Source organism: Streptomyces sp. PA03-1a, from assembly GCF_033792805.1.
GTDB lineage: Bacteria > Actinomycetota > Actinomycetes > Streptomycetales > Streptomycetaceae > Actinacidiphila.
In genome coordinates this window covers 1-55,518 of record NZ_JARAVO010000016.1, presented here as the reverse complement: position 1 = coordinate 55,518, position 55,518 = coordinate 1, and the positions used below count along the sequence as shown (strand labels likewise).

Annotated in this window: 55 protein-coding genes (1 of these 55 only partly in view); 16 read left to right on the top strand and 39 right to left on the bottom strand. The window is 73.1% G+C overall.

The window, feature by feature from the left end; all coding sequences use genetic code 11:
• The 3 genes in view from PV341_RS05640 to PV341_RS05630 are tightly spaced (each overlapping or abutting the next) and all read right to left on the bottom strand, a layout consistent with a single transcriptional unit that may run on beyond the window.
• Positions 1–604, bottom strand: partial view of a LutC/YkgG family protein gene (locus PV341_RS05640; protein ID WP_500323270.1) — the 5' portion only. 44 nt of this gene lie to the left of the window's left edge; only the first 604 of its 648 coding nucleotides appear in the window; its start codon is at positions 602–604; its stop codon lies beyond the left edge, outside the window.
• Positions 601–2,115 (bottom strand): LutB/LldF family L-lactate oxidation iron-sulfur protein, encoded by a 1,515-nt coding sequence (locus tag PV341_RS05635; RefSeq protein ID WP_500323272.1) that lies wholly within the window; start codon positions 2,113–2,115, stop codon positions 601–603. The genes PV341_RS05640 and PV341_RS05635 overlap by 4 nt, the downstream gene beginning before the upstream one ends.
• Positions 2,112–2,876, bottom strand: a complete 765-nt coding sequence (locus tag PV341_RS05630) for a (Fe-S)-binding protein (protein ID WP_500323273.1) — start codon at positions 2,874–2,876, stop codon at positions 2,112–2,114. The genes PV341_RS05635 and PV341_RS05630 overlap by 4 nt, the downstream gene beginning before the upstream one ends.
• Positions 2,877–3,063: 187 nt before the next feature.
• Here PV341_RS05630 and PV341_RS05625 point away from each other — a divergent pair, with 187 nt between their 5' ends.
• The gene (locus PV341_RS05625) at positions 3,064–3,384 is read left to right on the top strand and encodes an L-rhamnose mutarotase (RefSeq protein WP_500356895.1); all 321 of its coding nucleotides are present in this window, start codon (positions 3,064–3,066) and stop codon (positions 3,382–3,384) included.
• 178 nt (positions 3,385–3,562) lie between these two features.
• The gene (locus PV341_RS05620) at positions 3,563–4,588 is read left to right on the top strand and encodes a LacI family DNA-binding transcriptional regulator (protein WP_500356905.1); all 1,026 of its coding nucleotides are present in this window, start codon (positions 3,563–3,565) and stop codon (positions 4,586–4,588) included.
• 51 nt (positions 4,589–4,639) lie between these two features.
• On the opposite strand, the gene PV341_RS05615 is transcribed toward PV341_RS05620, so the two are convergent.
• From PV341_RS05615 to PV341_RS05585, 7 genes are all read right to left on the bottom strand, one after another.
• Positions 4,640–5,761, bottom strand: a complete 1,122-nt coding sequence (locus PV341_RS05615; protein ID WP_500323274.1) for an NAD(P)-binding domain-containing protein — start codon at positions 5,759–5,761, stop codon at positions 4,640–4,642.
• Between the two features lie 11 nt (positions 5,762–5,772).
• Positions 5,773–6,228, bottom strand: coding sequence for a hypothetical protein (locus PV341_RS05610; protein ID WP_499515480.1), 456 nt, complete (start codon positions 6,226–6,228; stop codon positions 5,773–5,775).
• Positions 6,229–6,355: 127 nt separating this feature from the next.
• Positions 6,356–7,564 (bottom strand): LLM class flavin-dependent oxidoreductase, encoded by a 1,209-nt coding sequence (locus tag PV341_RS05605; protein WP_500323275.1) that lies wholly within the window; start codon positions 7,562–7,564, stop codon positions 6,356–6,358.
• Between the two features lie 11 nt (positions 7,565–7,575).
• On the bottom strand, positions 7,576–8,607 hold the full coding sequence (locus PV341_RS05600; protein ID WP_500356893.1) for an ABC transporter substrate-binding protein: 1,032 nt from the start codon (positions 8,605–8,607) through the stop codon (positions 7,576–7,578).
• Positions 8,608–8,639: 32 nt separating this feature from the next.
• Entirely contained in the window at positions 8,640–9,416 is a 777-nt protein-coding gene (locus PV341_RS05595; RefSeq protein ID WP_500356891.1) for an ABC transporter ATP-binding protein, read from the bottom strand.
• Positions 9,389–10,285, bottom strand: coding sequence for an ABC transporter permease (locus tag PV341_RS05590; protein WP_500356889.1), 897 nt, complete (start codon positions 10,283–10,285; stop codon positions 9,389–9,391). Before PV341_RS05590 ends, PV341_RS05595 begins: the two co-directional genes overlap by 28 nt.
• A gap of 190 nt (positions 10,286–10,475) precedes the next feature.
• Positions 10,476–10,559: a putative leader peptide gene (locus tag PV341_RS05585; protein WP_354795648.1), complete on the bottom strand. Its 84-nt coding sequence runs from the start codon at positions 10,557–10,559 to the stop codon at positions 10,476–10,478.
• Between the two features lie 111 nt (positions 10,560–10,670).
• On the opposite strand from PV341_RS05585, the gene PV341_RS05580 reads away from it, so the two are divergent.
• On the top strand, positions 10,671–11,093 hold the full coding sequence (locus PV341_RS05580) for a secondary thiamine-phosphate synthase enzyme YjbQ (protein WP_500323282.1): 423 nt from the start codon (positions 10,671–10,673) through the stop codon (positions 11,091–11,093).
• A 24-nt stretch (positions 11,094–11,117) separates the two neighbouring features.
• On the opposite strand, the gene PV341_RS05575 is transcribed toward PV341_RS05580, so the two are convergent.
• The 6 genes from PV341_RS05575 to PV341_RS05550 form a co-directional block, all read right to left on the bottom strand.
• A complete protein-coding gene (locus PV341_RS05575) occupies positions 11,118–12,911 on the bottom strand; it encodes an NACHT domain-containing protein (RefSeq protein ID WP_500323283.1) in 1,794 nt (597 codons plus the stop codon).
• 571 nt (positions 12,912–13,482) lie between these two features.
• Positions 13,483–14,154 carry an HAD family hydrolase gene (locus PV341_RS05570; protein ID WP_500323284.1) on the bottom strand — a complete coding sequence of 224 codons (672 nt, stop codon included), beginning with the start codon at positions 14,152–14,154 and terminating at the stop codon, positions 13,483–13,485.
• 25 nt (positions 14,155–14,179) lie between these two features.
• Positions 14,180–14,668, bottom strand: a complete 489-nt coding sequence (locus PV341_RS05565; protein ID WP_499515487.1) for an Lrp/AsnC family transcriptional regulator — start codon at positions 14,666–14,668, stop codon at positions 14,180–14,182.
• A gap of 20 nt (positions 14,669–14,688) precedes the next feature.
• Entirely contained in the window at positions 14,689–16,896 is a 2,208-nt protein-coding gene (locus PV341_RS05560; protein ID WP_500323285.1) for a xanthine dehydrogenase family protein molybdopterin-binding subunit, read from the bottom strand.
• On the bottom strand, positions 16,893–17,882 hold the full coding sequence (locus tag PV341_RS05555) for an FAD binding domain-containing protein (protein WP_500323286.1): 990 nt from the start codon (positions 17,880–17,882) through the stop codon (positions 16,893–16,895). Before PV341_RS05555 ends, PV341_RS05560 begins: the two co-directional genes overlap by 4 nt.
• A complete protein-coding gene (locus PV341_RS05550; RefSeq protein ID WP_500356887.1) occupies positions 17,869–18,396 on the bottom strand; it encodes a (2Fe-2S)-binding protein in 528 nt (175 codons plus the stop codon). The genes PV341_RS05555 and PV341_RS05550 overlap by 14 nt, the downstream gene beginning before the upstream one ends.
• A gap of 368 nt (positions 18,397–18,764) precedes the next feature.
• Between PV341_RS05550 and PV341_RS05545 the strand changes: the two genes are divergently transcribed.
• The 3 genes from PV341_RS05545 to PV341_RS05535 all read left to right on the top strand — a co-directional run bounded on the left by PV341_RS05545 (position 18,765) and on the right by PV341_RS05535 (position 23,042).
• Positions 18,765–20,282: an FUSC family protein gene (locus PV341_RS05545; RefSeq protein ID WP_500356885.1), complete on the top strand. Its 1,518-nt coding sequence runs from the start codon at positions 18,765–18,767 to the stop codon at positions 20,280–20,282.
• Positions 20,283–20,663: 381 nt separating this feature from the next.
• Positions 20,664–21,926: a nitric oxide synthase oxygenase gene (locus tag PV341_RS05540; protein WP_500356904.1), complete on the top strand. Its 1,263-nt coding sequence runs from the start codon at positions 20,664–20,666 to the stop codon at positions 21,924–21,926.
• A gap of 78 nt (positions 21,927–22,004) precedes the next feature.
• A complete protein-coding gene (locus tag PV341_RS05535; protein WP_500323290.1) occupies positions 22,005–23,042 on the top strand; it encodes a lactonase family protein in 1,038 nt (345 codons plus the stop codon).
• Positions 23,043–23,133: 91 nt separating this feature from the next.
• On the opposite strand, the gene PV341_RS05530 is transcribed toward PV341_RS05535, so the two are convergent.
• The 4 genes from PV341_RS05530 to PV341_RS05515 all read right to left on the bottom strand — a co-directional run bounded on the left by PV341_RS05530 (position 23,134) and on the right by PV341_RS05515 (position 26,795).
• Complete coding sequence (locus tag PV341_RS05530) at positions 23,134–24,009, bottom strand: sirohydrochlorin chelatase (protein WP_500323291.1); 876 nt, start codon at positions 24,007–24,009, stop codon at positions 23,134–23,136.
• Positions 24,010–24,135: 126 nt separating this feature from the next.
• Positions 24,136–24,975, bottom strand: coding sequence for an LURP-one-related family protein (locus PV341_RS05525; RefSeq protein ID WP_499515494.1), 840 nt, complete (start codon positions 24,973–24,975; stop codon positions 24,136–24,138).
• A gap of 25 nt (positions 24,976–25,000) precedes the next feature.
• Entirely contained in the window at positions 25,001–25,678 is a 678-nt protein-coding gene (locus tag PV341_RS05520; protein WP_500323292.1) for a uracil-DNA glycosylase, read from the bottom strand.
• A gap of 31 nt (positions 25,679–25,709) precedes the next feature.
• Entirely contained in the window at positions 25,710–26,795 is a 1,086-nt protein-coding gene (locus tag PV341_RS05515; protein WP_500323294.1) for a sialidase family protein, read from the bottom strand.
• A gap of 239 nt (positions 26,796–27,034) precedes the next feature.
• On the opposite strand from PV341_RS05515, the gene PV341_RS05510 reads away from it, so the two are divergent.
• A complete protein-coding gene (locus PV341_RS05510) occupies positions 27,035–27,430 on the top strand; it encodes an ArsR/SmtB family transcription factor (RefSeq protein ID WP_500323295.1) in 396 nt (131 codons plus the stop codon).
• On the opposite strand, the gene PV341_RS05505 is transcribed toward PV341_RS05510, so the two are convergent.
• The 3 genes from PV341_RS05505 to PV341_RS05495 all read right to left on the bottom strand — a co-directional run bounded on the left by PV341_RS05505 (position 27,332) and on the right by PV341_RS05495 (position 31,021).
• Entirely contained in the window at positions 27,332–28,744 is a 1,413-nt protein-coding gene (locus tag PV341_RS05505) for a nucleobase:cation symporter-2 family protein (protein WP_500323296.1), read from the bottom strand. The genes PV341_RS05510 and PV341_RS05505 overlap by 99 nt on opposite strands.
• Positions 28,745–28,854: 110 nt before the next feature.
• The gene (locus tag PV341_RS05500) at positions 28,855–30,201 is read right to left on the bottom strand and encodes an FAD-dependent oxidoreductase (protein WP_500323297.1); all 1,347 of its coding nucleotides are present in this window, start codon (positions 30,199–30,201) and stop codon (positions 28,855–28,857) included.
• A 142-nt stretch (positions 30,202–30,343) separates the two neighbouring features.
• The gene (locus PV341_RS05495; RefSeq protein ID WP_500323298.1) at positions 30,344–31,021 is read right to left on the bottom strand and encodes a DUF305 domain-containing protein; all 678 of its coding nucleotides are present in this window, start codon (positions 31,019–31,021) and stop codon (positions 30,344–30,346) included.
• A 112-nt stretch (positions 31,022–31,133) separates the two neighbouring features.
• On the opposite strand from PV341_RS05495, the gene PV341_RS05490 reads away from it, so the two are divergent.
• Positions 31,134–32,498, top strand: coding sequence for an LVIVD repeat-containing protein (locus PV341_RS05490; protein ID WP_500323416.1), 1,365 nt, complete (start codon positions 31,134–31,136; stop codon positions 32,496–32,498).
• Here the strand turns inward: PV341_RS05490 and PV341_RS05485 are convergent.
• The 7 genes from PV341_RS05485 to PV341_RS05455 form a co-directional block, all read right to left on the bottom strand.
• Positions 32,489–33,127: a TetR/AcrR family transcriptional regulator gene (locus PV341_RS05485; RefSeq protein WP_500323299.1), complete on the bottom strand. Its 639-nt coding sequence runs from the start codon at positions 33,125–33,127 to the stop codon at positions 32,489–32,491. The two genes, PV341_RS05490 and PV341_RS05485, sit on opposite strands and share 10 nt — an antisense overlap.
• 167 nt (positions 33,128–33,294) lie before the next feature.
• Complete coding sequence (locus PV341_RS05480) at positions 33,295–33,990, bottom strand: HAD family hydrolase (protein ID WP_500323301.1); 696 nt, start codon at positions 33,988–33,990, stop codon at positions 33,295–33,297.
• 64 nt (positions 33,991–34,054) lie between these two features.
• Positions 34,055–34,588: an SMI1/KNR4 family protein gene (locus tag PV341_RS05475; protein WP_500323302.1), complete on the bottom strand. Its 534-nt coding sequence runs from the start codon at positions 34,586–34,588 to the stop codon at positions 34,055–34,057.
• A gap of 96 nt (positions 34,589–34,684) precedes the next feature.
• A complete protein-coding gene (locus PV341_RS05470) occupies positions 34,685–35,395 on the bottom strand; it encodes a phosphatase PAP2 family protein (RefSeq protein ID WP_500323303.1) in 711 nt (236 codons plus the stop codon).
• A gap of 10 nt (positions 35,396–35,405) precedes the next feature.
• Entirely contained in the window at positions 35,406–36,344 is a 939-nt protein-coding gene (locus PV341_RS05465) for a M56 family metallopeptidase (RefSeq protein ID WP_499515505.1), read from the bottom strand.
• 72 nt (positions 36,345–36,416) lie between these two features.
• A complete protein-coding gene (locus PV341_RS05460) occupies positions 36,417–37,016 on the bottom strand; it encodes a DUF5134 domain-containing protein (protein WP_500323305.1) in 600 nt (199 codons plus the stop codon).
• Positions 37,017–37,118: 102 nt separating this feature from the next.
• Positions 37,119–38,024, bottom strand: coding sequence for a DMT family transporter (locus PV341_RS05455; protein ID WP_500323306.1), 906 nt, complete (start codon positions 38,022–38,024; stop codon positions 37,119–37,121).
• Here PV341_RS05455 and PV341_RS05450 point away from each other — a divergent pair.
• Both PV341_RS05450 and PV341_RS05445 read left to right on the top strand, forming a co-directional pair.
• Positions 38,023–39,510, top strand: coding sequence for an aminotransferase-like domain-containing protein (locus PV341_RS05450; protein ID WP_500356883.1), 1,488 nt, complete (start codon positions 38,023–38,025; stop codon positions 39,508–39,510). The genes PV341_RS05455 and PV341_RS05450 overlap by 2 nt on opposite strands.
• The gene (locus PV341_RS05445) at positions 39,507–40,670 is read left to right on the top strand and encodes a CaiB/BaiF CoA transferase family protein (protein ID WP_500356882.1); all 1,164 of its coding nucleotides are present in this window, start codon (positions 39,507–39,509) and stop codon (positions 40,668–40,670) included. The genes PV341_RS05450 and PV341_RS05445 overlap by 4 nt, the downstream gene beginning before the upstream one ends.
• A gap of 10 nt (positions 40,671–40,680) precedes the next feature.
• Here the strand turns inward: PV341_RS05445 and PV341_RS05440 are convergent, their stop codons facing one another.
• Positions 40,681–41,067 carry a VOC family protein gene (locus PV341_RS05440; protein ID WP_500323310.1) on the bottom strand — a complete coding sequence of 129 codons (387 nt, stop codon included), beginning with the start codon at positions 41,065–41,067 and terminating at the stop codon, positions 40,681–40,683.
• A 73-nt stretch (positions 41,068–41,140) separates the two neighbouring features.
• On the opposite strand from PV341_RS05440, the gene PV341_RS05435 reads away from it, so the two are divergent.
• Both PV341_RS05435 and PV341_RS05430 read left to right on the top strand, forming a co-directional pair.
• On the top strand, positions 41,141–41,977 hold the full coding sequence (locus tag PV341_RS05435; RefSeq protein WP_500323311.1) for a hypothetical protein: 837 nt from the start codon (positions 41,141–41,143) through the stop codon (positions 41,975–41,977).
• A 40-nt stretch (positions 41,978–42,017) separates the two neighbouring features.
• The gene (locus PV341_RS05430) at positions 42,018–42,563 is read left to right on the top strand and encodes a GNAT family N-acetyltransferase (protein WP_500323313.1); all 546 of its coding nucleotides are present in this window, start codon (positions 42,018–42,020) and stop codon (positions 42,561–42,563) included.
• 8 nt (positions 42,564–42,571) lie between these two features.
• Here the strand turns inward: PV341_RS05430 and PV341_RS05425 are convergent, their stop codons facing one another.
• From PV341_RS05425 to PV341_RS05410, 4 genes are all read right to left on the bottom strand, one after another.
• Positions 42,572–43,324: an amino acid ABC transporter ATP-binding protein gene (locus PV341_RS05425; protein ID WP_500323315.1), complete on the bottom strand. Its 753-nt coding sequence runs from the start codon at positions 43,322–43,324 to the stop codon at positions 42,572–42,574.
• A complete protein-coding gene (locus tag PV341_RS05420) occupies positions 43,321–44,196 on the bottom strand; it encodes an amino acid ABC transporter permease (protein ID WP_500323316.1) in 876 nt (291 codons plus the stop codon). Before PV341_RS05420 ends, PV341_RS05425 begins: the two co-directional genes overlap by 4 nt.
• Complete coding sequence (locus PV341_RS05415) at positions 44,193–45,104, bottom strand: ABC transporter substrate-binding protein (RefSeq protein ID WP_500323317.1); 912 nt, start codon at positions 45,102–45,104, stop codon at positions 44,193–44,195. Before PV341_RS05415 ends, PV341_RS05420 begins: the two co-directional genes overlap by 4 nt.
• A 99-nt stretch (positions 45,105–45,203) precedes the next feature.
• Positions 45,204–45,899: a glycerophosphodiester phosphodiesterase gene (locus PV341_RS05410; protein ID WP_500323318.1), complete on the bottom strand. Its 696-nt coding sequence runs from the start codon at positions 45,897–45,899 to the stop codon at positions 45,204–45,206.
• A 228-nt stretch (positions 45,900–46,127) separates the two neighbouring features.
• Between PV341_RS05410 and PV341_RS05405 the strand changes: the two genes are divergently transcribed.
• Genes PV341_RS05405 through PV341_RS05395 form a run of 3 tightly spaced genes read left to right on the top strand, consistent with a single transcriptional unit; the run spans position 46,128 to position 49,413 of the window.
• Positions 46,128–47,546, top strand: coding sequence for a DUF6421 family protein (locus PV341_RS05405; RefSeq protein WP_500323320.1), 1,419 nt, complete (start codon positions 46,128–46,130; stop codon positions 47,544–47,546).
• Between the two features lie 26 nt (positions 47,547–47,572).
• Positions 47,573–48,337 (top strand): SDR family oxidoreductase, encoded by a 765-nt coding sequence (locus tag PV341_RS05400; protein WP_361806588.1) that lies wholly within the window; start codon positions 47,573–47,575, stop codon positions 48,335–48,337.
• Entirely contained in the window at positions 48,316–49,413 is a 1,098-nt protein-coding gene (locus PV341_RS05395) for a threonine aldolase family protein (RefSeq protein ID WP_500323321.1), read from the top strand. The genes PV341_RS05400 and PV341_RS05395 overlap by 22 nt, the downstream gene beginning before the upstream one ends.
• An 82-nt stretch (positions 49,414–49,495) precedes the next feature.
• Here the strand turns inward: PV341_RS05395 and PV341_RS05390 are convergent, their stop codons facing one another.
• On the bottom strand, positions 49,496–49,765 hold the full coding sequence (locus PV341_RS05390) for a chaplin (RefSeq protein WP_500323322.1): 270 nt from the start codon (positions 49,763–49,765) through the stop codon (positions 49,496–49,498).
• 37 nt (positions 49,766–49,802) lie between these two features.
• Entirely contained in the window at positions 49,803–50,975 is a 1,173-nt protein-coding gene (locus PV341_RS05385; protein ID WP_500323324.1) for a sialidase family protein, read from the bottom strand.
• A 292-nt stretch (positions 50,976–51,267) separates the two neighbouring features.
• On the opposite strand from PV341_RS05385, the gene PV341_RS05380 reads away from it, so the two are divergent.
• Entirely contained in the window at positions 51,268–52,662 is a 1,395-nt protein-coding gene (locus PV341_RS05380; RefSeq protein ID WP_500323326.1) for a C39 family peptidase, read from the top strand.
• A gap of 16 nt (positions 52,663–52,678) precedes the next feature.
• Here PV341_RS05380 and PV341_RS05375 read toward each other — a convergent pair whose 3' ends face one another.
• A complete protein-coding gene (locus tag PV341_RS05375; RefSeq protein ID WP_500356880.1) occupies positions 52,679–54,595 on the bottom strand; it encodes a M48 family metallopeptidase in 1,917 nt (638 codons plus the stop codon).
• A 79-nt stretch (positions 54,596–54,674) separates the two neighbouring features.
• Positions 54,675–55,518: IclR family transcriptional regulator domain-containing protein (locus PV341_RS05370; RefSeq protein ID WP_500356879.1), on the bottom strand; the 844-nt coding region annotated here is incomplete at its 5' end.

Genomic DNA, 55,518 nt, shown 5'->3' with positions numbered 1-55,518 from the left:
CGCCCTCCACCCGGTCCAGTTCGATGTCGCTGGTGGCAGAGGGTCCGGAGATCCACGTCAACGGCCGGACGGGATCCAGCCGTTCCAGCGCCTGCGGCACCGAGTCCACGACCTGCTCCGGGACGCGCACGACGACGACGTGGTGGTCCGGGACGAGCGTGATCCTGCGCCGCCCCTGGTCGGGCCCGGCGTCCAGCACGATGGTGCCGGTCTCCGCGATCGCCACCGCGCAACCGGTGACGACGCTGTCGACAGCGTCCAGTTCGCGCGCTGTCAGCGCCGCGGAATCGGCCACCCGTTCCACGTCCTGCACCGCCGAGAGCCACTGCTCCGGAAGGCCGGGCGGGACGACGACCCGGCGGGCGCCGTGCGCGGCCAGCAGGCCGGCGAGGCGGCCGGGCAGCTCCTCGGCGGTGGCGCGGTGGACGATGGCACGGTAGTCGGCGAGGTTCTCGGCCAGCAGATCGGCGGTCTGCGCGGCGTCCCGCCGTCCGTGGACGCGCAGATAGTCACGGTCCACCGCGCCGCGCGCCGGTGCCGTCCCGTGGGGCGCGTCGGCGAGGGCGCGGCGGATCCGCCCCAGGACCTGGTCACGGGTGCTCACTTGGTGCCCTCCCTGCTCTCGGTGCTGCCGCTGCCGCTGCCGGCGGCGCCCGGCCCCCGGGTGCGCCGCCACCAGTCGCGGAAGGACTCCGCCGGCACCGACGGGACGTCCCGGGTGTCGGTCCACGCCTTCCCGGGCCCCGGCAGCCGGCTCGGGTGGAACCTGCGGGTCCGCGACGCCAGCCGCTGACCGGCGCGCAGCGCGGCCGGGTGGTCCAGCGTCCAGCGCGCCGCGCGCATGGCCGCCCGCTCGGCCGCGTGGCCCTTGGCGGGCCTGAGCGTCACCTTGTTGCCCGCCCGGGTCACCTCGCCACCCTGCACGACGCGTTCCCGCAGGTGGACCAGGACCTCCGGGATGTCGATGGCGACCGGGCACACCTCGTAGCAGGCGCCGCAGAGGGACGAGGCGTACGGGAGCGAGGCGTCGATCGCGGTGTCCATGCCGCGGAGCTGCGGGGTGAGGATGGCGCCGATCGGCCCGGGGTAGGCGGACCCGTACGCATGCCCGCCGGCCCGCTCGTACACGGGGCAGACGTTGAGGCAGGCCGAGCAGCGGATGCAGCGCAGCGCCTGCCGGCCCACCTCGTCGGCGAGGGTGTCGGTGCGGCCGTTGTCGACCAGGACGAGGTGGAAGGTGCGCGGTCCGTCCTCGTCGGTGGTCCCGGTCCAGGTGCTCGTGTACGGGTTCATCCGCTCGGCCGTGGAGGAGCGGGGCAGGAGCTGCAGGAAGACCTCGAGGTCCCGCCAGCTCGGCAGCACCTTCTCGATGCCGACCACCGAGATCAGGGTCTCGGGGAGCGTCAGGCACATGCGGCCGTTGCCCTCGGACTCCACCACGACCAGGGTGCCGGTCTCGGCGATCATGAAGTTGGCGCCCGAGATGCCGACCTTGGCGCGCAGGAACTTCTCCCGCAGGTGGAGCCGTGCGGCCTCGGCCAGTTCGGCGGGGGAGTCGGAGAGCCCCTCGGGCGCCGGACGGCCCCAGCGGCCCATGGCCTCGTTGAAGATGTCCCGGATCTCGGAGCGGTTGCGGTGGATCGCGGGCACCAGGATGTGGCTCGGCCGGTCGTCGCCGAGCTGCACGATCAGCTCGGCCAGGTCCGTCTCGTAGGCGGAGATCCCGGCCTCGGCGAGCGCCTCGTTGAGACCGATCTCCTGGGTCGCCATGGACTTGACCTTGACGACCTCGGTCTCACCGGTGGCTCGTACCAGGTCCGTCACGATGCGGTTGGCCTCGTCCGCGTCGACGGCCCAGTGGACGGTGCCCCCCGCGGCGGTGACCGCCTCCTCCAACCGCACCAGGTAGTGGTCGAGATGGCGCAGCACGTCGTCCTTGATCTGCTTGCCCGCCGCCCGCAGTTGCTGCCAGTCGTCGAGTTCGGCGACGGCGCGGGCCCGCTTGTCCCGGATGGTGTGGGTGGCGTGCCGCAGGTTGCCGCGCAGGGTCGTATTGCGCACGGCCTCGCCGGCGGCGACGGGGAAGGCGGGCATGCCCAGGTAGGTGCCGCTCATCGGATGCCTCCGTAGGGCTGCTCCTCGGTCGACGCGAGGATCTCGGCGAGGTGGACCGGCCGGACCTCGGAGCCGAGCCGGGCGAGGGTACCGCCGATGTGCATCAGGCAGGAGTTGTCCACCGTGCACACGGCGCGCGCGCCGGTGGAGGTGATGTTGCGGGCCTTGTCCGCGCCCATCGCCGCGGAGACGGCCGCGTTCTTGACGGCGAAGGTGCCGCCGAATCCGCAGCATTCCTCGGCGCCCGGCAGCTCGACCAGCTCCAGCCCCTTCACATGGCTGAGCAGCTCCACCGGGCGGCGGCCCAGCCCCAGCATCCTCAGGCCATGACAGGTCGGATGATAGGTGACGGGATAGGGGAAGTAGGCTCCGACGTCCGTCACCTTGAGCACGTCGGTGAGGAACTCGGTCAGTTCGTAGGTGCGGGGCACGACGGACGCGGCGACGGCGGCGAGACCCTCCCCGCGCCCCTCCGCGCGGGCCCGGTCGCCGATGCGGGGGTAGTTGTCCCGCACCATCGCGGCGCAGGAACCGGACGGGGTGACGATGTAGTCGTACCCCTCGAAAGCCTTGGCGTACCGCGTGACCAGGGGCTCCGTCTCGTGCCGGTAGCCGGTGTTGAACTGCGGCTGGCCGCAGCAGGTCTGCGCGGCGGGGAAGTCCACGGTCACCCCCAGCCGCTCCAGCAGGGTCACGACGGCCTTCCCCGTCTCGGGGTACAGCGTGTCGTTCACGCAAGTGACGAACAGTGCTACGCGCATGCGGCCTCCTCACGGTCGGCACGGCCACCCGTGGGCTCATACTGCCGTATACGCCCCACACTATGGGGCAGAGATCGGATGTCTGCGCGCCGCAGAAGGTGCCATTGACGAGCCATGTCGGGGTGTCCTAACGTCCCTGCCATCGATTGAAACCTTTCATATCAGACCCGAGAGGCCAGGGCCGACCGTGCAGCGCGTCTGTTTCCTGTTGAAGGTCCGCAAGGACCGTCTCGCCGAGTACCGCGAGCGTCACGCCGCCGTCTGGCCCCAGATGCTGGACGCCCTCTCCGCCACCGGCTGGCACAACTACTCGCTCTTCCTGCGTGAGGACGGCCTGCTCGTCGGCTACCTCGAGACCGAGGACTTCGCCGCCGCACAGGAGGCGATGGCGGCGACCGACGTCAACGCCCGCTGGCAGGCGGAGATGGCGGACTTCTTCGAGGCGCTGGACGGGGCCCGGCCCGACGAGGCCATGCGGCCGCTCACGGAGGTCTTCCACCTGGCATGACGCCGCAGCAGTAGCCCGCGCGACGATCCGCCCCGCCCCGGAGGCCACCACTGCCGTTCCGCCGCTGCCGTTCGGTCGGCCGGACAGAGTGGGCGCCGACGCCGTCACGAATGCGTAGCATGAACCCGCGGCCTGCGGCGGGCCGGCGGCAGGAGGTAGGGCGGAGCTCGTGACACGCATGGTGGGGATCAAGGACGTCGCCCGGCAGGCGGGCGTTTCGGTCGGCACGGTGTCGAACGTGATCAACCGGCCCGACATGGTCTCCGAGGACACGCGTGCCCGCGTGCTGTCGGTCATCGAGCAACTGGGCTACGTGCGCAGTGAGTCCGCCCGGCAGCTGAGGGCGGGCCGCAGCAGGATCATCGCGCTGCTCGTGCTCGACATGGCCAACCCCTTCTTCGTGGACGTCGCCTCCGGCGCCGAGCGGGCCGCCCGTGAGACCGGGCTCGGAGTGATGCTCTGCAACAGCGGCGAGAGCCCTTCGGAGGAGGCCGACTACCTCGGGCTCTTCGCCGAGCAGCGGGTGCGCGGTGTCCTGGTGACGCCCGCGGACACCAGCGGCCGGAACATCGCCTCCTTCCGGCGCCACGGCATCCCCTTCGTCTTCGTGGACCGCGTCGTGCCGAGCGCCGAGGCCTGCTCGGTGTCCGTGGACGACATCGAGGGCGGCCGCCTCGCGGTCGACCACCTCATCGAACGCGGCCACGAACGCATCGTGTACGTCAGCGGTCCGATGCACCTCGCCCAGTGCCAGGACCGGCGCACCGGCGCCCTGGACGCGCTCGCCGCCGCCGGGCTCCCCGCCGGGTCCCTGGCGCACATCGAGGCGGAGCGTCTGGACGTCCCCTCCGGACGCGACGCCGGCGCCCGGCTCCTGGGGATGGCCAACCGCCCGACCGCCGTCTTCTGTGCCAACGACCTGCTCGCGCTGGGCGTGCTGCAGGCGCTGTACGCGGCGGGCATCGCGGTGCCCGAGGAGATCGCGCTGGTCGGTTACGACGACATCGAGTTCGCGGCGGCGGCCGCGGTGCCGCTGACGTCCGTGCGGCAGCCCGCCTACCGGATGGGCCGCGCGGCCGCCGATCTGCTCATCGAGGAGACCGGGGACGCGGCCGAGGAGCACGAGCACCGGCGCATCGTCTTCCAGCCCGAACTCGTCGTCCGGGGCTCCACCCTCGGCAAGAGCGGCCGCGCCGCCCGCTGAGCCCTCCGGGGGTGCCGGGCCCCGACGGCTTCGGTGGTCTTCGGCCGGCCGTCAGCCGGCCGCGGCCACCGGTTCCGGCGTCCGGGCCGCGTCCGGGGCGCGGTCCCGTCCCCGCAGGTAGGCGCGGATCTCGCGGGCCGCGCTGCGGCCGGCCCGGTTGGCGCCGATCGTGCTCGCGGAGGGGCCGTAGCCGATGAGGTGGACGCGTGGGTCGGCCGCGACCTGGGTGAGCCCCTCCAGGCGGATGCCGCCGCCGGGCTCGCGCAGGCGCAGCGGGGCCAGGTGGTCGAGGGCGGCACGGAAGCCGGTGGCCCACAGGATGACGTCGGCGGTGACGTGGCGGCCGTCCGCCCAGGTCACGCCGTCCGGGGTGATCCGCTCGAACATGGGGAGGCGTTCGAGGATGCCGCGCTCGCGGGCGCGCTCCATCGCCTCGGTCATGGGCAGCCCCGTCACGCTGACGACGCTCTGGGGCGGAAGGCCGTGCTTGACGCGTTCCTCGACCAGCGCGACCGCGGCCCGCCCCTGATCCTCCCCGAAGGGGCCGGTGCGGTAGGCGGGCGGCCGCCGGGTCACCCAGGTCGTCGCGGCCGCGCCACCCGGCTCGTGGAGCTCCATGAGCAGCTGTACGGCCGAGGTGCCGCCGCCGACCACGATCACGTGCTTCCCGGCGAACTCCTCGCGCCCGCGGTACCCCGCCGTGTGCAGCTGGCGGCCGCGGAAGGCCTCCTGGCCCGGGTAGCGGGGGACGAAGGGCCGGTCCCAGGTCCCGGTGGCGTTGACCAGCGCGCGGGCAGCCCACGTGCCGGCGTCGGACTCGACCAGCAGGCGCCCGTCCGGGCCCTCGCGGACCGTGGAGACGTCGACCGGGCGGTGCACCCGCAGGTCGAAGGTGCGCTCGTAGCGGTCGAAGTACTCGGCGACGACCTCGGCGGACGGCCGGTCGGGGTCGGCGCCCTCCAGCTCCATGCCGGGCAGCGAGTGCACCCCGTGCGCCCTGCCGTACGTCAGCGTCGGCCAGCGGAACTGCCAGGCGCCGCCGGGGCCGGGGGAGTGGTCGAGGACGACGAAGTCCTCGTTCGGCCGCATCCCGTTCCGTCGCAGGAAGTACGCGCCCGAGAGCCCGGCCTGCCCGGCCCCGATGACGGCGACGTCCACATCCACATGGTTCACGTTTCCACCAACTACGGGCGTTCGTGGAAGCTTCCCGCGGACACCTCGCGCCGCAGCCGGGCCACCCGCGCGGCGGCCTCCTCCAGGCGGGACAGCGGCAGGTCGCCGTCGGCGACCGCGCGGGTGGCCGCGGTCCGGATGGCCTCCAGGACGCCCGCCCCGCAACGGGGCCCGAGCTGCAGCAGGTCCACGCCCGAGAGCCAGGCCAGGACGGCCGCGCCCGGTACGCCCCAGCCCTCCACGACCTCGTCGGTGTCCAGCGGTTCGCTGATCACGACCGCGCCGTCGCCGAACTCGTCCCGCAGCAGTTCGGTGACCGCGGGCCCGCTGAGCGCGGCCGGGACGTCGACGGTGACCGCCCCGGCCCGCTCCAGGCCGCGCCGGAGCCATTCCGGCGGTCTGCGGGTCCGGCCGACGGGCAGCAGGCAGACGTCGACCAGCGCGGCGACGCGGTGCGGTGCGTACACGTGGGGGTCCCCCTCTGGCGCTCGGGCGGGCGCTGCCGACCCTATCCCGAGGGACGGCAAGTGGTCCAGACCAATCGGAGGGCGGCCGCCCGGATCAGGACAGCCGCCCCCCGTCGCACGGGGACCGTCAGCGCCCTCCGGAGAGCAGCAGCGGCGCCCCACCCGGCGCGGACGCGGGCCGGCCGTTCGCCGCCCGCACTCCCGGGAGGGGTGCGGTGGGTGCCCTCTCGAGCAGCCCCCGTGCGGCCAGTTCGGGCATGACGCCCTCGCCGAACCAGTACGCCTCCTCCAGGTGCGGGTAGCCCGACAGCACGAAGTGGTCGATCCCCAGGGCGTGGTACTCCTCGATCCGGTCGGCGACCTCCGCGTGGCTGCCGACCAGCGCCGTCCCGGCCCCGCCGCGCACCAGGCCCACCCCGGCCCACAGGTTCGGCGAGATCTCGAGCCCGTCGCGCGAGCCGCCGTGCAGCGCCAGCATCCGCTGCTGGCCCACCGACTCGCTGCGCCCCAGCGCCTCCTGCGCGGCGGCGACCGTGTCCTCGTCGAGGTCGTCCAGCAGCCGCTCCGCCGTGGCCCACGCCTCCCTGGCTGAGTCGCGGGAGATTACGTGCAGGCGGATGCCGAAGCGCACCGTGCGCCCCTCCGCCTCGGCCAGAGCGCGGATCCAGTCGGTCTTCGCCTTCACCTGCTCCGGCGGCTCGCCCCAGGTCAGGTAGACGTCCGCGTGCCGGGCGGCGACGGGCCCGGCCGCCGGTGAGGAGCCGCCGAAGAAGACCTGCGGCACCGGGTCCGGCGGCAGCGCGGTCAGTCCGCCCTCCACCCGGTAGTGCTCTCCGTCGAAGTCGAAGGGCCGGCCGCCCCACACCCCGCGCACCACCGACAGGAACTCGTCGGTGCGCGCGTAGCGGGCGTCGTGGTCCAGGTGGTCGCCGAAGCGCCGCTGTTCGGTGGAGTCCCCGCCGGTGACGACGTTGAGCAGCAGCCGGCCCCGGGTGATCCGCTGGTAGGTCGCCGCCATCTGCGCCGCCAGAACCGGTGAGACGACCCCCGGCCGGAAGGCGACCAGGAACTTCAGCCGTTCGGTGTGCTGCGACAGCGCGACGGTGGTCAGCCAGGCGTCCTCGCACCAGGTGCCGGTGGGCGTCAGCACGGCCTCGAAGCCGAGCTGGTCGGCCGCCCGCGCGATCTGCGCCAGGTAGTCGATGTCGGGCGCCCGCACCCCGGAGACCGGGGTGACGCGGGAGCGCTTGACGCCGCCGTCGGTGTAGGCGTGCCGGTCCACCAGGGTGCGGCCGTCGCCTCCGGTGGGCAGGAACCAGTGCAGGTGCACGGACATGTGCGGCCCTCTCAGTAGGTGCGTGCGGCGGTGGTCGAGGCGGGCAGGTCGCCGTTGAAGCGGCGGTCGACGAAGTCGGAGAAGTCGACGTGCCGCGGGATGAGCCCGAGCTTCGCGAAGGTGTCGGCGATCTCCTGCTCTGAGGCGACGGCCGCGTCGTCGACCGCCACCGAGACCCGGGTGCCGTTGCTGCGCTTCACCGAGTCCAGGGCCACCTCGTACGGCAGCCCGGTCTCCTTGGCCCACACCTTGGCCCACTCCTCGGGGTGCTCGTAGACCCAGTCCTGGGCGCGCCGCAGACGCTCCAGGTAGTCGCCGATGGCGGCGGACTTCGCCTTGTCCGCGAGCGCGCCGGGTGCGGCGACCTGGAAGGCGAGGCCGTTGACGCGCCCCGTACCGGTGGTCAGCACCCGCGCGCCGTTGGCGCGCAGCACCTGGGAGGTGTACGGGTCCCAGATCGCCCAGGCGTCGACCTTGCCGCCGCTGAAGGCGGCCAGGGCGTCGGCGGGCTGCAGATAGCTGACGTCGACGTCGTCGAGCGCCAGCCCGGCGGACTGCAGCGAGGCGATCAGCTGGTAGTGCGCGGAACTGCCCTGGGCGACGGCGATGCGCTTGCCCTTGAGGTCGGCGGGCCGCTTCAGCGCCGAGCCCTTCGGGACGACGATGGCCTCGCCCTCGGAGGAGCCGTGCGAGGCCGCCACCACCGTGATCCTCGACCCGGAGCCCGCGGCGAAGACCGGCGGGGTGTTGCCCACCCCGCCGATGTCCACCGCCCTGGCGTTGACGGCCTCCAGCAGTGGTGGCCCGGAGGCGAAGGTCGACCACTTGATGCGGTACGTGAGGTGGTCGAGCTCGCCCGCCGCGCGCAGGACGGCTTCGGAACCGCCCTTCTGGTCGCCGACGTTCAAGGTGACCGAGCCCTTGCCGTCGGTGCCGTCACCGGCGCCGCCCACGGTGCTGTCGGCGGAAGAGACGCCGCAGGCGGAGAGCAGGAGGGTGAGCGGGAGCAGCAGGGCGGGGGCGATGCGCCGGGTTGTCTTCATGGTGGGTCCGTCGTCCTTCTCGTGAGGGTGGGTCAGGCGGCTTCGGCGGCCGTCGGAGCGTCGACGCCGAGTTCGGCCAGCAGAAGGGAGCGCAGGGCGGTGAAACCGGGGTCGCCGACGTCGCGCGGACGGGGCAGCGCGACCGGGGTGTCGTGGGCGATGACCCCGTCCCGCATGACCAGGGCCCGGTCGGCGAGGAGGAGGGCCTCGTCCACGTCGTGCGTGACGAGCAGCACCGCGCAGCCTCGGCGCTGCCACAGCTGGGCGACGAGGCGCTGCGCCTTGATGCGGGTCAGCGCGTCCAGCGCGCCGAACGGCTCGTCGAGCAGCAGCAGATCGGGTTCGCGCACCAGCGCCCGGGCGAGCGAGGCACGCTGGGCCTCACCGCCCGACAGCGTCTTGGGCCAGGCGCCGGACCGCTGCCGCAGCCCGACTTCCTCCAGCGCGGCCTCTGCCAGCGCCCGTTCGGGCCGTCCCGGCAGGCCGAGCAGGACGTTGCGCCACACCCGCTTCCACGGCATCAGGCGCGGCGCCTGGAAGGCGACGGCACGCCTGTCCGGCACCAGCACGGTGCCCTCGATCTCCCGGTCGAGCCCGGCCAGGACGCGCAGCAGTGTGCTCTTGCCGCAGCCGCTGCGGCCGAGCAGGGCGGTGAACTCGCCGGGCCGCAGGGTGAGGTCGAGGCCGTCGATGACGGGCCGGCCGCCGAAGGAGCGGGTCAGCCCCGCCACGCGCACGGCCGCGGCGGCGTCGGCTCCGCCGGCTCCGGCGGCGTCGTTGCTCACTGGCCGGTGAAGGTCGGTCGCCATTGCAGCAGCAGCCTTTCGAGGGAGCGGACGACGATGTCGGCGGTGAGGCCGAGGAAGGCGTAGACGACGAGGCAGACCACGATCACGTCGGTCCGCAGGAAGTCCCGCGCCTGCGTCATCAGGAAACCGATGCCGTCGGAGGCGTTGATCTGCTCCCCGAAGACCAGCGCGAGCCACGCGGTCGCGAGCGAGTAGCGCAGCCCCGTCATCGCGCCGGGCAGCGCGCCCGGCAGCACGACGTGCCGGACCAGCCCCCAGCGCGACAGGCCGAGCGAGGTGCCCGCCTCGATCAGTTGCTCGTCGACGCCGCGGATCCCCGCGTAGACGTTGAGGTAGAGGTGGAAGGCGACGCCGAGCGCGATGAGGGTGACCTTCGGTGCCTCGCCGATGCCGAGCCAGATGATGAACAGCGGGATCAGGCCGACGAACGGCACCGCGCGCAGCATCTGCACGCTGGCGTCGACCAGGTCCTCGCCCAAGCGGGACAGCCCTGACAGCAGGGCCAGGGCGATGCCGGCCGCACCGCCGAGGAGCAGCCCGATCACCACGCGCTGCAGCGACACCGCCATGGCGGAGGTCAGCTGACCGCTCGTCACGAGGTCGGCCGCCGTGCCGGCGATGGTGCCCGGCGAGGCCAGGACGTCCGGCCGCAGCACACCGGTCGTGCTGAGCGACTGCCACACCGCGAGCAGGAGCAGCGGCCCCGTGGTCCGCCGCAGCCAGCGGGGCAGTGAGCGGCGGCGGGCGGAGACGGGTACCACGGGGCGCAGTTCGGGAGCGGTCGTGGAAGGGACGACGGAAGGGGCGGCGTCAGGAGGGACGTCGGCTGACATGGCGGAAATGTCCGGTGGCGCTTTGCTGATGCTCATGGGAAGGCTCCACGTCGGGGAGGCGGTGAGCGGGCGCGCACGCCCCCGCGTCCGCGAAACCGGTCAGGCGCAGGCGCAGGCGCTGGCGCTACGACTCGTCACGGGAACGCGGACGGGGCGGTGCGGGGAGGGCCCGAAAAGGCGCACGGAAACGGCGTGCGGGAAAGGCACACCAAGAGGTGGGGAAGCGTCAGCAGCCGCGGCGACAGGCGGCGGAGGCCACCCGCAACAGGTCGATGTGACCGCGCGTGGTGAGCAGAACGGGACGCGACATGTCCACGACGGTAGCCATGCCGTCCACATGGCGTCAACGGCGTCTCGACCCTCGGAACGCCCGCGCCACCCCCGCCACGCGGCGGGCTCCCGGGTGGGCCACCATGGTCACATGGCCGACGCTTTCTCCACCCGCACCCTCGACGTCACCACCGGCAGCCGGGAGACGGTCCACGACCTGACCGGCGCCTGCGCCGACTTCCTCGACGACGTCGCCCACGGACGCGACGGGCTGCTCAACGTGTTCGTCCCGCACGCCACCGCCGGGATCGCCGTCATCGAGACCGGCGCGGGCAGCGACGACGACCTGCTGGCCGCGCTCCACGACCTGCTCCCCGCCGACGACCGCTGGCGCCACCGCCACGGCAGCCCCGGCCACGGCCGCGACCACGTGCTGCCCGCCATCGTCCCGCCGCACGCCACGCTCCCGGTGATCGGCGGCCGGTTGGAGCTCGGCACCTGGCAGTCCGTCGTCCTGGTCGACACCAACCGCGACAACCCACGGCGCCAGGTCCGGCTGAGCTTCCTGGCGTGAGCCGCTCCAGCGCTCCGCTCCGGGTTACGGGGTGAGTTGTCGCTGCAGCTCCGCATGGCGGAACTCGTAGGCCTGGCCTGACCGGCGGAGTACCCCGTGGTGCATGTGCGCGTCCTTCAGGAACCGCGAAAGCCTCCAGGGAAGGCGCCCCCGTACAGCGAGGCAGGAGCGCACCACCATCGCGGGCGCCCAGATGGTGAACACATAGGCGATGCCTTCACCCGTCCTGCCCAGGACCGTCAGGCGCGCTCCGAGCTCCACTGCGTCCTCGGAGCCGGAGACCGTACCGGCTGCCACGCCTGACATGATGCCGACACCCGCCGCGGTCCAGAGCCAGGCGGTGCGGTCGCTTCCGGGGGCGGTGACGGCGGCGGCCGCGAGAGCGGCCATGGTCCCGGTGAACAGCGCCGTCGTACTGCCGATGACGGCGCCTACGAGCCGCGTCGACACGGCGTCCTCCAGGTACCACCAGGCCCGGTCTGGTGCGTGGCCCCCGTGCGGGGTGAGCCGCTGGGCGAGAAAGGCGAGCCACTTTCTGACCTTCGTCAGTTGTCTTGGGTGGCGCGTCCACAGGCAGCGTTGCGAACGGTCGCGGTGCGGGCGGTACAACGTGGGGATCAGCTCGGCCAGCAGGTGCCGTTCGACCTGCTGACGGGACCGGCGGCACAGTTCGTCAGGACCTCGACCGGCGCCGTCGAGGTCGTCGTGCTCCAGCCGGTATACGGCGACGGCGAGGCTCACCATGAGCGGGGACCTGAACGCCCCGTTCACGCCGGAACCGTCGTGGTCCATCTCCACCAGCACGCTGCGCCAGCGGTCCTCTGCGGCAGCTTCCCCGCCCGCTGCGTCGGTCAGGTACTTCTTCACGTCACCCAAGGCCACAGGGCCCAGCTCGATGCCCGCTGCCCCCCTGAGCCGCACCGGGTTGCGGGTCGTGGGCCCGACGGTCTCCCGGTACTCCGTGGTGCGGCTGGTCAGTACGACACCGGCGAAGAAGTCCAGGTCGTCGTTGATCCGCGTGATCGCCGTGCGTCGCCGGGACTCCGGGATCTCGTCGAGGCCGTCGAGCAGGAGCATGACCCTGCGTTCGTCGACCAGTTGCCGTGCGCAGCTCTGTGAGCCCGCCGCTCCGCCGTACGGGCGCTTGAGATCGGAGAACTGCTCGCCGATCTGGTCGACCACCCAGTCCAGGAATCGCCCGTCCCTGCCGGACCAGTCGGCAAGCGGCAGCAGCACGGGCACTTGCTCCCCGGATCCGCCCCGATCTGCTGTCAGCCGCAGTGCCAACCTGATGAGCAGCGTGGTCTTGCCCGCTCCCTTGTCGCCCAGGACGACCAGACGCCTCGTCGGAATCCCGGCGAGGATGTCGGCGACCTGGTTGCCGGTGCCGCACAGCCTGGTCGCGTGGGGACTCTCCGAACTCGCCGGCCGGCGCCATTCCGCGGCCTCCCGCGCGATCCGGTCCCAGTCCGTCACCAAGTGCTCGTCAGCGGCATCCCATGGCACCGGTAGCGGAACGGGGTCGATGAGGCCCCGCCGGTGGGCCTCATCGGACCAGAATCTCCGTGTGTCTTGCGCGAGGCGTTCCGTGACCTCGTCGATCGACAGCGTGAACGCGGTGTCGGAACGGTCCCCCTGCATCGCCTTGCCCGCCATGTACAGCGCTGGGACGCCGACGATGACGGGGACTCCCACTGCTCCCACGACGGCGCTCTGGCCGGCTGCCACGTAGAGGGCCCATGCCGCCGCGATGGAGCCCAGGAACACCGCGCCGCACACAAGTCCCGTTCTGCGGTCCGGACGTCCGTATCTCCCCACGCCACCATCTTCCCCACTGGCGGCGCCCACCACCCAGGGAACCGGTCAGACGGGCCGCCCCCCGTCGCAGGCGACACGCAGATGGTGCGGTCCCAGAAGGAGACGTCCACCATCAGGATCGCCTGAACGAGGTACGAAGCGGCGGCGCACGCCGCCCGGTCGCGCTGCTCCTCGGGGGGCCCGGTGTCGTAGAAGAGCGTCTCCTCGCGATGGAGTTCGAACATGTCGGGGTGAGGAACGCGCACTGCGCGTATCCCTGGCACCGGTTGAGGTCGACGACCCGGTGCCCGGCAGGTACGCCCAGGCGACAGCGGGCCGAGACATCGTGCCGGGCGGGCAGAGCGACGTGCTCCGGGGACATGCCGTCGAGCAGCACGGCTTTCGACACGGGCGGCCGGTCGTGGGGGGCGTTCCGACTCCTCGCCGATGATCGTCAGGGGCCGCTTCACGGGGTCCGCCGCCTCCTGCTGCCGCCACGGCGGTCGGGGCGCCGGGCGAAGCCGTGCACGACCATTAACCGCAGGGTTGCCGGCGCACCATGCGGGTGCCGGGCGTCACCCGGGGAGCGCGGTCAGCCCGTCAGCCAGTCCATGACCGCCCGGGCGTCGAAGGCGTCCTGCCCTCCGCGCACCAGCAGGCCGGCGGTCGCGAAGGCGGGATCGTCGGCCTGCGCGGCCAGGTAGGGGACGGCGACGCAGCGCATGCCCGCCCGGTGCGCCGCCTCCGCGCCGGGTGGCGCGTCCTCGACGACCACGCAGTCCGCCGGGTCCACGTCGAGCCGGGCCGCCGCCTCCAGGAACACGTCCGGGGCGGGCTTGCCGCGGCCGACCTCCTCCGCCGAGACCACGGTCGTCAGGCTGGCGTCCAGCCCGGTGCCCGCCAGCACCGCCTGGATCGCCTCGCGCGACGAGCCCGAGGCCACCGCCATGGGATGCCCGGCCTTCGCCAGCAGTTCGACGAACGCGCGCATCCGCGGGAACACGTCCGTGGCCCCGCGGGCCAGCTCCAGGTAGAGCCGGTTCTTGCCGTCCAGCAGCTCCTGGACGGAGGCCGACAGGCCGTACTCCTCGCGGAGGGTCTCCAGCGTCTCCTTGGTGCCGATGCCGATGAAACGCCGGTGCTGCTCCCAGGTGAAGTCGTCCACGCCGTGCGCGGCCAGCAGCCGGCGGCCCGCCTCGAAGTAGTTGGGCTCGCTGTCCACGAGGGTGCCGTCGAGGTCGAATATCACCGCGGGGAGCGTCATGGCTCCCAGCATGCCAAGCCGGCGATCACGGCGTGCGCCCGGCCGCGGCGTCCCGGCCGACCTCCCGTACCAGCGGCAGCATCCGCTGCGGCACCCGCTCGCGCAGCGCGACCTCCGTGCGGGTGCGCACCACACCCGGCACCTGGACCAGACGCTGGATCACGTCCTCCAGGTGCGCGGCGTCCCGGGCGACCACCCGGGTGAGCAGGTCGCCGCCGCCGGTGATCGAGAACGCCTCGATGATCTCGGGTACGGCGGCCAGGGCCGCGCCCGTGGCGTCCAGATGGCCCTGGGTCACCTCCAGGTGGACGAAGGCCAGCACCCGGTACCCCAGGGCCTCGGGCGACAGCCGCGGGCCGTACCCGGTGATCACCCCGTCCCGTTCCAGCCGGTCGAGCCGCGCCTGCAGGGTCCCGCGCGCCACACCCAGGATGCGGGCGTACTCGCGGACGCTGGTGCGCGGCTGTTCCAGCAGCAGCGCCAGGATACGGGCGTCCAGCTCGTCGGCGGGCACGGGACGCTGCCTCGCACCGCTCAGAGGAGGGCGTCGATGGTGATCGGCAGTTCGCGGATGCGCTTTCCGGTGGCGTGGTACACGGCGTTGGCGATGGCGGGTGCGATGCCGACCAGGCCGACCTCGCCGACGCCCTTGGTGCCGGTCGGTGTGCCGCGGTCGGGCTCGCCGACGAAGAGCACGTCCAGCTCGGGGATGTCGGCGTTCACGGCGACGAGGTAGTCGGCGAAGGTCCCGTTGGCGATGCGGCCGGTGCGCGGGTCGGTGACCGTGTCCTCGAACAGGGCCATGCCGATCCCGCCGACCGTCCCGCCGATGATCTGGCTCCTGGCGGTCTTCTCGTTGAGGATGCGGCCGCCGTCGATCGCGGACACCACCCGGGCGACCCGGACGAGGCCGAGGTCGGCGTCGACGCGTACCTCGACGAACTTCGCGCCGTATGCCCCGGCCGGGGACATGCCGATGGCGGCCGGGTCCGGGGGCGTGCTGCTCCCGGTCGCCGTCAGCTGGGGCAGCTCGTGCCGGGAGAGGATGTCCGCGTACGACTCCCCGCGGTCCGGGCGGCCCACCAGGTGCACCCTGCCGCCGGAAGCCTCGACGTCCTCGGGGGAGGCGCCCAGCAGTGGGGAGTCGGCGTCCCCGCGCGCGAGGTCCGCGAACAGGCCCACGAGTTTGCGGCAGGCGTCGTGAACGGCGTTGCCGAGCGCGCCGGTCAGGCCGGAGCCACCCGCCATCATCGAGTCGGGCATGTCGGAGTCGCCGAGGTCGAAGCGGACCCTGTCCAGGGGCAGGCCCAGTTCCTCGGCGGACAGCTGGGCCATCACGGTGTACGTGCCGGTGCCGATGTCGGTCGCCGCGCTGCGCACGAACGCGCTGCCGTCGCGGTTGACGGTCGCCTCGGCCATGCACGGCGTCGCGAAGTACGGGAACATCGCGCTCGCCATTCCGTAGCCGACGAGCCAGTTGCCGTCGCGCATGGACCGCGGCTCCGGGTTCCGGTCGGCCCAGCCGAAGCGCCGCGCGCCGGCCTCGTAGCACTCCAGGATCGCCTTCCCGGACCAGGGAAGCCCGTTGCGCGGGTCGACCTCGGTGTGGTTGCGGATCCGCAGCTCCAGCGGGTCCATGCGCAGGGTGTACGCCAATTCGTCGAGGGCCGATTCCAGCGCGAAGCTGCCCTGCGCCTCGGCCGGGGCGCGCATCGACGTCGGTACGGCGATGTTGAGCTTGGCCTGCTGGTCCCGGGTGATCACGTTCGGGCACCGGTAGGCGAACGAGGTCCCGTGGGAGAACGGCTCGAAGTCGTTGTCCTCCATGCTCAGCGAGCTGAGGCTGCGGTGGTCGAGGGCGACCAGGTCGCCGTCGCGCGTGGCGCCCATGCTGAGCCACTGCACACCGCTGGGACGGTGCCCCACGGAGGTGAACATCTGCGGCCGGGTCAGCACGAGCTTGACCGGGCGCTTGGTCGACCGGGCGGCCATGGCGGTGAGGATCACGTGCGGCCACGCCCGCAGCCCGGCGCCGAAGCCGCCGCCGACGTAGGGCACCAGCACCCGAACCGAACTCTCGGGGATGCCGAAGACCATGGACAAGGTGGTGCGCACCATCGACGGCCACTGGCTGGTGTCGTGGACGGTGAGGGTGTCCTCCTCCCACACGGCCAGCGTGGCGAACAGCCCGAGCGGGTTGTTGGTGTTGTCCGCCGTGAGGTAGGTGCCGCGCACGATGACGTCGGCGGCCTCCAGGGCGGCGGCCACGTCGCCGCGCGAGTGGTCCATCTTCCACGGGTCGACCACATGCTGCGCCCTCGGGTCCTGCAGGTCCAGCAGCGGCTCACCGGCCTCGTACTCGGCGTGCACCAGCCGCGCCGCGGCGGCGGCCTGCTCCGGCGTCTCGGCCACCACGAAGGCGATGTGCTGCCCGTGGTGCATGATCCGGTCGTTGCGCAGGGGGGCGGGCGGCGACTGACCGAGCACCGTCGTGGGGCCGGTGCCGACCTGCGGGGCGTTCTCGTGGGTGAGCACCGCGATCACGCCGGGCGAGCGTTCGGCCTCCTCGGTGTCCATGCGGACGATCCGGCCCGCGGCGATGGTGCTCTGCACCAGGGCGCCGTAGGCCTGGCCGTGGACGTTGAAGTCCATCGGGTAGGGGGCGGCGCCGGTGACCTTGCGCGGTCCGTCGACCCGGTTGACGCCCGCACCGACCAACGGCCTGCTCTCGACCGTGCTCATGCCGTCACTCCTGACACTGTCTGCAGCTCGCGGACGAGGGTCCGGCGGGCCAACGGCACCTTGAACGCCGTGCCGGGCACGGTCCAGGCGTCGCGCATCGTCGCCTCGGACGCGTCCAGGAAGGTCGCCGACGTGGCCGGAGCGCCCGTCAGCACGTGCTCGGCCTCGTAGGCCCGCCAGGGTTTCGAGCCCACCCCGCCCAGCCCGACCCGGGCCTGACGGATCGTGCCGTCCTCCACGACGAGCACCACCGCGGCCGAGGTCAGGGCGAACTCGTACGACATCCGGTCGCGGACCTTGAGGTAACCCGAGCGGGCGGACGGCGGCGGGAGCGGGATCTCGACCTCGGTGATCAGCTCGGCGTGCTCCAGGACGTTCTCCCGTTCCGGACCCTCGTCGGCCGTGACGTAGAACTCCGTGAGGGGGACGCTGCGCCGGCCCGACAGCCCCTGGACGTGCACGACCGCGTCGAGCGCCACCAGGGCGACGGCGAGGTCGGAGGCGTGCAGCGCGATGCAGTTCTCGTTCACGCCGAGCACCGCGTGCATCCTGGCCGCGCCCTGCACGGCCGCGCAGCCCGTGCCCGGTGCGCGCTTGTTGCACTCGAGCACCATGGGGTCGCGGAAGTAGCGGCAGCGGGTGCGCTGCAGCAGGTTGCCGCCGATGGTGGCCATGTTCCGCAGCTGCACCGAGGCGCCCATCAGGAGGGCTTCGCGCACCACGGGCAGCCGCTCGGCGACCGTGGCGTCGGCGGCCAGCTCCTCCATCGTGGCCAGCGCCCCGACGTGGAGCGACTCGCCGCGCCGCTCGATGCCGTGCAGCGGGAGCCGGGTGATGTCGATCAGCGTCGGCGGCTCCAGGACCCCGTCCTTCATCAGGTCCAGCTGGGTCGTGCCGCCCGCGAGGCAGGAGGCCGCCGGGTCCTCCGCCAGCAGCCGTACGACCTCCTGGGCGTCGGTCGCCCGCACGTACTCAAAGGTGCGCATCGTAACCTCCCCCGGACGCCGCTTCGCGGATCGCGGCCACGATGTTGGGATAGGCACCGCAGCGGCACAGGTTGCCGCTCATGAACTCCCGGATCTCCTCGTCGGAGCCGGTCCTGCCCTCGGTCATCAGCGCCACCGCGGACATGATCTGGCCGGGGGTGCAGAAGCCGCACTGGAAGCCGTCGTGGTCCATGAAGGCCCGCTGTACCGGGTGCGGTCCGTCCGCGCCGCCGACGCCCTCGATGGTGGTGATCGCCCGGCCCTCGGCCTGGGCGGCCAGTGTCAGGCAGGACAGCACTCTCCTGCCGTCGAGATGGACCGTGCACGCGCCGCAGGCTCCCTGGTCACAGCCCTTCTTCGTGCCCGTCAGGCCCAGCCGGTCGCGCAGCGCGTCCAGCAGTGTGACCCGGGTGTCCAGGCGAAGGGTGTACGACCGGCCGTTGACGTCGAGTGTCACGACCCGCTCGATGGTTCCGGGACGGTCCACGTCCCGCTCGCTCGCCACGTCCCTCATCGCGTCCTCCTCCGGACGGGTCGGGTACGACTCGAGCCCCTCCTGGGGCGGATCCGGTGAGTTGGTTCGTCAGGCGCCGTTAAAAGGCGGGATCGACTTTTCGCGTCAATACGTCCGCCTTTCACATCAATATACGCCGAATGGGCGTTTCGGCATGAGCCAGTGGTCCGGCCCCGCCCTGGCCGCGCGATCGACGGCCGGGCCAATGGCCCAGTGGAACGGGGCTCGCTTGAGCCAAGGGCCCTGAGGATGTTTTCCTGGAGGCGACGCTGGCGTTGCGGGAGGTACGAGGCCCCGCAGCGCCTTTTCCATGCGCGGACACGCACCGCGGCACGAACGAGGGGCAGGGCGGGCACGTGGTGGGGCGCATGTTCATCGCACCGGACCCGGGACGCGCACGGCTGCGCAGCGCCTCGCGCGCGGTCCTGGGCATCGCGGGGGCGGTCGCCGCCGTGGCGGCGGCCGGGCTGCCGCTGCCCGCCGCCGTGGTCGGCGGTCTGGCCGCGCTGCTGGCGCTGTTCGTCGTCACCGACCCCGGGCCGGCCCGGCAGGCCGCGACGACCGCGCTGATGCCCGCGGTGGGCTTCCCCGTCCTCGCGCTGGCCGCCTGGCTGCATCCGTACCCGGGCGCACGGGACGCGGCCTTCCTCGCGGTGGTCTTCGCCGGGGTCTACGCCCGGCGCTGGGGGGCGCGCGGGCACGCCCTGGGCGTCTTCGCGTTCATGATGTTCTTCATCGCCCAGTTCCTGCGGGCCGGTCCTGGACTGCTGCCGGAGCTGTACGGGGCCGTGGGCCTCGGGCTGGGCTGCGCGGCCCTCGTCCGCTTCGGCCTGTGGTGCTACGAGCGGGGGGCCGTCCCGGCGCCCGCCGTCGTCCTGCCCCAGTCCCGGGGATTGCGCCGTCCGACGACCCGGCAGGCGTTCCAGGCGGTGCTCGCGGGCGGGATCGCGGTGGCGGTGGGCCAGGCGCTGTCCGAGGACCGCTGGTACTGGGCGGTCGGCACCGCCTGGTGGATCTTCGTGAACACCGCCTCGCGGGGCGAGACCCTCGTGCGGGGCTTCCGCCGCGTCCTGGGCACCGTCACCGGCATCGTCGCCGGGCTCGCGGTGGCGCTCCCGCTGCACGGGGCGCCCGCGCCGACCGCCGCACTGGTCGCCGTCTGCGTCTTCGGGATCTTCTACACCGCCCCGGTCTCGTACAGCTGGATGATGTTCTTCGTGACGGTGATGGCGGGGCTGCTCTACGGCCTGCTCGGCATCCTCCACCCCGGGCTGCTGGCGCTGCGGCTGGGGGAGACCGCCGTCGGCGCCCTGGGCGCGGCCGTCGCGGTCCTGGTGGTGCTGCCGGTGACCACGCACGCGGCGACCGACGCCTGGATCCGCCGCGCGCTGCACGCGGTCCACGACTTCACCGGCGAGGCCGCCCGTCACCTCGCCGGCGGCCCGGGCGACGACCTGGCCCGCCACGTGGCGGACCTCGACGTCCTCCTGGAACGGGTGCGGGCCGCCGTCGCCCCGCTGGTGCACCCGCTCAGCCCGATGCGGCACCGCAAGGCCCGGGCCCGTACCGTCCTCGCCCTGCTCGACGAGTGCGCCCGTCAGGTCCGCGGCCTCGCGGAGGTCGTGGCCGACCCGTCGGCCTGCCATGACGAGCGCCTCACTGCGGCCTGCCACCGGGTCGAGATCGCCGTCCGGCGCCTGGTGCCCCCGGGTACGGCCGGGAGCGGTGCTCCGGCGCCCGGAACGGCCACCGGGGACGCCGCGGGCCCGCACCCGCACGCCGATCGGGCCCTGGAGCACCTGCGCAGCCTCGAGACGGCCCTCAGCGGGCTGACCGCCCCCCTCGGCGCCCCCGCGCGTCCCGCGCGGACCGGGGAGCCCGACTGACGCGCGCGGCAGGGGCGCGCCCCTGCCGCGCGCAGGCCCATCGGCGGCGCCGGGCGTGCGTGCCGGGTTCGTGTGCGCCCCCGGGCGGATCGGGACCGGTCACGGTCGCCAGGTGACCGGATTGCGTCCAACCTGCGTCGTGATGTGTCAATTCACCTGATTCTGAGCCCTGTTCGGCGCGGCGTGCCAGGATGACTGACTCCGGACAAGCGGTGAGACCGAATCCAGTCTCGTGCCGTATCCGCGGACCGTGGGGCAAACGGTTCGCGCAGGGCGGTCTTGGGGGTGCCAGGCGTGCTGAGATTTCTGCGCCGTACCGGGGGGAAGAACGAACGGCGTACCGGGCCGGGCCGCGTGCCGCCCCCGGCGGAGCACGCGCGGATGGACGGCCCGGAGCCGCTGGCCGGCTGTCCGGCCGGACACCCGCAGGCGGCGGAAGAGGACGCCGAGGCGCGTCCCGAGGACGCGGCGGCCTCCTGCCCCGTCGACGGCGCGGCCGGTCAGGGCGCCGCTCCGGCCGTCCTGCACAAGGACGTGGACGTCCGCGCGCTGGCCACGGACTTCCTGCGGCAGTACCACCACGAACTGCCCGGTGCCGCCGGCGACCCGCAGCAGCGGCTCGCCGCGGTGCTCGCCGAGATCGACGCGACGGGCACCTACCGGCACACCCACGAGGAGCTCGTCTTCGGTGCGCGCGTCGCCTGGCGCAACAGCAACCGCTGCATAGGGCGCCTGTACTGGAACTCCCTGCAGGTCCGTGACCGCCGCCACGTCGCCACCGCGCGCGGGGTGGCCCTGGAGGCCGCCGCCCACCTGAGGGTCGCGGCCAACGGCGGGCGGATCCGCCCGGTCATCACCGTCTTCGCCCCGGACGCGCCGGACCGCCCCGGCCCGCGGATCTGGAACGACCAGCTCATCCGCTACGCCGGCTACCCCCGGCCCGACGGCGGAGTGCTCGGCGACCCCGGCAACACCGGCATCACCGAGGTGGCCCGGCGGCTCGGCTGGTCCGGCGGTCCCGGTACGCCCTTCGACGTCCTGCCGCTGGTCGTGCAGGGCGGAGCCGAACCGCCGCGCCACTTCCCGCTGCCGGCGGACGCGGTCCTGGAGGTGCCGATCGTGCACCCGGAGTTCGACTGGCTCGCGGAGTGGGGCCTGCGCTGGCACGCCGTCCCGGCGATCTCCTCCATGTGCCTGGAGATCGGCGGCGTCTGTTACCCGGCCGCGCCCTTCAACGGCTGGTACATGGGTACCGAGATAGGCGCCCGCAACTTCGCCGACACCGACCGCTACGACCTCCTGCCGCGCTTCGCCGACCGCCTCGGCCTGGACACCGGCAGCGACCGCTCGCTGTGGCGCGACCGGGCCCTGGTCGAGCTCAACCGGGCCGTGCTGCACTCCTTCGACCGCGTCGGCGTCACCATCACCGACCACCACACCGAATCCCGGCGCTTCCTCGCGCACATCGAACGGGAGGAGCGCAAGGGCCGTCCCGTGCCCGCCGACTGGTCGTGGATCGTGCCGCCCATCTCCGGCTCGGCCACCGGCGTCTTCCACCGCTACTACGACACAGGCGAGCTGACCCCCGCCTACGTCCACCACCCCGAGTCGCTCGCCCTCGCCCGCGGCGAGACGCTGGTGTGACGGGGGCAACGGGATCGGTTTCCGGCCACTGCGTTACTCTCAGCCGCCGAACAGACAATCAGCGGAAGAGGTACGGCAGTGGCCGGGCACGTTTACATCGGGTCGTTCACCTCGGCGGGCGGCAAAGGGCTGACCACCGCCGCCCTCGACCCCGATTCGGGAGCGCTGACGGTGCTGCGCGCCGACTCCGCGGTGGAGGACCCCTCCTTCCTGGTGCTCTCCGAGGACAACGGCCTGCTCTACGCCGTCAGTGAGCACGCCGAGACCGGCGGCGCGGCCGTGTTCTCGCTGCGCGACCCCGCCCGCCCCGAACCGCTGGGCGCCACGGTGCCGGTGAGCGGCGGCGCGCCCACCCATCTGTGCCTGCACCGGGGACACCTGCTCACCGCCAACTACGCCTCCGGCACCGTCAGCGTGCTGCCGGTCGACGACCGCGGCGCGCTCGGCGGGCCGCGCCACGTCCTGGAGCACGAGGGCGACGGCCCCGACCCGGAGCGGCAGGAGGGCCCGCACGCCCACATGGTGCTGCCCGACCCCTCCGGGCGCTGGGTGCTCAGCGTGGACCTCGGCACGGACTCCGTGCGCGTCTGCGAACTCGACCCGGACAGCGGGGAGCTGGAGGTGGAACGCGAGATGGGCCTGCGCTCCGGCACCGGACCGCGGCACCTCACCTTCCACCCGCGCGGCGACCGCGCCTACGTCATGAACGAGCTGGAGTCCGTGGTGACGGTCTGTCACTGGGACCCGGAGGTGGGCCGTCTGAAGCCCGTCGCCGAGGTCTCCGTGCTGCCCGCGGACGCCGCAGGCCCGAACTACCCCTCCGAGCTGGTCGTCTCGCCCGACGGCAGGTTCGCCTGGGCCGCCAACCGAGGGCACAACAGCATCGCGGTCCTGTCCGTCGACGACAGCGGTGACCGGCTGGAGCTGCTGGAGACGGTGGACTGCGGCGGCGACTGGCCGCGCCACCTGACCCTCGACCCCTCAGGGAAGCGGCTCTACGCGGCCAACGAGCGCTCCGGCGACGTCAGCTGGTTCGACGTGGACCCGGTCACCGGTACGCCCAAGCTCGCCGGCTCGGTGGCCGTCCCGGCCGCGTCCTGCGTGGTCTTCGGCTGACGGAGGCTTCCCTGTACGCGCAACGGCGTGGTGGTCCGCCCCGGGATCCCGGGGCGGACCACCACGCCGTTGTCGTCGACGGTCCGCGGGTTCAGCTCAGCGGAGCACCCTGCGACTCCTGGGCGATGCCCAGGGCCGTGGTGTACGTGGAGACGACCAGCTTGCCGATGGTCGGGTAGGGACCCAACGCGTCGGCCGCGGAGCAGTCGGCCTCCTTGGCGGCGTCGTGCAGCACCTCGGGGGCGACCTCGGGACCGACCACGTACGGCGCGAGCGCCAGGGTCGTCGAGCCGGACGAGCGCAGCTGCTCGGCGGTCTGGGCGACCGAGCCCTCGATGTCCAGCGCGGCGGCCAGCACCGGCACCGCGAGGCGTGCGGCCAGCAGCAGACCCGTCACACCCGCCGCCTGGACGGCCTCCTCGCCACCGACAGTGGCCAGGATGATGCCGTCGGCGGCCGTGGCCACCGTGAACAGGCGGGCGCGGTCGGCGCGGGCCAGTCCGGCCTCGGAGAGGCGCACGTGCAGCGCCTCGGCCAGCAGCGGGTGAGGGCCGAGCACGTCGGTCACCTCGGCCGCGGAGCGGCTGTCCGCCACTGCCTGGCGGATCCGGCGCATCACCGACGGCTCGGGACCGGCCAGCAGCGGGACCACGACGGCCGCGGGGGCCTGGTCGCCGCGCTCGCCGGCGGCCTGGGCCACCACGGACTCGAGCGTCGGGTACTCCTCGCCGTCGCCGTCGACGTAGCCGATGCGCGGGTCGAGACCGGAGAGCTCGATGCGGGCGATGCTGACGATCTCCTCCGCGAGACTGCGTATCGCGGAGGACGGGGTGCCGGGCACGGCGAGGACCAGCGCGGGGGCGCCCTCGGGCGTGGTCAGCGGCTCCGGGCGCCGGTGCCGCCCGGGCTGGCGGGGGCGGGGCATTCGAACGGGCAGGCCGGGTGCGGGCCCTTCGGCAGTGCTCATGGCGAGGCATGCTAGTGCCTTTGCGCGCTCTGTTGTTCGGGCGGGTCCATCGCAGGGGTTACCTGTCCGGTTCTGTCCCGATACGGTGCCGGGTCCGCGCACCCCGGCACCGTACGCGTGCCACGGTCAGCCGAGACCGCGCGAGTCCTGCTTGAGGGCGGTGTCCACGGTGAGCGCGGAGGCGACGACCATGCTCAGCAGGGGGTCCGGCAGTTGCCGGTGGATCTGCAGCACGTAGTTGTCGGCCGTGGTGAACATCGTCTTCGCCAGGCCCTCCCACGTCTTGGTGATCCGGGCGACCTCGGTGTCGGTGTGGTCGACGATGGAGAAGTTCCAGGCACGCCAGTTCTCGGCCTTGATCGCGCCGATCTTCTGGCCGTTGACCTCGAAGGAGAAGTTGATCTTCCCGATGGCGTTCTGCTGTACGATCTCGCCGAGCGTCATGCCGTCGGCGCGCTGCACGATCACCTTGGACTTGATGAACTTCGCGGGCCGGGTCAGCAGCAACTGGGGCTGCCCGTGGGCGTCACGCACCTCCAGGCGCACCGACATGAACTGGTCGACGCTTGCGACGAAGCGCAGCACCTTCCGCGCGGTGCTCTGGCCGACCTGGAGCACCGAGCCGAGCTGGCGCCCCTGCTGGTCGAAGACGCTGTACTCGTTGCTCAGCTCGATGAGCTTGGCCTTCTGGTTGACCACCAGGACGGGCTCGCTGAAGAGCGTGCCCCCACCCGGGCCGGTGGGGGCCACGCCGGCCTGCTGCTGCACCTGGCGCTGGATGCGCGACGGGTCGGGACCGCCGTCGACGCCCAGTTCCCAGGGGTTGTCCTTGGGCTGCGGCGGGACCTGCGCGCCGCCCGCATGGGTGTGCTCCGTCCACTGGGACCCGTCCCAGTAGCGCAGCAGGTTCTGGGTGCCATGCGGGTCCGGGTACCAGCCCGCCGGGGTGTTCGAATGCGTCGTCACCCGGGCAGAGTAACGGCTGCCTCCGTCAGGGCAGCCGCCAGTCCACCGGGTTCGTGCCCTGCCGTACCAAGAGGTCGTTGGCCCGGCTGAACGGACGTGAGCCGAAGAAGCCGCGGTCGGCCGACATGGGGGAGGGGTGGGCGGACTCCACGGCCGGCAGGCTCCCCAGCAGTGGCCGCAGGCTGCGCGCGTCGGAGCCCCACAGGATGGACACCAGGGGCTTGCCGCGCGCGGCGAGCGCGCGGATGGCCTGCTCGGTGACCGCCTCCCAGCCCTTGCCGCGGTGCGCCCTGGGCGTGCGCGGCGCGGTGGTCAGCGCCCTGTTGAGCAGCAGGACGCCCTGCCGGGTCCAGGGGGTCAGGTCCCCGTTGGAGGGCTGGGGCAGGCCGAGGTCGGTGTTCAGCTCTTGGTAGATGTTCAGCAGGCTGGGAGGCAGCGGCCGTACCTCCGGGGCCACCGAGAACGACAGCCCGACGGCGTGCCCCGGGGTGGGGTACGGGTCCTGGCCCACGATCAGCACCCGGACGTCGTCGAAGGGCTGCTGGAACGCGCGCAGCACGTTCGCCCCCGACGGCAGGTAGGTGCGGCCCGCGGCGATCTCGGCGCGCAGGAAGTCGCCCATTTCGGCGATCTTCCCTGCGACCGGCTCCAGCGCCTTGGCCCAGCCTTCTTCGACGATTTCGTTCAACGGTCGTGCTGCCACGGTGAGTCACTCTAGTGGCTCACACCGACACTCAGACCACGGCCGCCCTCACGCACAGCACATCGGGCAGGTGTGAGGCCACCGGCTGCCAGGTGTCGCCCTCGTCGGCGCTGGCGTACACCTCGCCGTTGCGGTTGCCGAAGTACACGCCGACCGGGTCCGCGTCGTCGGTGCGCAGCCCGTCGCGCAGGACCACGCCGTAGTGCTCCTCCGTGGGCAGCCCGGCGGACAGGGCCGTCCACGAGGCGCCGGCGTCCTCGGTGCGGTAGACCCGGCAGCGGTAGTCCGGCTGGTAGCGGTCGCTGCCGTCGTTGACCGGAGAGACGTACGCGACTCCGCCGCGGCGGGGGTGGGCGGCGACGGCGAAGCCGAAGTCCGCGGGCAGGCCCTTGCCGATCTCCGTCCAGCTCGCGCCGGCGTCGTCGCTGCGGTAGACCCCGCCGTGGTTCTGCAGGTACAGCCGGTCCGGGTCCTCGGCGTCCCGGTCGATCTTGTGCACGCACTGGCCGAACTCCGGGTACGGGTCGGGCAGGAACTCCGCCTTGATCCCGGTGTTGGACGCCTCCCAGCTCGCGCCTCCGTCGGCCGAGCGGTAGACCCCGCCGGAGGAGACGGCCGCGATCACCACGTCGGCGTCGCGCGGATCGGTGAGCACCGTGTGCACCGCCTGACCGCCGTATCCGGCACCCCACAGCTCCCGCTGCGGGTGCTCCCACAGGCTCCGCACGAACTCGAAGGTCACCCCGCCGTCGTCCGAGCGGAAGAGCGCGCCCGGCTCCGTGCCGGCCCACACCAGGTCCGGGGCGGCGGCGCCGGCGGGCTGGATCTGCCAGACGCGCTCCAGCGAGGCGTCCGTGTCCTTGGGGAACCGCACCGCGGGCCTGGCCGGCTCCTCCCAGCTGCGCCCGAGGTCGTCGGAGCGGAAGACCGACGGCCCCCAGTGCGAGCTGTCTGCGCCGACCAGCAGCCGGGGCACGGCCCGGCGCGTGTCGATGCCCACCGAGTACACCGCCTGCATGGGGAAGTGCGGGCCGGTCAGCTCCCACGTCCCGGCGCCGCCCCGCCGTCCCAGGAACAGCCCCTTGCGTGTGCCGATCGCGAGTACGACGTCGTCCATGACGCACCATCTCCGAACTACGGGAATGTGTTCTGCATCACAGATTCTGCACCGTCCTACCGACAACGGGGGCCGCGGCGCGCCTCCCCGCGGCCGAAGCGTGCCGCGCCGGACCCCGGCGTGCGGTGTCCCCGTCGGCCAACAGCGGTGCGGTGAAGGGGATTTGCGCCACCGGCGGCCCGGCGCCGAGAGCTGGTACGGCAGCGGTCGAACTACGAGAATTCTCGTAATATGGGTGCATGCCCCCGCAGCAGCCCCTCACCGCGGCCGCCCCCGTCCCCGGCGGGAGGGTGTGCGAGCACCCGGACCGAGCGGACATCCGCCTGGAGGCCGTCCTGCACGCGTTCTCCGACCCCATGCGACTGCGCGTGGTGCGGACGCTGGCGGCGCGGGGAACGGAGGCGGCGTGCTCCGAGGTCGGGTTGCCGGTCGGCAAGTCCACCTGCACCCACCACTTCCGGGTGCTGCGCGAGGCCGGGGTGATCAGCCAGACCTACCGGGGCACCTCCAAGATGAACGCGCTGCGCCGGGCGGACCTAGAGGTGCTCTTCCCCGGGCTTCTGGACGCCGTCCTCGCCGCCGCCGACCGGCAGGACGGACGGCCCGACGGGACCGCCGGCGTCGTCCGCGCCTGAACCGGAGCCGCCGGGCAGGTGGTTGAAGAGCAGGTTCAGCGCGATAGCGGTGATGCACCCCGCGCTGATCCCGCTGTCCATCACCGTCTGGAACCAGTCGGGGAAGGCGTCGTAGACCGTCGGGACGCCGACCGGCAGCAGCCCGACCGCGACCGACACCGCCACCACGGTCAGATTGCCGTTGCCGTGGAAGTCGACGGTGGACAGGGTCCGCACCCCGCTCGCCGCCACCGTCCCGAACATCACCAGGCCCGCCCCGCCCAGCACGGGCGCCGGGATCGCCGCGACCACTGCCCCCAGCTTGGGCAGCAGCCCCAGCAGGACGAGGATGCCGCCCGCGGTCGCCACCACCCAGCGGCTGCGCACCCGGGTCATCCCCACGAGGCCGACGTTCTGCGCGTAGGCGGTGTACGGGAAGGTGTTGAAGACCCCGCCGAGCACGGTCGACACCCCGTCGGCGCGCAGCCCGTCCGCGAGCCGCCGTGGTTCCACGTGGCGGCCGGTCAGCTCGCCCACGGCGATGATGTCGCCGGTCGTCTCGGTCATCGTCACGAGGGCCACGACGAGCATGGAGGCGATCGCCGCGCCCTGGAAGTCGGGCGTGCCGAAGTGGAACGGCGTGCTGATCCCCACCCAGTCGGCGCCGCCGACCGCGCCGAAGTCGGTGAAGCCCAACGGCACGGACGCCAGGGTGCCCAGCACGATGCCCGCCAGGACCGCGACGCGCGCGAGGGCAGGGGGCGCGAAGCGCTGGACCAGCAGGACGGCCAGGAGCACGGCGGCCGCCAGGCCGATGTTCCGCGGCGCCCCGAAGTCGGGCGAACCGACCCCACCTGCCGCCCAGTTGCCGGCCACCGGCAGCAGGCTGAGCCCGATGACCAGGATCACGGTGCCGGTGACCAGGGGCGGGAAGAACCGCAGCAGCCGCCCGAAGACGGGCGCCAGCAGGACCATCGCCACTCCCGAGGCGATGACGGCGCCGTAGATCGCGGGCAGTCCGCCGTCCTGGCCGATCAGCACCATGGGCGAGACCGCCGCGAAGGTGCAGCCCTGCATGATGGGCAGTCGGACGCCGAACCGCCACCAGCCCACGCACTGCAGCAGCGTGGCGATGCCGCACACCAGCAGGTCCGCCGTGATCAGGTAGGCGAGGTCGGCGGGCGCCAGCTTCAGCGCGCCCCCGACGATGAGCGGCACGGCGACCGCGCCCGCGTACATCGCCAGCACGTGCTGGAGCCCGAACGCCCCGAGCTGGACGGCAGGCAGGACCTCGTCGACGGGATGGACGGCGGGACGGTGCGGCGGCGTCGCCATGGGCAGCTCCTCGAACGCGGCGCGGGTGAGCGGTGGAACGACGAAGTGGTTGCCCGGGACCCTAGTGAGCGTAAACAGTTTGTTGATTGCGGAGGTGTTTCCCGCGGATCTCAGCCCCTGGGGCGCGCGGCCGCCAACAGCCCCTCCCAGTCGGGGATCTTCACGGTCGCGCGGTCCAGCGACCGCCCCAGCGCCGACTCGGCGGCCTCGATGGCCTCCCATCCGGTCCACTCCACGGGGTCCTGCCCCAGTGCCCGCAGGCCATCGAGCGGATCGGCGTCCGCGGTGGGCCGGGCCAGCAGCTCCCGTGCGTCGGCGACCAGGGCCGCCGCCGTCTGCTTGGCGCAGGGCCGGTTGGTGCCGATCACGCCGGTCGGCCCGCGCTTGATCCAGCCGGCGACGTACTCGCCGGGCGAGGGGGCGCCGCCGCGCAGCACCCGGCCCTCCGTGTTGGGCACGATGCCGAGCCGGTCGTCGAACGGCAGCCCGACCAGGGGCACGCCGCGGTAACCGACCGACCGCAGCACCAGTCCGGCGTCGATGTCCTCGAGGACGCCCGTGCCGCGCACCCCGCCCTGCCCGTCCGGCGCGGTCCGCTCGAACCGCACCCCGGTCACCCCGTCCTCGCCGAGCACCGCCACCGGCCGCAGGAAGAACCGCAGATGGATGCGGCGGCGCCGGCCCGCCGCGGGCCGGGAGGCCCAGCCGCGCAGCACCTCCACATTGCGCCGGGCGACCGGCACGAGCCCCTGCGGATCGGCGTACGCGGGGTCGAGAGCCAGCTCCCCGGGACGGACAATGACGTCCGCGCCCGGCAGGTCGCCGAGCTCGCGCAGCTCCTTGGTGGTGAACTTCGCCTGCGAGGGCCCGCGCCGCCCCACCATGTGTACGTCCGTGACGTGGCTGTCCGCCAGGGCCCGCAGCACCCCCTCGGGCACATCGGTGTGCCGCAGTTCCTCGGCACCGCGGGCCAGGATGCGGGCCACGTCGACGGCCACGTTGCCGACCCCGATCACGACCGCGGAGCGGGCGTGCAGCGGGAAGCCGTCGGGAGCCTCGTCGGGATGGGCGCTGTACCAGGAGACGAAGTGGGTGGCCGCGCAACTGCCCGGCAGGTCCTCCCCGGGCACCCCGAGGCGGCGGTCGGTCGCGGCGCCGACGCAGTACACCACCGCGTGGTACAGCTCCAGCAGCGCCTGCGGGGACAGCCCCGGACCGCCGACGGTCACATTGCCCAGGAAGCGGATCCGGGGGTCCTCCAGGACGCGCCGCAGCGTGCCCTGCAGGGACTTGATCTTCTCGTGGTCGGGGGCCACCCCGTACCGGACCAGGCCGTACGGGCAGGGGAGCCGGTCGAGCACGTCGACGGCGACGTCCGGCACCGACTCCTGGCGGGTCAGCGCCTCGGCCGTGTACACCCCGCTGGGACCTGATCCGACGACTGCCACACGCAGCACGGGCGCCTCCCCTTCGGCGAGGGTTGGGTTCACCTCGGCGGCCCGTGTGCCGCCCGGAACGGGCGGGACGGGCGGCCACGTCCAGCATCGCACCGAGTGACCACCGGGGGGAGGGCGCCGGAGCGTGTCGCGGTCCGGGATGTCAGTCCATGGCGCGCATCCGGGCGATCTCGGCGCTCTGCTGGGCGATCACCTCGTTCGCCCACTCGGCGACCAGGACGTTGCGGCCGTGCGTGAGCACGTCGGTGGCCATCGTCACCGCGCCGCGGTGGTGGGCGGTCATCAGGCGAAGGAACTGCCGGTCGAACTCCGCGCCGCGCGCCGCGCGCAGCGCCGCCAGCTGCGCCGCGGTGGCCATCCCGGGCATCGCGGCGTGGTCATGGTCGTGAGCGGTGGCATGGGAGCCGCCGTTGGTCTTGAGCCAGGCCTGCATGGTGTCGATCTCCGGGCCCTGCGCGGCTTCGATGCGCGCGGCGAGTCCGCGGACCTTCTCGTCCGAGGCGCGGGTGCCCGCGAGGGCGGTCATGACAAGCGCCTGCTGGTGGTGGGCGATCATGTTCGTCACATAGGTGAGGTCCGCCGGGTTCGGGGAGTCGTCGGGCAGGGCCTTCGCCGCCTCCTCCGGGGAGAGGGTGGTGGCCTTCTCGCCCGGCGCTCCCGGCGCGATGACCGAGGGCGCGGCGGACGCGGAACCGCTTCCGGAACCCCCGTCGCAGCTGGTCAGGGCGAGTACCAAGGAGGCGGTGAGGGCCAGCGCGGACAGCGTCGCAACACGATACGAGGAAAACACCAGTGCATTGTCATCTTTTGACGCGCACATGAGAAGGGCCATACTGCCGGGGTCCGCATGAAGTTCAACCGCGAACGGAAACTAGGAGGACGCGGTGAAGCGCTTACGTACAGCCCTCGCTCGCCCCGGACGACTGGCGGCCCTGGCGGCCGCGGCCGTCACGCTGCTCGGACTGGCGGTTCCGGCCCCCGCCACGGCCGACGGGAGCATCCCGGGTGTCGACGAGGTCGTCACGAGCGCCAACGTTCAGCACCTGGTCAACATACCCAAGCAATCCCTCGGGGGATTCAACACCGACCTGGCGTTCCAGGGCAGATACGCCTTCGCGGGCAACTACGACGGCTTCGTCATCTGGGACATCAGCCGTCCCACCAGCCCCAAAATGGTCAGCCAGGTCCTGTGCCCCGGATCCCAGAACGACATATCGGTCTCCGGGAACCTGCTGGTCCTGTCCACCGACTCCTCGCGCTCGGACAGCTCCTGCGCGAGCACGAGCCAGTCCGCGGCCGAGAAGTCCTCGTGGGAGGGCGTCAAGGTCTTCGACATCAGCGACAAGGCCAACCCGCGCTACGTCGCGGCCGTGGAGACCGCCTGCGGTTCCCACACCCACACCCTGGTACCGGCCAAGCGCGACCTGTTCGTCTACGTGTCCTCCTACTCGCCCAGCGCCACCTTCCCGGACTGCCAGCCGCCGCACGACGGCATCTCCGTGGTGAAGATCCCGCGCAGCCACCCGGAGAAGGCGGCCGTGACGGCCTTCCCGGTCCTCTTCCCGGACGGCGGCAACCCGGGCGTCCCGCCCACCGACACCCAGGCCCGGGTCAGTGAGACCACCGGCTGCCACGACATCACCGCGTTCCCGAAGCTGGGGCTCGCGGCCGGTGCCTGCATGGGCGACGGCATCCTGATGGACATCTCCAACCCCGAGCGCCCGAAGGTCCTCGACCGCGTCCAGGACAACGTGAACTTCTCGTTCTGGCACTCGGCGACCTTCAACGAGCGCGGCACCAAGGTCGTCTTCACCGACGAGCTGGGCGGTGGCGGCGGTGCCGAGTGCAACACCGCGATCGGTCCGCAGCGCGGTGCCGACGGCATCTACGACATCGTCCGCAAGCACGGCAAGCCCGAGCTGGTCTTCCGGAACTACTACAAGATCCCGCGCCACCAGGCCGACACCGAGAACTGCGTCGCCCACAACGGCTCGCTCATCCCCGCCAAGGGCCGCGACATCATGGTCCAGGCCTGGTACCAGGGCGGCGTCTCCGTGTGGGACTTCACCGACTCCGCGCGCCCCAAGGAGATCGGCTACTTCGAGCGCGGTCCCATCTCGACCGACACCCTGACCCTCGGCGGCTCCTGGAGCGCCTACTACTACAACGGCTACATCTACTCGAACGACATCGCCAAGGGCTTCGACGTCCTCAAGATCTCCGACAAGCGCACCGACAGCGCCCGGGGCATCCGGCTCGCCGAGCTCAACGTCCAGACCCAGCCCGACTACCGCTGAGCGGTCCCGGGCAACGGCGTTCCGCCGGGCGGCAGGTCGCCCGGCGGAACGCCGAGTTCCCAGGGCAGGCCGTACCGCTGGAACATGTCGGCCCGCAACCGCGGCAGCGGCATCGCCGCGCCCGGGATCAACTGCGCGAACACCCCGCCCATGAGCAGGGCCCGCAGCATCCGGTAGTCCTGCTCGGGGTCCGCCGAGCCCCACGCCCGGACGGCGCCCAGCAGCAATTCGGCCAGGCGCTGCCGCTCCTCGCACTCGCTGAACCCGGACGCCTGGAGGATGCCGGCCATGTGCGCCCGCATGACGACGGGATGCTGCACGGGCAGCGCCAGGACGGCGTCGATCGCCCGGGCCAGCACCTCGCGGCCGTCGGCGGGCCCGGGTTCCCGCTCCAGCGCCGCGGCCAGCTCGGTGTGCATCAGCCGGTGGGCCGCCGCCTGCAGCAGCAGCCGCTTGCCGGGGAAGTAGTACGACACCAGACCGCGCGCCGAACCCGCGCGGTCGGCGATGTCCCCGAGCGTCGTGGCCTCGAACCCGCGTTCCTCCACCAGTTCGACCGTGGCCTGCAGCAGACGTTCCCGTGAACGCCGGCGCATCGCTTCATTGACCGAAGGTCGCCGAGGGGACATGCTTTACTCCTGCGTTGACTGGCTCGGAGCCAATATACTCAGGGCTGACCGTGCGTGAGTGGCATGCTCATGCGGGTCACGGGGGTGAGGTGCACGTACCCGGCGGCGCGGGGGACCGCCGGGTACCGCACTTCCGCGCCGCCCGGCCCGGCTCCCTCAGATCCCCGTCACGCGGTCAGGTCCAGCACCGGCAGCAGCCCCGACGGCCGCTGCTCCACCGGCAGGTGGTCCACCAGGTGCACCGCGCAGCCCAGCGCCGCCGCCCCGCCGTCCGCCCGCCGGTCGTCCCCGACCATCGCGACGCGCTCCGGCGGCAGCCCCAGCCCCTCGCACGCGATGCCGAACAGCCGTGGGTCCGGTTTCTGGACGCCGTGCTCGAAGCTGAGGACGAAGACGTCCACCAGCCCTTCCAGACCGTGCGCGCGGAACACCGGCCGCAGGTCCCACCCGATGTTGCTCACCACCGCCACCGGCACGCCCCGGCGCCGCAACTCCTCGAGCACCTCCCTCGCATCCGGGTACGGTGACCAGGCGGCGGGCTCCATGTGGCGGTCGTACAGCGCCCCGTAGGCCTCCTCCCAGGGCAGCTCCGCCTCCCGCGCCAGCGCGGTGAACGCCGCGCGGTGGTGCTCCGCCGACAGGTCCCGTTCCTGCCACAGCCGCTCCAGCCGTGCCGGCACCCGCTCCGGCGCCGCTCCGCCCGGGAGCCCGCCGGCCCGCTCCAAGCCCTCCGCGTACGCCGCCAGCTCGGTCTCGCCGAGCGTGATCCCCAGCTGATCCAGAACCGTGCCCAGCCAGCGCCGGGCGGGTTCGACCCGCAGCAGGGTGCCGGAGAAGTCGAACATGCATCCCTTGATGGTCATGACCGCCATCATCCCCGCCCCGGCTTCGCGGGCACACCGGAGCCCGGTGCGGGCCGCGTCACGGTCAGGAGGCGCCGAACCAGGGCTTCCCGGCCGCCCAGTGCCCGACCCACCCGGCGAACCCCGCATCGAACGGGCAGGCGCCCTCGCCGGTGATGTGCCACACCCGGCCGCGCTGCGGACCGGTGACGACGAGGTGCCAGTACATGCCGCAGCCGTCCGTGCCGAGCACGATCGAGCCGTGGTCGAACACCTGGGCGCGCAGCGGCGCGAGCTCCTCCTCGGGCCGGTCGTCGTCCTCCCAGATCCACGCCGACGTCAGGGGGAAGGGGCGTCCGAGGTCGCGTCCGGCCGGGTCGTCGCCCCAGTCGTCCGGCAACTCCTCCAAGCCCACGAGCCCGAAGTCGGGAGGCCCCTGGAAGGAGCCGTCGGTGATGTCGGCGACGAACGTCCGGTAGGGCTCGGGCAGTACCACCCCGTGCCGCGCCTCGAAGGCGTGGACGGCCTCCCAGCCGAGCGCCGACGCGCCGCCGTCGTCGACGTCGAAGGCCGCGCGGAGCGCGGCGAGGTCCTCGGGGGTGGCGTGTTCGGTGTCCATGCCGCACATGGATACCAGCCGGTGGCGACAGCGCGGCAGGGCAGCCGCCCGGGATCTCCCCTGAACCCGCACAACTCCCGGCCCTGACCTGCGGGGTCACGAGGACGTGCGCTGCTGCTCCGCGGCGCCCGTGCGCCACGGTTCGCACAGCGCCGCCGTACCGGTGAGGACGGCCGCCGCGAGCAGCCAGCCGGCCAGGACGTCGGAGGGCCAGTGGACGCCGAGATAGACGCGGGTGAAGCCGACACCGGCGACGGACACGAAGGCGACGGCGCAGGCGGCCACGCCCCAGGGGGAGCGGGCCGGCAGGCGGAGCAGCAGCAGCCACAGCAGGGCGCCGCAGACGAGCGCGGCGGTCATCGCGTGGCCGGAGGGGAACGCCGCGTAGGCAGCCGAGTCGACGGGGTCCGGCCAGTGCGGGCGCTCCCGGCCGACGAGGGCCTTGGCGGTCTGCTGGAGGACCCAGCCCAGGGTGCCGGCCAGCACCAGCCACAGGGCCTGGCGGTTCTCGCGCCGTACGAGCAGCCACATCACGGCCGCGAGCAGCAGCAGACGCATCGTCAGCGGATCCCAGACCCAGTCGGTGAGGACGCGGTTGAGCCGGGTCCAGCCGGAGTGCCGTACCGCGACGGCGTGCAGCTGCACGGCGATGCCGCGGTCGGCGGCCAGCAGCGGCCCCCAGCGCGCCACGACGAGCCCGAGCAGCAGCAGGAAGGCGGCGCAGGCCGCCGCGCACTGGCTCAGGCACGCGGTGCGCAGGGCACGGTCGGGGTCCCGGACGTCGGACGGTGCGGGAGGGGCGTGCATACAGCCGAGGCTACGTGAGCGCCCCGATCCCGGGGCCGAAGGCCACGAGCAACGGCACGACCGGGATGAGCAGCGCGCACGCGGACGCGCGGGCGCGGCCGAGGCGGGTGAGCCGCGGCGCGGGGTCCAGCAGCCGGTTGACGCGGACCGGGACCTGCGCGTCCGGTGCCGGGCAGGGGCCGAAAACGCCGCGGTCCTCGTTGAGTTCGACCAGGGCCAGGGCGGTGGTGAGCCGCCCGAAGCGGCGTGAGGCGATGTCGTCGGCGGCGAGTTCGACGAGCCGGTGCACCTGGTCACGGAACGCGGCGAAGACCGGCACCTGCGGGAAGCCCGAGGCCAGCGCGCCGGCGCTGTGCAGGAGGACGTCGTGCCGGGCCCGCGCGTGGCCCTGCTCGTGGGCGAGGACGGAGTCCAGCTGACGCCCCTTCAGGCGACGCAGGGCAGCCGTGGTGATGACCAGTTGCGGCCGCGGGCCGGTCAGCCACCAGGCGTCCGGACGGTCGCTCTCCAGGACGACCAGCCGCTCGTCGGAGGCGGCGGCTTCACCGGGCAGCCGCGGCGAGCGGGCCCGCAGTTCGGCGCGGCGCGCCCGCTGCCGGGCGCCGGCCCTGCGGATCTCCCGGGCGAGCATGGCCGCCGTCCAGATGCCGCCGCAGGCCAGCAGGACCGCCAGATAACCCGCCCACGGCCCGTAACCGGGCAGCTCGTAGGCGTCGACGACGTCATGGGGGGCGAAGGCGAACAGTCCCTCGCGCAGCCAGGTCCACGTGGCGGAGGCGCTGAGGGCCATGGCCAGGAACAGGCACAGCAGGACCGCGCCGATCACGCACTGCCACACCCACAGGGCCAGCACCGGCTCCCGCTCGGGCCAGGTGGCGCGGGTGAGCAGGCGTGGGGCCATGGCGGCCGCCACCGCACCGAGCAGGAGCAGCGCGAGCGGGACGGTCATGCCGCCACACTATGAGGGCGTCACCGCACACGGGTACGTTCTTCGAGGGGAAAGTGACGCGCCTCACTGCCGTCAGAGCGTCAGGAGCATGGCGAACATCCCTATCGCCATGGACACGCGGCACGCCGAGGCCAGTTCGGGCGCGTGCGCCACCGGCACGACTCCTCCCGCCGGAGCCGCACCGGCCGCCGTGACGGTGACGGGGACCGAGAGCAGTCGGACGCCCGCCGCCAGGACGTATATCGCGAAGTACGCCAGCAGCAGCCCGGTCGTCGCGGGCGTGCCCGCGGGCGCGTGACCCGCGTGGGCCGCGCCGCCGGCGGCACCCGCGGTGCCCGCCTCGGCCATGGCCACCGCCATGTAGACCATCGCCCCCGCGCCGACGGCATGGTGCAGATGGTGCGCGTCGTGCCGGGCCAGCAGCAGCGCGCGCACCGCCGCCGCACCGAAGACCAGACCGAAGGCCGCGGCGACCCACTGCGGCGGATCCAGGACGGACACCGGCACCGCCATCACGGCCATGCCCATCCCCATCAGCGCCTCCGCACGCGCCACCCGACGCTGGTCGGGTCCGGTGCCGGGGCAGCCGCGCCGGGTGCGGAACAGGCAGTACGCCCCCGTGGCGGCGCCCAGCACCACGAGCAGCCAGGCCACCAGCGGCGGTCCGTGCATGAGCGGCCCTCCTTCGGTTCCTCCCCGGAGGATGCCCGGACCCGGCGGCGCACACTCCAGCGCACGGGCGTACCGGGGGAGCGCGGCCGTGCCGCCCCCGCTTCAGCTGCGGGCCCGCTGGGTGACCGCCACACAGACGAGGACCGCCAGCGCCGCGGGTGCGGTCAGCGCGCCCAGGTCCTCGCCGAGCAGCGCGGCCGCCCAGACCAGCGTCAGCAACGGCTGGGCCAGCTGCAACTGGCTGGCCCGCGCGACGCCGATGGCGGCCATGCCCCGGTACCAGACCATCAGCCCGAGGAACTGGGACACCATCGAGACCCAGAGCAGCCCGGCCACCGCCCGGCCGCCGAGATGCACCGGCTCGAGCGCGAGCGCCACCCCCGCCGCCGGCACGGTCAGGGGCAGCGCTCCGACCAGCGCCCACCCGATGACCTGCCAGCCCGGCATGACCGAGGCCAGCCGTCCGCCTTCGACGTAACCGGCCGCGCAGACCAGCAGCGACGCGAAGAGGAAGAGGTCACCCGTGGTCAGGGAGCCGCCGCCCTGCCACAGGGCGAAGCACACCACGACCGCCCCGCCCGCGACCGCGGCCGACCAGAAGGGCACCGACGGGCGCGTCCCGACGCGTACGGCGGCCAGCACGGCGGTGACCAGCGGCAGCGCGCCCACGACGACGGCGGCGTGCGAGGTGTCGGTGGTGCGCAGCGCCAGGGTGGTCAGCAGGGGGAACCCGAGGACGACACCGAGCGCCACGACCGCGAGCCCCGCCCAGTGCCGGCGGTCGGGCAGCGGCACCCGCGCGGCGGCCAGACAGGCCCCCGCCACGGCCGCGGCCAGCACACCCCGGACGGTGGTGGCGGACCAGGGGCCGAGCCCGGTGAGCGCCCAGTGCGTCGCGGGAAAGGTCAGCGAGAAGGCGGCGACGCCCAGCCCGGCGAGCGCGGTGCCACCTGTACGGCTCCCGACCGCTATCGACGGGGCGGCGGTAGCGCTATTGTGTGCTGTCATGACCAACGGTAGCAGTTCGGGAAATGTTGCGGACACTCTGAGGGATGAGCTCCACCGCTACTCGCCCGGCGAGAAGCTGCCGTCGAGCCGTGTCCTCGTCGAGCGCTTCGGCGTCAGCCCGGTCACGGTCTCCCGGGCCCTGGCCGCGCTCGCCGCCGAGGGCCTGGTCGTCACCCGCCCTGGCGCGGGCGCCTACCGTGCCCAGCGCGTCGCCGACGGCCCGCGTCCGGTCGACACCTCCTGGCAGCAGGTCGCCCTCACCGTCGAGGAGCACGGCGATTCCACGCCCAGGGTCGTGGACGCCTCCGGCGTGACCGCCAGCCTCGCCGTCCCGCCGCCCGGTGTGATCGCCTTCAACAGCGGCTACCTGCACCCCTCGCTCCAGCCCGAGCAGGCGCTCGGGGCCGCGCTCGCCCGCGCCGCCCACCGCCCCGGCGCCTGGGAGATGCCGCCGCTGGAGGGACTGACCGCGCTACGGGCCTGGTTCGCGCGCGAGGTCGGCGGCCCCGGCGGCACCCTCGGCCCCGCCAACGTCCTGGTCACCGCGGGCGGCCAGGCCGCGCTGACCACCGCGCTGCGCGCGCTCGCCCCGCCCGGCTCGCCGGTGCTCGTCGAGTCGCCGACGTACCCGGGCGCCATGGCCGTCGCCCGCGCGGCCGGGCTGCGTCCCGTCCCCGTCCCCATGGACGACGACGGCGTGCGCCCGGACCTGCTCGCCGACGCCTTCGCCGCCACCGGTGCCCGGGTCTTCTTCTGCCAGCCGCTCTTCCAGAACCCCACCGGCGCCGTCCTCGCCGCCGACCGCCGCCGGCGGATCACCGAGATCGCCCACGCCGCAGGGGCCTTCCTCGTCGAGGACGACTTCGCCCGGCGCCTCGGCCACGGCGCCGAACCGCCACCGCCCCTGGTCGTGGACGACCCCTACGGCGCCGTCGTCCACGTCACCTCGCTGACCAAGCCCACCTCGCCCAGCCTGCGCGTCGGCGCCCTCGTCGCCCGCGGCCCGGTCATGGAGCGGCTGCGCGCCATCCAGATCGTCGACAGCTTCTTCGTGCCGCGCCCCCTGCAGGAGGCCACCCTCGAACTCGTCGGCGCCCCCGCCTGGCCCCGCCATCTGCGCGCCGTCTCCGCGGGCCTGCGCGACCGCCGTGACGCGATGCTCGCCGCCCTCCACCGCGAACTGCCGGGCCTGATGTCCCGTGTCCGCGTCCCGGTCGGCGGCTACCAGCTCTGGCTGCGGCTCCCGGACGGCACGGACGAGTCCGCCCTCGCGGCCGCCTCGCTGCGCGCCGGCACCGCCGTCGCTCCCGGCCGCCCCTACTTCGCCGCCGAGGCGCCGGCCCCGTACGTCCGCCTCAGCTTCGCCGACACCAGCGGCACCGAGGAGATCGCCGAGGGCGTCCGCCGGTTCGCCGCGGCCTGCTCCGAGACCGGCGTCGACGGGGTGGGCACGGACGGGATGGGCAGGGACGGGGTGGCCCGATGACCGGCACGGACGTCCCCGCACCGGCGGCACCCCTGTCCGGCGTGCTGATCGCCGACTTCGGGCGCGTCCTGGCGGCGCCCTACGCCACGATACTGCCGGCCGACCTCGGCGCCGACGTCATCAAGGTCGAGCACCCGGACACCGGGGACGACACCCGGGCCTGGGGGCCGCCCCACGCGCACGGGGAGTCCACCTACTTCCCGTCCGTCAACCGCAACAAGCGCTCGGTCGCGCTCGACCTGCGCGACGCCACAGACCGCCGCCGGGCCGCGGAACTGGTGCGCCGCGCCGACGTCCTGGTCGAGAACTTCCGCCCCGGCACCATGGACAAGTACGGCCTCGGCTACGACGCGGCCCGGTCCCTCAACCCCGGTGTCGTCTACTGCTCCGTCACCGGCTTCGGCACCGGCGAAGGCGCCGCCCTGCCCGGTTACGACCTGCTGATCCAGGCGGTCGGCGGCCTCATGAGCGTCACCGGGCCCGGCCCCGGGGAGCCGGTCAAGGCCGGGGTGGCCCTCGTCGACGTGCTCAGCGGCCTGCACGCGGCGATCGGCGTGCTGGCCGCACTGCGCCACCGGGACGCCACCGGCGAGGGACAGCACGTCGAGGTCAACCTGCTCTCCTGCCTGCTGTCCAGCCTGGTCAACCAGGCGGGCGGCTACACCCTCGCGGGGGTCGTGCCGGGCATCCTGGGCAACCGCCACCCCTCCATCGCGCCGTACGAGGTCTTCCACGCCGCGGACCGCCCCCTGGTCGTCGCCGTCGGCAACGACCGGCAGTTCGCGGCGCTGTGCGAGGGCCTGGACGCACCGGAGCTCGCCCGCGACCCCCGCTACGTCTCCAACGCCGACCGCGTCGCCCACGCCAGCGAACTCGCCGAGCGGCTCGGCCGGTCGCTGCGCGGGCGCACCGCGGCCGAGTGGTTCGACCGCCTGACGCCGCTGGGGGTGCCCTGCGGCCCGGTCAACGACCTGGCCCAGGCCTTCGGCCTCGCCGAACGGCTCGGGCTCGCCCCGCGCGCCACGCTGCACGGCGACGGACCCGCCCTGGACGTCACGGCGAACCCGATCGGCCTCTCCCGCACCCCGCCGCGCTACGACCGCCGCCCGCCCCGCCTGGGCGAGCACACCGACGCCATCACGGCCTGGCTCGACTCGTGACCGCGGAGCCCTACCCCCGGTAGCGCAGAGGGTGGTCCGCGGGGACCTCCACCACGCAGATCCGTACGGAGTCCGGGTCCTCGATCCACATCTCGATCAGCCCCCAGGGCTCCTTCACGGGCTCCCGCACGATCCGGACCCCGCGCCCGGCGAACCGGCGGTGGCACTCCGCCACGTCCTCGACCTGGAGCCACAGCTGGAGCCCGGGGGCGGGCGGCCCGTCGGCGTGCCCCGAGACCTCCAGGAAGCCCCCGCCCAGGAAGAACACGGTGCCGCGCTCCTCCCACGGCCCGAACTCGCGGTAGACCGCCAGCCCCAGGTCGTCGCGGTAGAAGACGCGGGACCTCTCGAGATCGGTCGGCCGGAGCAGGATCCTGCTGCTCAGTACGTTCGTCACGGCCCGAAGCTACCCACGCGCCGCCGGGAAAACCGGCTGACACGGCGCCCCCGCGTCCGCGAGGCTGCCCCGCATGGACCACGGCCCCGGCGCGATCGCCCCGCTGTTCAGGACCTGCACCCGCTGCGGCGCCGAGGCCGGCTACCACGCCGGCGTCTGCGTCATCGACGGCGTGGCGCACTGGAGCGTGGAGGGCGCCTGCGAGGCGTGCGGGTCCGCCGAGGTGGAGTGCGGCCGCGACGAGGTCCCCGAGTACGTCAGCGCCGCCCTGGCCGCCGCGCACGGCGAGGTGGTGCTCCGCGCCGAGCCGCTCCCCGGCGCCGCGGGCGCGCGTGCGCTCAAGACGGTGCGCGAGGTGTTCGGCGTGCCGCTCGCCGAGGTCCGCGGCCGGTTGCGCGCGCTCGCCGGGGAGGGCGAGCGCGGAACGGAGCCGGAGACGGCGCTGCTGGCCGCCCGTCTGAGGGAGGGCGGGTTCGCCGTCACGTTGGAGGCCGGGGAACCGCCTACGGGCGAGGGGCGCCTCGTGCCCACCGCGCCCGGACGCCGGTGGCCCGCCAACCCGGCCGCCCAAGGCCACCCCGTCCGTACCGCCGCTCCCGCCCGCGTCGGCCGCGGCAGGGGCCGTCAGGTACTCCTCGTTCCGGGGAGCCTGCCCGGGGAACTGCGCGAGCCGCTCGCCGACTACCTCGCGGGGGGCCGGGTCCTCGTCATGGCCGTGAGCCCCGCTCCGGATCCGCTCTCCGAGGGGCCGTACGAGTACGTCCGCCTCGGGCGGGCCACCGACGGCACCTGGACGTGGGACCTGGCCTGGGAGCAGTGGGTGCGCCGGCGCGGGTGCGCGCCGCCCGAGGAGTTCGTGCGGCACGTACGGGCCAGGGGTTTCGTGCCGCCTCCGGACACGACCGGCTAGCCTCGGGACGAGCCGCCGCCGCAGAGAGGACACCCCCGCCATGGAGACCGCGCAGCCCGTCGCCCGCCCCGTCTTCCGCACCGCCACCCGTGAGGACGTCCCCGCCCTGGTCGCGCTGATCGAGTCGGCGTACCGCGGCGAGGCCAGCCGCACCGGGTGGACGACGGAGGCGGACCTGCTCGAGGGCCAGCGCACCGATCCCGAGGGCGTGGCGGCCGTCATCGACGGCGAGCGCAGCCTGATCCTCGCGGTCGAGACGGACGGCGTCGTCGTGGCCTGCTGCCAGCTGGAGAACCGCGACGGGCACGCCTACTTCGGGATGTTCGCCGTGCGCCCGGCCCTGCAGGGCGGCGGTCTGGGCAAGCTGGTGCTCGCCGAGGCGGAGCGGCGGGCCCGCGAGGAGTGGGCGGCGGACGAGATGCACATGACGGTGATCACGCAGCGCGAGGACCTGATCGCCTGGTACGTGCGCCGGGGCTACGCGCGGACCGGCCGCACCAGCCCCTTCCCGTACGGCGACGCGCGGTTCGGGCTGCCCACGCGCGACGACCTCGCCTTCGAGTTGCTGGTCAAGCAGCTCGGCTGACGGCCGCCTCAGAACCGCCCGGCCTCGACGATCCGCGACAGGAAGCGCCGGGTGCGCTCGTGCGCGGGCGCGCCGAAGACGTCGGCGGGCGTGCCGCGTTCGAGCACCACGCCGCCGTCGAGGAAGCAGACCTGGTCGGCGACCTCGCGGGCGAAGCCCATCTCGTGGGTGGCGATGAGCATGGTCATGCCGTCCTCTTTGAGGTCCCGGACGACGCCCAGCACCTCGCCGACCAGTTCGGGGTCGAGCGCCGCGGTGATCTCGTCGAGCAGCAGCAGCCGTGGCCTGACCGCCAGCGCCCGGACGATCGCCACCCGCTGCTGCTGCCCGCCGCTGAGCCGGTCCGGGTACTCACGCGCCTTGCCGTCGAGCCCGAGGCGGCCGAGCAGCTCGTGGGCGCGCGCCTCGGCGTCGCGGCGGGGGGCGCCGTGCACGCGGCGCGGCGCCAGGGTGATGTTGTCCAGCACCGTCATGTGCGGGAAGAGGTTGTACGCCTGGAAGACCACGCCGATGCGCCGCCGGACCGCGTCCGGGTCGGCCCGGGGGTGGGTGATCTCCTCGCCGTCCAGGAAGATCGCGCCGTCGTCGACCTCCTCCAGGAGGTTGGCGCAGCGCAGCAGCGTGGACTTCCCCGAGCCGGACGCGCCGATCAGGACGGTGACGGTGTGCTGCGGGACCTCCAGGTCCACGTCCCGCAGCACGAGGGAGCCGCCGAAGCCCTTGCGGACCGACTCCAGCCGCAGGACGGGTGCCTCGGTCATACGGTGCCTCCCTGTGACTGGCGCCGGTTCATGCGCGCGGTGACCCAGTCGGTGAACCGGGTCATGGGGATGGTGAGCGCCACGAAGACCAGTCCGGCCACGACGTAGGGCGTGTAGTTGAAGGTCTGGCTGGTGATGATCTGCGCCGCGTAGACGGCGTCGATCACCCCGGCGATGGAGACCAGGCCGGTGTCCTTCTGCAAGGACACCAGGTCGTTCAGGAGCGGTGGCACGACACGCCGGACGGCCTGCGGCAGGACCACGTGCCGGAGGGTCTGCGCACCGCTCAGCCCCAGCGAGCGGGCGGCGGCGCGCTGGCTCGGGTGGACGCTCTCGATGCCCGCCCGGAAGACCTCGGCCACGTAGGCGGAGTAGGTGAGCACCAGGCCCGCGCCGCCCAGCACGACCGGGTTCGTGGGTACCCCTTGCAGGCGCAGCGCCGGGACCCCGTAGATCACCGCCAGCAGGCAGATGATCAGCGGCAGGCCGCGGAAGAAGTCGACGTACGCGACCGCCAGTGCCCGGAGCGGGAAGAACACCGGACCGCGCAGCGTCCGGACCACGGCCAGCAGCAGGCCGAGGACCAGCACGATCGCGCCGCAGACGACCAGCAGCCGCAGGTTGAGGAGCAGGCCGTCGAGGACCTTCGGCAGGGCGAGGCGCGCGTAGTGGCCGCTGAGGAAGGTCTCCCGGACCCGTGGCCAGCCGGGGGAGCCCGTGATGCCCAGGTAGAGCACCGCCGCCGTGACCAGGGTGCTCGTCGCGGCGATCGCCGTCGCGCGGCGCGTGCGGGCCCGCCGGTGGCGCTCCCGCTCCAGGCGCCGCTGCGACGGCGTGTACGCGTCCTTGTGCAGTTCCTCGCCGAGCGTCACTTGAGCACCGGTGCGCCGACCGCGTCGGACAGCCACTGCTGCTCCAGCCTCGCGAGCGTGCCGTCCGCCCGCAGGGCGTCGACGGCCTCGGTGACGCAGGCGGTGAGAGGGCTGCCCTTGTCCAGGACGAGGCCGAACTGCTCCTGTGCGCCGGCGGTGGTCGCGAACTGCCCGACGACCTTGGCGTCGTCCAGTTCCGCGGAGGTGATGTAGAAGGCGGTGGGCAGGTCGACGACGATGGCGTCCACCTGGCCGTTCTTGAGGGCGGCGACGGCGAGGTCGTTCTTCTGGTAGACGGCCGCGGTGCGCTCCGGCTTGATCTCGTCGTTGATGAGGTCGAGGCTCGTCGTGCCGACCTGGGCGCCCAGCTTGACCTTCTTCAGCGCGGCGACGTCCGTGGCGTTCGCGGCCGGGGAGTCCTTCAGGGCGACGACGGCCTGGCGCACGTCGTAGTAGCCGGAGGAGAAGTCCACGGCCTTGCGGCGGTCCGCGGTGACGGAAACCTGGTTGATGTCGAAGTCGAAGGACTTGGCGCCGGGGGCGAAGGCGTTGTTGAAGGCGACCGTCCGCCAGGTGACGGCGCCCTTGTCGTAGCCCAGCCGCTTCGCCACCGCGTAGGCGACCGCGGACTCGTACCCCTTGCCGTTGGCCGGCTTGTTGTCCTGGAACCAGGGGGCGTAGGCGGGGTTGTCGGTGCCGATCGTCAGGACGTCCGCGGTACGGGTGTCCAGTTTGCCCGCCGCGCAGGACGCCCCGGCCGAGGCCGGGGCGGAACCTGCGGGCGACGAGGGGCCGTCGGAGGCGGAGTCCTCCTGCGGGGCGCACGCCGCCGCGGTGAGGCCGAGGAGGAGGACCGCCGCGGCGGAGGTGAGGCGCGCGGGTACCCGGAGGGCGAATGCGGTACGCATGGCGGGACATTGGCACCGCCGGGCGCCGGATGTCCACGACATCGGGGCCGGATCCCGCATGCCGGACGGTTGTGTCGGGCGTGTTGCGGGGCGGGCGGGTCACCAGTCGGTGAGGCCGCCCTCGACCGCGCGCTTGACGGCCGGCATGTCGGTGACGACGCCGTCGAGGCCGAGGGCCCGTGCCAGCGCGAGGTCCGCCGGGGTGTTCACGGTCCAGGCGATCACCGAGATCCCCGCGCGGTGGCACTCCTGCACCAGTGCCAGGCTGATCCGCCGCAGGCTCAGGCTGACGAGCTTCGCGCCGACCGCCTGCGCCCGGGTGACGATCTCCGCACCCATGGGGCCTTGGGCGACCAGCACGGTGCGCACGTCGGGCAGGCACTCGCGGATCTCGGCGAGCGCTTCGTCGTGGAAGGACAGCACGTCGACACGCTCGACCAGGTCGCGCTCGCGCATCACCTCGGCCAGTACGCGGGCCGCCGCGACGTCCTTGATCTCGGCCTGGATCGGCTTGGTGACCGCGTCCAGGACCTCCTCGAACACCGGGATCCGCTCACCGGCGCCCGCGTCCAGCTCGCGCAGCTCGTCCAGGGTGAGGTCGCCGATCGGCCCGGAGCCGTCCGTGGTGCGGTCGACCTTCACGTCGTGCATGACGATCAGGGCGCCGTCCTTGCTGAGGTGCAGGTCGAGCTCGATCTGGTCCATGTCCTCGCGCTCGGCGCGGACGAAGGAGCGGAGGGTGTTCTCGGGCTCGACGCCCATGACACCGCGATGGCCGACGGTGAGAAAACTCAAGGGGGATCGCTTCCGTGCTGGGTGCTGCGGGTGATCGACGGGACGCTGGCAGCCTAGCGGCCCCTTGCGGCACAGGGCCGAACACGGGATGAACGGCGCGGCAGCCCGCAGGAAGATCCACGGTCCGGGGCCCTTCCGGCGGAAGAATCTCCTCCGCCTCCACTTGAACGGGAGAAGCTGCCGTATATACGGTGGGCCGACAAGAGGTTCTTCAGTGAAGGAGGGGTCATGACGGAAATTCTGTCGCCGGCAGCGGCATCGATGGACAGCGCAGCCACCAGCGAGACCGGTGTGTCCGGCGGCGGTATTGTCCGGCATCCGGCGTGGGCGGTCCTGAAGCAGGCGGTGGAGGAGATCCGTCCCTGGCAGAGCAAGGACGGCTCGGTCGACTTCTCCGCGGAGGGCGCGCCCGGGCGCGCCGCCGTCGAGAGCGCCCTGGACCGGGTGGTCCGCGCCGTCGAGGACCTCTCCCCGCTCGTGCCGCACGACAAGGCCTACCACGAGGCCCTGGTCGTGGACCTGCGCCGCTGGGCCGAGGGCGGCTTCGCGGTGCCGGACTTCCTCGACTCGCTGCTGGCCTTCCACCCCGCGGCCGACCGCCAGGACGGCCTGGAGCACCTCGTGGTGTTCCCGATGTACACGCAGAACGGCAACCCGGATCGCAACCTGGAGGCCGTCGCGCTCCGCGTCGTCTGGCCGCAGTGGCTGTCCGAGCTGGAGCGCACCCGCTACGACAACCCCCTCTTCGTGCCGATCACCTTCGAGGACTTCACCCCCGGGTACGACACGAACTCCGCGGTGCTCTTCCCCGAGACCGTCGCCGTCCGCGAGGCGCCCGAGCGCTTCACCTGGGGCGGCATCTTCTGCGACCGGGAGGCCGCCCGCTTCCGCGCCGTGAGCCGCGCCGCCGTGGACACCCTCGGTCTCGCGCTCCCCGAGGACGCCGAGGAACTGCTGGCGGACCAGGACCTCAGCCAGCAGACCTTCACGCTGTGGGACATGATCCACGACCGCACGCACAGCCACGGCGACCTGCCCTTCGACCCCTTCATGATCAAGCAGCGGCAGCCGTTCTGGATGTACGGCCTGGAGGAGCTGCGCTGCGACCTCACGACCTTCAAGGAGGCCGTGAAGCTGGAGGCCGAGGGCCACGGCATGGGCCGCTACGTCCAGTACGCGATCCTCTTCGACCGCCTCTTCCGCTTCCCGGTCACCGGCGACCGCGTCCGCAACTACGACGGCCTCGGCGGCCAGCTGCTCTTCGCGTACCTGCACAAGCACGACGCCGTACGCTGGACGGACAACAAGCTCCACATCGACTGGCAGCGCGCCCCGCAGGTGACCAACCAGCTGTGCGCCGAGATCGAGAAGCTCTACCGGGACGGCATCGACCGCCCCAAGCTCGTGCACTGGTTCGCCGCCTACGACCTCGTCGCCGGCTACCTCTCGCCGCACCCCGGTTCGGTCTGGGCCAAGGGCCCGGAGGCCCTGGACCTCGACCAGCCGCCGCGGAAGCTCGTGGACGACGTGCTGCCGGACGAATTTCCGCTCAGCATGTTCTACGAGGCCCTGGCCAAGAAGCTGCGTGATGTGATCGCCTCGACCAAGGGCATCACGGCCCGCGGCACGGGTCAGGTGGCCGCGTGACCGATCCAGGCGAGGAGGCGGCGGAGATGACGGAAGCCAACGAGGCGGCCAGGGGACCCCTGGCCGGAGCCGTGATCGCGGTGGCAGGGGCCGGCGGCCCCGCCGGACGCGCGACCCTGCAGCGGCTCGCCCGTGCCGGTGCCTGGGTCATCGCCGCGGACGCCAACCCGGAGCGGCTCGCCGAGGCCGTGGACCTGGCCCGCTTCGACGCGGGCGGCGCCGGGATCACCGGGGACATCGTCGACCTGCTCGACCTGGACGCCACCCGCGAGTGGGCGGGCCGGATCGAGAAGGAGCACGGCCGGATCGACGGCATGGTCCACTTGGTCGGCGGCTGGCGCGGCTCGGCCTCCTTCCAGGAGACCGACCTCGCGGACTGGGACTTCCTGGAGAAGCTCCTCATCCGCACCGTCCAGAACACCTCGCTCGCCTTCCACGACGGGCTGCTCTCCAGCCCCTTCGGGCGCTACGTCCTGATCAGCGCCGCCGGGGCCTCCCAGCCGACCGCCGGCAACGCCGCGTACGCCGCGGCCAAGGCCGCCGCCGAGGCGTGGACGCTGGCGATGGGCGACTCCTTCCGCAAGCTCGCGGGGGAACAGGGCCCGACCGCCGCGGCCACCGTGCTGGTGATCAAGGCGCTGGTGCACGAGCAGATGCGCAAGGAGCGCCCGAACGCCAAGTTCGCGGGCTTCACCGATGTGACCGACCTGGCCGACGCCATCGCCGATGTGTGGACCCGGCCCGCCGAGGAAGTGAACGGAACCCGCCAGTGGCTGACACCCCGCCCGTGACCGCACCGTCGACCGACGCGGTCCGGCACCACGACCCCGAGGTCCGGGGCTTCGCCAGCGACAACTACGCGGGCGTCCACCCCGAGGTGCTGGCGGCGATCGCCCTCGCCAACGGCGGCCACCAGGTCGCCTACGGCGAGGACGACTACACCGCCCACCTGCAGGAGGTCTTCCGCGGCCACTTCGGCCCGCGGGCCGAGGCCTTCCCGGTCTTCAACGGCACCGGCGCCAACGTCGTGGCCCTGCAGGCGCTGACCGAGCGCTGGGGCGCGGTCGTCTGCGCCGCCTCCGCCCACATCAACGTGGACGAGGGCGGCGCCCCGGAACGGATGGGCGGCCTGAAGCTGCTCACCGTGCCCACCCCGGACGGCAAGCTCACCCCCGAGCTGATCGACCGGGAGGCCTGGGGCTTCGACGACGAGCACCGCGCGCAGCCGCAGGTCGTCTCGATCACGCAGTCCACCGAACTGGGCACCTGCTACACGCCCGAGGAGATCCGCGCGATCTGCGACCACGCCCACGAACGGGGCCTCGCCGTCCACCTCGACGGCTCGCGGATCGCCAACGCCGCGGCCACCCTCGGGGTGCCGCTGCGGGAGTTCACCACCGACGCGGGCGTGGACGTCCTCTCCTTCGGCGGCACCAAGAACGGGCTGCTGCTGGGCGAGTGCGTCGTGGTGCTGAACCCGGAGCGGGTGCGGGCGATGAAGCACCTGCGGAAGCTGTCCATGCAGCTCGCCTCCAAGATGCGTTTCGTCTCGGTGCAGTTCGAGGCGCTGCTCGCCGGTGACCTGTGGCTGCGCAGCGCCGGTCACGCCAACGCGATGGCCCGGCGCCTGGAGTCGGCCGTCCGCGCCGTCGAGGGCGTCACCGTCGTCCGCCCCGTCCAGGCCAACGCGGTCTTCGCGCGGCTGCCGCGTGAGGTCAGCGAACGGCTGCAGAAGCGCTACCGCTTCTACTTCTGGGACGAGTCGACCGGAGAGGTCCGCTGGATGTGCTCGTTCGACACCACCGAGGACGACGTGGATTCCTTCGCGGCGGCGCTGGCCGAGGAAATGGCCGCCCATTCCGCCTGAATCAGAAAAGCCGGAGGGGCGTACGGGATTTCCCGTACGCCCCTCCGTGCGTTCTTTCCGCGCCCCTCGTGGGGGCGGCGGATCACGAATTGACGCAGACGTTGCCGAGCGCGGGGTTGAGCAGCCCGATGGCGTTGATGGTGTTGCCGCACAGGTTGATCGGCACGCTGACCGGGATCTGGATGACGTTGCCGCTGGCGACACCGGGCGAGCCGACGGCGGCGGCCTGGGCCGAGGCACCGCCGTGGTCGTGGCCGCGACCGTGGTCGGTCGCGCCGGCGGCGCCTGCGGCACCCATCACGGTGGCGCCGGCGACAGCGGTCAGGGCCGCGGCCTTCGCGATGCGCATCATTCGTTCTCCTTGTGGACGATCGCTCTGTGGACCCTGATCAACGACCCGTGATGGCACCGGATGTGGGAATCCACCCGTTCGGGCCTTGCGTCAACCGGGCGAACGTCAACGACTCGTACGGGGAGGTGGTCCCGGTCTCGTAGAGCAGACCGACCGTGCCGTCGGCGAGTTCGACGAGGTCGGAGTAGGCCGCGGGACGCTCGCTGACGGGGGGTTCGGACGTCCACGAGGCGCCCTGGTCCCCGCTGACCCGGAGGGTCATCCTGCGGCGTTTCGCGGGGTCGGCCGGGCCCGAGTACAGCAGCGCCCCGTCCCGGGTGTGCAGGACGCTGCCCTGCACCTCGGGACCTTCCAGGGCGCCCTGCGGCCGGAAGATGCCGTCGATGCTGAGCCCGCCGTCGGAGCTGTAGGCGTCGGCGCGGGTGGGAGCGGAGAACCCGCGGTCGTCACGGCTGTTGACGTAGACCCGGCCCCCGGGGAGTTCGGCCATCGTGCTCTCGTTGAGGTTCAGCCAGTCGCCGGGGAGCGCCTGGACGAAGCCGATGTGCCAGTTCTGGCCGCCGTTGTCGCTGTAGAGCGCGTGGGCGCCGTGCACCGTCACGCCGGCCAGGACGGACGTGTGGTTGGCGGGCACCAGCAGACGTCCGGCGTGCGGGCCGCTCCTCAGGGCGATGGCGTGCCCCGGACCCGTCGCGTACCAGCGCCAGTTGGCGGGTTTGACCTCGGAGGTGATGTCGCGGGGCGGGGACCAGGTCAGGCCGCCCGAGTCGCTGTGCAGTTCGTAGACGAGCCGTTCCGGGCCGGTGTCGCGGCAGATCAGCAGCACGACGCGCCCGGTGCGGGGATCCACCACCGGGGCGGGGTTGCCGAAGGTCTCGGTACCGGCGTCGGCGATCGTCCGGAGCGGCTCCCAGGTGCAGCCGCCGTCGTAGGAGCGCCGGAGCACGACGTCGATGTCGCCGTCGTCCGCCCCCGAGTTGCGGCGCCCCTCGGCGAAGGCGAGGACGGTGGTCCCGCCGATGCGTACGACCGCCGGGATGCGGAAGGTGTGGTACCCCTGCGTCCCGGACCGGAAGGGCACCGACGTCGCGCAGGCGGCCGGGAGCGGTGTGGCCGCCCCGCCCGCGGACGCCTGCCACCCGGCGGCCCCGGTGAGCAGCAGGGCGAGGCCGGCCAGCGTGCGTCTGCCCCTGGCGGCGGCGAGTGTCATCGGGCGATTCCTCCGGACGGCGTGCGGTCGGCCAGCGGCGCCACATTCTCACCGGTCGTCCCGGGTCGCCGTATGACACTCCGTTCGACGCCTTTCCGGTAGTTCAATATGAGGAATTAGGCCGAAACGGCGGCGGATATGCTTGACGGTTTACCGGGTCCCGCCCTTGTCTGTGTCAGAGGTATCGACCAATGAACTTGCCCGGATCCTTTCGGGGGCGCTGGTCGAAAAGCCCGCGTGGAGCGATAGTTGTGCACCTGTCGTCCATGCCCATGACAGGGGGACACCCGCCATGACCCGACCGACCCCACGTCGTACGGTGCTGGCCGCCGCCATCGCGGCGGCAGCCGCGGCGACGACCGCCCCGCGGGCCTTCGCCGCGTCCGGCGCGGACGACTGCGACCTGGCCGACGACGTGGTGGGCAGGCCGGGCGCCCACGACGGCGACGCGGCCGCCGTGGAGTACCGGGCCTGGACGCGATGGGCCGACTGGTACCGCGGACGGGGCTCCGGCACCGGTGTCGTACCCGGTCCCCGCCCCGGCGTGGCGATCCTGCGGCCCACCGGCACGATGGAGTACACCGACCCGCACACCCGGATCACCGCCACCTGGGAGACCGCCACCTGGACCTCCCCCGAGCACACCCCGCGGCACCCGGCGACCGAGATCGTCGCCTCCTGGAACGCCCGTACGCCACCCGGCACCTGGATCCAGGTCGAGCTGGGCGCCACGTACACCGACGGCAGCCGGTCCCCCTGGTACGTGATGGGCCGATGGGCCTCCGGTGACGCCGACATCAAGCGCACCTCCGTCGACGACCAGAGCGACGGCAGGAGCAGCGTCTGGACCGACACCCTCTCCGTCGACGACCCCGCCTCGGGCCTGCGGCTCGCCTCGTACCGCCTGCGGCTCACCCTGCTGCGCACCCCCGGCTCCCGGGTCACCCCCACCGTCTGGCGGCTCGGCGCCATGGCCTCCGACGTCCCGGACCGCTTCACGGTGCCGGCCTCCGTGCCGGGCGTGGGAAGGGGGGTCGAACTGCCCGTGCCGCGCTACTCGCAGGAGATCCACAAGGGTCAGTACCCGCAGTACGACAACGGTGGCGAGGCCTGGTGCAGCCCGACGGGCTCCCAGATGGTCATCGAGTACTGGGGCCGCGAGCCGGCCGCCGCCGACCTGGCCTGGGTCGACCCCTCCTACGCGGACCCCCAGGTCGACCACGCCGCCCGCTACACCTACGACAGCCAGTACGAGGGCTGCGGCAACTGGCCGTTCAACGCGGCCTACGCGGCCACGTACCACGACATGGTCGCCGTCATCACCCGGCTGCGCGGCCTGAACGACATCGAACTGCTGATCAGGGCCGGCATCCCGGTGATAACGTCCCAGTCCTTCCTCGCCTCCGAACTCGACGGCGCGGGGTACGGGACCTCCGGGCACCTGATGTGCGTCATCGGCTTCACCGCCGACGGCGACGTCATCGCCAACGACCCCGCGAGCCCCGACGACGCCTCGGTGCGCCGCGTCTACAAGCGGTCGCAGTTCGAGACCATCTGGCTCAGGACCAAGCGCTACACCGCCGACGGGCAGCTGCGCAGCGGCACGGGCGGCGTCTGCTACCTCTACTGGCCCCTGCGGCCCTCGGGCCGCCAGGCCCGGGCCCTGCAGCGGATCGGGGTGCTCTAGGCCCCGGCGGGCGGGGTCAGCCGCCGGAGGGTACGGGTGCGAGCGGGCGCAGCGAGAAGCTGATGCTCGGCACGGGCAGCAGGCTCGGCAGGTGGGTCGGGTAGATCGGGTAGGTCGGGCGGTACGAAGGGAAGGCCGTCCGCCAGTCCTGGGCCGGCTGGTAGCCGGTCGCGCCGGGTAGGCCCGGGCCGCATTCCAGGCTGCCGTTGACGACGTGACAGGGCGTCCCGCCGGGCGGCGGCGTCGTGCCGTCGCCGCCGCCGGCGATCGCCACGACGATCCCGACGAGGGCGGCGGCGCCGACCGTCACGAGCCCGACGCGGGTCTGGTGCTTCCTCTGCTGCTCCGCGTCGGGGTCCACCACGGTCGTGAACCGCCATCCCTGGAACGACGGCTCCTTCGCGTCGCCCGGTCCCTCCGCCAGCCACGGATGCGCCGGATCGGGCGGTCCCGAGCGGTCGGGGTCCACGTCCAGGAGCGTGAGGTGGAGGCGCAGCCGGTCGAGCTGGGGCGGCTCGGAGAGCGCCTCCGTGACGAGCACGCGCAGCCCGTCGTCGGCCAGGCCGTCGCACACCAGGCGGGTGCTCCCGCCCCACAGGGGGACCCAGGCGGCCCGCCCCTCCCGGAGCAAGGTGTGGCCCACCAGTGCGTGCAGCGACTGCGCCAGCTCCTCGCCGGTGCCGTCGAACTCCCGGGCCAGCGCGCCCGGTCCGTCGTCGGCGAGCAGGCGCAGCACGGTGTCCAGCCCCGGAAGCCGCTCGCCGGTCGCGCGCGACGCGGCACGCAGGAGGTCCCAGGCACGCGTGCCCGCCACGCGGTTGGCGGAGAGCTCGATCCAGCGCTCCCACGGGACGGTCGTCCGGCTGTGGGCCAGCGGACCGCGCAGTTCCCCGAGCACACGTCCCACGTCCCCGGGGAGCAGCCGGAGCGCGCCGCTCCCGTCGTCCTCCCCGGGCGGGACGTCGAGTTCCCGCAGACGGCGCAGCCTGAGACCGAGCGGCGGGTGCGAGTCGCGCCGGTGCGGGCGGACGCGGTCGTCGTCCACCGGTACGCGCCGGACGCCCAGCTCGCCGAGGAGCGAACGGAACGCCAGGTAGGGGTTGTCGGGGTGCATCCCCACCAGTGCGGCCGGATCGAGCCATTCCTGCTGGAACCTCCGCCACGCCACCGCGGTGCCGTGCGTCGCGCGCAGCGCCGACGCCGTCACCTCGTGCCCGGCCAGGCGTGCGGCCGTGCGGTCCGCCTCCAGCTCCTGGCGGCGTCGTACCGCGAAGGTGAGCCACCGGAAGACCAGCGCGTACAGCCGTACGGAGCCGCGCACCACGAGGTGCGGGAGGGAGAACCACCTCGTCCCGGTGTTCCACTGGCCGAGGGTCGTGGCCAGGGCGGCGTCGCACCGGTACGCGACGGCCCCGAAGCGCGTGTGACGGTGGGAGAAGTGGCCGAACTCGTGGGCCAGCACGGCCCTCAGCTCCGCGTGGGTGAGGCTCGCCAGCAGGGGCAGGCCCAGGTGGAGCCGGCGCTGCCCGGACAGCAGGCCCAGCGCGGCCCCGTCCTCGGACACGGACGCGTTGACGTCCCCGGTCAGCAGCAGCACGTCAGGCGGGCGCGCCCCGACCTGCCAGGCGATGCCGGTGGCCAACTCCCACAGCGCGGGGGCCTCTTCGCGGGACACCGGTACCGCGTCCGCCCGCAGCGGCGGCGCCCTGGTGATCGCGCCCAGCCCCTGGACGATGCTCAGGAGCAGCGGGACGGCGGCCGCCGCGACGATGACACCGCGCATGGCGAGGTCGGCGTGACCGTCCCGGGCCGCGAGCAGGAAGAGGCCGAGCAGACCCAGCACGCCGAGCCCGAGCCCGCCGATCAGCACGACCAGACCCGCCAGCAGCACGATCGCCAACAGCGCCCGTAACGACGCCCACACCGCGCTCATCGGTCACCCCCCTCGCGTCCCCCGTGTCCCTCGATGATGCCCGCTCGCGGACGGCGTGGACCACTTGTCCACAGGCCCCTCAGCCGACCGGTACGCGCGCGTAACGGCCCACCACGCACAGGTCGTCGCCGATGCGTGCGGCGGCCTCGAGGAGCGGGGGCAGCAGTTCGGAACGCGACTGCTCCACGGAGCGGCGGCTGGCGTGCATGGAGACGTTGATCGCGGCCACCACCCGGCCGCCGCGGTCGCGGACGGGGACGGCGATGGACCGCAGGCCCTCCTCCAGCTCCTCGCTGACCAGGGCGTGCCCCTCGGCGGCGACCTCGTCGAGGACACGGGCCAGGCGCGGTGCGTCCGTGACGGTGTGCCGGGTCAGCCGTGCGAAGCCGGTGCGCGCGAGGTGTGCCGCGCGGTCCCGGGCGGGCAGCCCCGCCAGCAGGACGCGCCCCATCGCGGTGGCGTAGGCGGGGAAGCGGGTGCCGACCGTGATGTTGACGCTCATGATGCGGACGGTGGGCACGCGCGCCACGTACTGGATGTGCTCGCCGGACAGCACCGCCATCGACGCGGAGTCGTGCACCGCCCCGACCAGTTCGATCAGATGGGGCAGGGCGATCTCGGGGAGCGTCAGCCGCGACAGGTGGGCGCAGCCCAGCTCCAGCACGTGCGGGGTGAGCCGGAAGAGGCGGCCCTCGGAGGCGATGTAGCCCAGGTGCTCCAGGGTGATGAGGGAGCGCCGCGCGGTGGCGCGGGCCAGCCCGGTGGCCTCGGCTACGGCCGTGAGGGGGAGTTCGGCCCGGCCCCCGCCGAAGGCGGTGAGCACGGCGAGCCCGCGGGCCAGGGACTCCACGAACTCCGGCCCGAGCTCCTGCTTGGAGGCCCGCGTCCAGGCGGCGGGCGAGGGCGACGCGTCGGTGGGGGAG

What these genes read in the sequence shown, in the direction of transcription:
- PV341_RS05635 (WP_500323272.1), bottom strand. Translation starts at nt 2,115, where the DNA reads ATGAGCGGCACCTACCTGGGCATGCCCGCCTTCCCCGTCGCCGCCGGC.
- PV341_RS05630 (WP_500323273.1), bottom strand. Translation starts at nt 2,876, where the DNA reads ATGCGCGTAGCACTGTTCGTCACTTGCGTGAACGACACGCTGTACCCC.
- PV341_RS05620 (WP_500356905.1), top strand. Translation starts at nt 3,563, where the DNA reads ATGGTGGGGATCAAGGACGTCGCCCGGCAGGCGGGCGTTTCGGTCGGC.
- PV341_RS05605 (WP_500323275.1), bottom strand. Translation starts at nt 7,564, where the DNA reads ATGTCCGTGCACCTGCACTGGTTCCTGCCCACCGGAGGCGACGGCCGC.
- PV341_RS05600 (WP_500356893.1), bottom strand. Translation starts at nt 8,607, where the DNA reads ATGAAGACAACCCGGCGCATCGCCCCCGCCCTGCTGCTCCCGCTCACC.
- PV341_RS05595 (WP_500356891.1), bottom strand. Translation starts at nt 9,416, where the DNA reads ATGGCGACCGACCTTCACCGGCCAGTGAGCAACGACGCCGCCGGAGCC.
- PV341_RS05590 (WP_500356889.1), bottom strand. Translation starts at nt 10,285, where the DNA reads ATGAGCATCAGCAAAGCGCCACCGGACATTTCCGCCATGTCAGCCGAC.
- PV341_RS05585 (WP_354795648.1), bottom strand. Translation starts at nt 10,559, where the DNA reads ATGTCGCGTCCCGTTCTGCTCACCACGCGCGGTCACATCGACCTGTTG.
- PV341_RS05580 (WP_500323282.1), top strand. Translation starts at nt 10,671, where the DNA reads ATGGCCGACGCTTTCTCCACCCGCACCCTCGACGTCACCACCGGCAGC.
- PV341_RS05570 (WP_500323284.1), bottom strand. Translation starts at nt 14,154, where the DNA reads ATGACGCTCCCCGCGGTGATATTCGACCTCGACGGCACCCTCGTGGAC.
- PV341_RS05560 (WP_500323285.1), bottom strand. Translation starts at nt 16,896, where the DNA reads ATGAGCACGGTCGAGAGCAGGCCGTTGGTCGGTGCGGGCGTCAACCGG.
- PV341_RS05555 (WP_500323286.1), bottom strand. Translation starts at nt 17,882, where the DNA reads ATGCGCACCTTTGAGTACGTGCGGGCGACCGACGCCCAGGAGGTCGTA.
- PV341_RS05550 (WP_500356887.1), bottom strand. Translation starts at nt 18,396, where the DNA reads ATGAGGGACGTGGCGAGCGAGCGGGACGTGGACCGTCCCGGAACCATC.
- PV341_RS05545 (WP_500356885.1), top strand. Translation starts at nt 18,765, where the DNA reads ATGTTCATCGCACCGGACCCGGGACGCGCACGGCTGCGCAGCGCCTCG.
- PV341_RS05540 (WP_500356904.1), top strand. Translation starts at nt 20,664, where the DNA reads ATGGACGGCCCGGAGCCGCTGGCCGGCTGTCCGGCCGGACACCCGCAG.
- PV341_RS05530 (WP_500323291.1), bottom strand. Translation starts at nt 24,009, where the DNA reads ATGAGCACTGCCGAAGGGCCCGCACCCGGCCTGCCCGTTCGAATGCCC.
- PV341_RS05515 (WP_500323294.1), bottom strand. Translation starts at nt 26,795, where the DNA reads ATGGACGACGTCGTACTCGCGATCGGCACACGCAAGGGGCTGTTCCTG.
- PV341_RS05510 (WP_500323295.1), top strand. Translation starts at nt 27,035, where the DNA reads ATGCCCCCGCAGCAGCCCCTCACCGCGGCCGCCCCCGTCCCCGGCGGG.
- PV341_RS05505 (WP_500323296.1), bottom strand. Translation starts at nt 28,744, where the DNA reads ATGGCGACGCCGCCGCACCGTCCCGCCGTCCATCCCGTCGACGAGGTC.
- PV341_RS05495 (WP_500323298.1), bottom strand. Translation starts at nt 31,021, where the DNA reads ATGTGCGCGTCAAAAGATGACAATGCACTGGTGTTTTCCTCGTATCGT.
- PV341_RS05485 (WP_500323299.1), bottom strand. Translation starts at nt 33,127, where the DNA reads ATGTCCCCTCGGCGACCTTCGGTCAATGAAGCGATGCGCCGGCGTTCA.
- PV341_RS05480 (WP_500323301.1), bottom strand. Translation starts at nt 33,990, where the DNA reads ATGACCATCAAGGGATGCATGTTCGACTTCTCCGGCACCCTGCTGCGG.
- PV341_RS05475 (WP_500323302.1), bottom strand. Translation starts at nt 34,588, where the DNA reads ATGGACACCGAACACGCCACCCCCGAGGACCTCGCCGCGCTCCGCGCG.
- PV341_RS05470 (WP_500323303.1), bottom strand. Translation starts at nt 35,395, where the DNA reads ATGCACGCCCCTCCCGCACCGTCCGACGTCCGGGACCCCGACCGTGCC.
- PV341_RS05465 (WP_499515505.1), bottom strand. Translation starts at nt 36,344, where the DNA reads ATGACCGTCCCGCTCGCGCTGCTCCTGCTCGGTGCGGTGGCGGCCGCC.
- PV341_RS05460 (WP_500323305.1), bottom strand. Translation starts at nt 37,016, where the DNA reads ATGCACGGACCGCCGCTGGTGGCCTGGCTGCTCGTGGTGCTGGGCGCC.
- PV341_RS05450 (WP_500356883.1), top strand. Translation starts at nt 38,023, where the DNA reads ATGACCAACGGTAGCAGTTCGGGAAATGTTGCGGACACTCTGAGGGAT.
- PV341_RS05455 (WP_500323306.1), bottom strand. Translation starts at nt 38,024, where the DNA reads ATGACAGCACACAATAGCGCTACCGCCGCCCCGTCGATAGCGGTCGGG.
- PV341_RS05445 (WP_500356882.1), top strand. Translation starts at nt 39,507, where the DNA reads ATGACCGGCACGGACGTCCCCGCACCGGCGGCACCCCTGTCCGGCGTG.
- PV341_RS05435 (WP_500323311.1), top strand. Translation starts at nt 41,141, where the DNA reads ATGGACCACGGCCCCGGCGCGATCGCCCCGCTGTTCAGGACCTGCACC.
- PV341_RS05430 (WP_500323313.1), top strand. Translation starts at nt 42,018, where the DNA reads ATGGAGACCGCGCAGCCCGTCGCCCGCCCCGTCTTCCGCACCGCCACC.
- PV341_RS05425 (WP_500323315.1), bottom strand. Translation starts at nt 43,324, where the DNA reads ATGACCGAGGCACCCGTCCTGCGGCTGGAGTCGGTCCGCAAGGGCTTC.
- PV341_RS05415 (WP_500323317.1), bottom strand. Translation starts at nt 45,104, where the DNA reads ATGCGTACCGCATTCGCCCTCCGGGTACCCGCGCGCCTCACCTCCGCC.
- PV341_RS05405 (WP_500323320.1), top strand. Translation starts at nt 46,128, where the DNA reads ATGACGGAAATTCTGTCGCCGGCAGCGGCATCGATGGACAGCGCAGCC.
- PV341_RS05400 (WP_361806588.1), top strand. Translation starts at nt 47,573, where the DNA reads ATGACGGAAGCCAACGAGGCGGCCAGGGGACCCCTGGCCGGAGCCGTG.
- PV341_RS05390 (WP_500323322.1), bottom strand. Translation starts at nt 49,765, where the DNA reads ATGATGCGCATCGCGAAGGCCGCGGCCCTGACCGCTGTCGCCGGCGCC.
- PV341_RS05385 (WP_500323324.1), bottom strand. Translation starts at nt 50,975, where the DNA reads ATGACACTCGCCGCCGCCAGGGGCAGACGCACGCTGGCCGGCCTCGCC.
- PV341_RS05380 (WP_500323326.1), top strand. Translation starts at nt 51,268, where the DNA reads ATGACCCGACCGACCCCACGTCGTACGGTGCTGGCCGCCGCCATCGCG.
- PV341_RS05375 (WP_500356880.1), bottom strand. Translation starts at nt 54,595, where the DNA reads ATGAGCGCGGTGTGGGCGTCGTTACGGGCGCTGTTGGCGATCGTGCTG.